Origin of the sequence: Streptomyces exfoliatus, assembly GCF_000725545.1 — a bacterium.
GTDB classification, from domain to species: domain Bacteria; phylum Actinomycetota; class Actinomycetes; order Streptomycetales; family Streptomycetaceae; genus Streptomyces; species Streptomyces exfoliatus.
Genome location: NZ_JNZP01000005.1, coordinates 1 through 57,671, shown reverse-complemented (window position 1 = coordinate 57,671; position 57,671 = coordinate 1). Strand labels below are relative to the sequence as shown.

Sequence of the window (57,671 nt, the reverse complement as noted above, 5' to 3'; positions counted from 1 at the left end):
ACGGGATCTGGCGGCGCATCTGGCGTGGATGGTCGACTCCGTGCCGCAGCTGCTCGCCATGCCGGAGCGGGCGAAGGACCGGCTGGCGCTGCTCGACTGGCCGTTCGTCACGGCCGGCGCGTCCGAGCGGATCGACGCGTTTACCCGCGGTCTCGACGCCTCCGACCTGACCGGGCTGTACGCGCGCGTGGCGGACGATTACGAGCGGGCGGTGGCGGGCGTCGAGGACGAGCGCGTCCTGCCGGTGAGCTTCGGCGGGATGACGCTCGCCGATTTCCTCGTCACCAGGACCGTCGAACTCGTCGTCCACACCGACGACCTGAACGCGGCGACCGGCGCCGGCATCCCGTACGACCGGCAGGCGCTCGCGGCCTGCACCCGACTGCTCGCCGACGCGCTCGCGTCGAAGGCCCCGGGCGGGGCGGTCGAGGTGCGGGTGCCGCCGTACGCGGTGGTGCAGTGCGTGGAAGGCCCCCGGCACACCCGGGGCACCCCGCCCAACGTGGTCGAGACGGACCCCATGACCTGGATCCGGCTCGCGACCGGCCGGGCGCGGTGGGCGAAGGAGCTCGACGAGGCCCGGATCAGCGCGAGCGGCGAACGCGCCGACCTGGAGCGGCTCCTGCCCCTGATGGGCTGAGGGAACCGACTCGTACGCGCGGCCGTCCCACCGCCATGCAGACGCAGACGCCGCGCACCCTCGCAGCCGCCGCCCTGGTCCTCCTCCTCGCCGCCTGCGGTACGGAGGGAGGCTCCGGGTCCGGCGCGGACACCGCCGCCCCCGACCTCCCCGTCGCCGGTACGTACTGGACGATCGGCGCCGTGACGCTCGACGGGCGGAGGTCGACCGCCCCGGACGGCGCCCGCGTCGACTTCGGGGAGAACGGCCGCGCGCGGGGGAACAGCGGCTGCAACGGCTTCGACGCTGCCGTCGCGGTGAACGGGGACACCCTCACCGTCTCCGGGCAGGGGATCACCGAGATCGGCTGCCCCGGCGACCGGCAGCGCTTCGAGACGGAGCTGATGAAGGCCTTCTCCGGCCCGCTGAAGGGAAGGCTGAAGGGTGAGTCCCTCACCCTGACGTCCCCGGACGGCCGGAACGGTCTGGAACTGACCGCCGAGCCGGCCGCCCCGCTGCGCGGCACGACCTGGAAGATCGACGGGCTCGTCTCCGGGGACACCGTGGCCTCACCGCCCGCCGGCAGTGAGGGCAAGGCGCGGCTCGTCCTCGGCAAGGACGGCCGGGTCAGCGGCAACCTGGGCTGCAACAACTTCTCCGCGACCGCCACGGTGGCGGAGAAGACGCTCACGGTCCAGGGCCCGGCCGCGACCACCCGCATGATGTGCACGAGCCCGCAGATGGAGCTGGAGACGAAGCTGTACGAGCTCCTCGACGGCCCGCTCACCTACCGGCTCGACCACCGGACCCTGACCCTCACCGATGCCTCCGGCGAGGGCCTCACCGCGGTCGCGGTCGCGGAGCCGGGTGCCGGTGCTCAGTAGCGCAGGAGTCCCGCGTCGATCCGTTCCCAGGCCGTCCGCAGCGAGGCGGTGAGACCGGGCTCGACGGCCGCCAGGTCCGCCTGCTCGCGGACGTCCCGGCCGAGGTGGAAGAGCTGGTCGCGGCCGGACTTGCCGCGGTAGTACTTCCAGTCGCCCCGCCGCAGGGCCCGCTCGCCGCGCACCCGCCAGAACAGGTCCCGCTCCGGGACCTCGTCGCCGCGCAGCAGGTACCGGGCGAGGCTCGTGCCGTCGAGCGGGTGGGCCGGGTCGGGGCGGGCACCGGCGAGTTCGAGGAGGGTGGCGGTCCAGTCGGGGCTGAAGAGCGGGAGGCCGCTGACCTGGCCGCCGTCGATCCGGGCCGGCCAGCGCAGCACGGACGGGACGCGGATGCCGCCTTCCTGGAGGGAGCCCTTGTTGCCGGCGAGCGGCCAGTTGTAGGAGAAGCGTTCGCCGCCGTTGTCGCTGGCGAAGACGACGAGGGTGTCCTGCTCCTGACCGGAGCGGCGCAGGGCGTCCAGGACCTTGCCGATCGACCGGTCGAGGTCCTCGACGAGCTGGGTGTACTTCTCGACCGAGCCGCCGTCCTGGTGCCACAGGGCACGGCCGTCGCCCGCCTTGATGCGCCGGGTGATCTCGTCGCTGGTCTCCTTGTCGCCGTCGGCGACCCACGGCCAGTGCGGGGTGGTGAAGTTCAGGTTGAGGAGCCAGGGCCGGTCGTGGTCGCGGCCGACGTACTCGCTCGCCCGCTCGGTGAGGATGCGCGTGTAGTAGCGCAGGTCCTTGTACTCGGCGTCGCCCTCGTAGAGGTCGTACTCGCCGCCGAGGCCGAGCTTGGAGTAGTACTCCAGGGCTCCGCCGAAGTTGCCGAAGAACTCGTCCCAGCCGGATCGGGTGGGGGAGTAGTCGGGCAGGTAGCCGCAGTGCCACTTGCCGATGAGGGCGGTGGCGTAGCCGGAGTCGCGGAGCAGCGAGGCGAGCGTGGGGTGGGTGGGCTCCAGGCCGACGGACCGGTCGGCGATGGGTTCGGCGAGGCCCCCCTTGGTGCGGCCCGGGTAGCGGCCGGTGTAGAGGCTGAAGCGGGTGGGGGAGCAGGTCGCGGAGCCGGAGTAGGCGTCGGTGAAGCGGACGCCCTGGCGGGCGAGCCGGTCGAGGTGCGGGGTGCGGATGTGCGGCGAGCCGTACGAGGAGAGGTCGGCCCAGCCGAGGTCGTCGCCGAGGATGAAGAGGATGTTGGGGCGCCGGGAGTGGCGGCGCGGGCTGGCGGCGCGGAACTCGCGCTCCTCGGGTGCGGCGGCCTGGGCCGGGGCGGCGGTGACGCCGATGGCGGCAGCGGCGGCGGCTCCGGCGGCGGCGCCGCCGAGGGCGCGGCGGGAGAGGGATGCGGACACGGGGGTCTCCAGACGGGCGTGCGGGTACGCCTCCGGTCCCGGTGCCGCCGGGCGGGGTGGGGGACGGCGGCGCGGAGGAGGCGGTGACAAGGAGGGGGAGGGGAGAGGCGGAGGACCGGGAGACCGGTCAGAGGCAGCGACAGCCGGCGCTGGTGACACGGACGAGGTCCACGTGTCGGCGCTGGACGAGGGTGACCGACCGGTCACGCGAGGGCTGCATGGGGCTGGAGCTTTCTCCAGCGTCCGCGTACCTGTCAACGTCGTCTCGCACCCCGGGACCGGGTGTGGCAGCGGTGTTGCGGCGGTGTTTCGGACTCCGGGACGCCGCCGGATTGCGAACTCCGTCACATCGCGGAGGAATTCCGGAGCTGGTACGAGCGTCCGCTCGCGGGGGCGCCGGGGGTCGGAACCCTTCCCCCGCCTGGTTCGTGGGCCTCTCCGAGCCAGAGACGATCAGTTGGTGTGATCGTACGAGCGTCGCGGTGCTGGATTTCGCCAATTCGGACCAGTGGTCGACCGCGTCTACACTCGGAAACGTGCCACGTGGTGACGGTCGACTCAATCACGATCTGCTTCCCGGTGAGAAGGGCCCCCAGGACGCTTGCGGCGTCTTCGGTGTCTGGGCTCCGGGTGAAGAGGTCGCAAAGCTCACGTACTTCGGGCTCTATGCCCTCCAGCATCGGGGCCAGGAATCCGCGGGTATCGCGGTTAGCAACGGCTCCCAGATCCTCGTCTTCAAGGACATGGGGCTCGTTTCCCAGGTCTTCGACGAGACCTCTCTCGGTTCCCTCCAAGGTCATATCGCGGTCGGTCACGCCCGCTACTCGACCACCGGTGCCTCCGTGTGGGAGAACGCGCAGCCGACGTTCCGGGCAACCGCCCACGGCTCGATCGCGCTCGGCCACAACGGCAACCTGGTGAACACGGCGCAGCTCGCCGAGATGGTCGCCGACCTGCCCAAGAAGGAAGGCCGCTCGACCCGGGTGGCCGCCACCAACGACACCGATCTGCTCACCGCGCTGCTCGCGGCCCAGGTCGACGAGGACGGCAAGCCGCTCACCATCGAGCAGGCCGCCGCGAAGGTCCTCCCCGACGTCCGGGGCGCCTTCTCCCTCGTCTTCATGGACGAGCACACGCTCTACGCGGCCCGTGACCCGCAGGGCATCCGCCCGCTGGTCCTCGGCCGTCTGGAGCGCGGCTGGGTGGTCGCGTCGGAGTCCGCCGCCCTCGACATCTGTGGCGCCAGCTACGTCCGCGAGGTCGAGCCGGGCGAGATGATCGCGATCGACGAGAACGGCATCCGCACCTCGCGATTCGCGGAAGCGAAGCCCAAGGGCTGTGTCTTCGAGTACGTGTACCTGGCTCGCCCGGACACCGACATCGCCGGCCGGAACGTGTACCTCTCCCGCGTGGAGATGGGCCGCCGCCTCGCGAAGGAGGCGCCCGTCGAGGCCGACCTGGTGATAGCGACGCCGGAGTCCGGAACCCCGGCCGCGATCGGCTACGCCGAGGCCTCGGGCATCCCCTTCGGCGCGGGCCTGGTGAAGAACGCCTACGTCGGGCGCACCTTCATCCAGCCGTCCCAGACCATCCGCCAGCTCGGCATCCGGCTGAAGCTGAACCCGCTCAAGGAAGTCATCAAGGGCAAGCGCCTGGTGGTCGTCGACGACTCGATCGTCCGCGGCAACACCCAGCGCGCGCTCGTCCGGATGCTCCGCGAGGCCGGCGCGGCCGAGATCCACATCCGGATCTCCTCGCCGCCGGTGAAGTGGCCCTGCTTCTTCGGCATCGACTTCGCCACCCGCGCGGAGCTCATCGCCAACGGCATGTCGATCGACGAGATCGGCAAGTCGCTGGGCGCGGATTCGCTCTCGTACATCTCGCTCGACGGGATGATCGAGGCGACCACGATCCAGAAGCCGAACCTCTGCCGTGCGTGCTTCGACGGCGAGTACCCGATGGAGCTGCCGGATCCCGAGCTGCTCGGCAAGCAGCTCCTGGAGACCGAGCTGGCCGCAGGCCCGGCGGCCACCGCGGCCTCCGACGCGCTCCGTCGCCCGTAAGAAGCCGCTGCGACCCGCAGTACGGCGTGCAGTACGACGACACGAAAGCTCTGAACCCATGTCTCAGACCACCGGTGCCAGCTACGCGGCGGCGAGCTACAAAACTGCAGGTGTCGACATCGAAGCGGGTGACCGCGCCGTCGAGCTCATGAAGGAGTGGGTGAAGAAGACGCAGCGCCCTGAGGTCCTCGGTGGCCTCGGGGGCTTCGCCGGCCTCTTCGACGCCTCCGCCCTCAAGCGCTACGAGCGTCCGCTGCTCGCCTCCGCCACCGACGGCGTCGGCACGAAGGTCGACATCGCCCGCCAGATGGGCGTGTACGACACGATCGGCCACGACCTGGTCGCGATGGTCATGGACGACATCGTCGTCTGCGGCGCCGAGCCGCTCTTCATGACCGACTACATCTGCGTGGGCAAGGTCCACCCGGAGCGGGTCGCCGCCATCGTCAAGGGCATCGCCGAGGGCTGTGTCCTGGCCGGTTGCGCCCTGGTCGGCGGCGAGACGGCCGAGCACCCTGGCCTCCTCGGCCCGGACGACTTCGACGTGGCCGGCGCGGGCACGGGTGTCGTGGAGTACGACCGGCTGCTCGGCGCCGATCGCATCCGTACGGGGGACGCGGTCATCGCCATGGCCTCCTCGGGTCTTCACTCGAACGGGTACTCGCTCGTACGGCACGTGGTCTTCGACCGCGCCGGCATGACCCTCGACCAGCGGGTCGAGGAGCTCGGCCGGACCCTGGGCGAGGAGCTCCTGGAGCCCACGAAGATCTACTCGCTGGACTGCCTGGCCCTCACCAGGACCACGGACGTCCACGCGTACAGCCACATCACGGGCGGCGGTCTCGCCGCCAACCTGGCCCGGGTGATCCCGGACGGCCTGCACGCCACGGTCGACCGTTCCACCTGGACCCCGGGCGCGATCTTCGACCTGGTCGGCAAGGCCGGTCAGGTGGAGCGCCTGGAGCTGGAGAAGACCCTGAACATGGGCGTCGGCATGATGGCCGTCGTGCCGGCCGATTCGGTGGACGCGGCCCTGACGACGCTGGCGGACCGGGGCGTCGAGGCCTGGGTCGCGGGCGAGATCACCGAGCGCGGCGCGCACACCACCGGCGCGGAGCTGGTCGGCGACTACGCCAAGTAGAGCCGGCAGAGCGGTACGCGAACGGGGCGCTCCTGAGGGGCGCCCCGTTCGCGTACTCCGGGACCCGGGGCCCTCCCCTGGACGCGGACAGCACAGAAACCCGGCCGGGTGTCCCCGGCCGGGTTTCTGCGGTGCGATTCAGAAGGTCAAGCGCGACGCGGGGACGACGCGGGACCGGACTCGTCGTCCTCGTCCTCGTCGTCCGTGTTGTAGAGATCCGCGTACTGGGCGTACGGGTCGTCTTCCTCGTCGTCGTCCTCGAACGGCTCGCCATTCGGCGGCTGGCTCGAAGTCGAAGCGCCCAGCTCATTGGCCAGACGCGTCAGGTCCGTCCCGCCGCTGCTGTACTTCAGCTGGCGGGCGACCTTGGTCTGCTTGGCCTTTGCCCGGCCGCGCCCCATGGCTCGACCCCCTCGGTGACGGGGCTCGGTGGCCCCAGAGTCTTGACACGCGTTCATGAGTCGGAACGGACTCTCGACAGAGAGACCGGTCCGTAGAGCTTCAACGGTACCTGTTTCCGCGGGTCTACGGTACGCCGCGCGCATCACATACCCCGGTACAGAACCTTCGAGGAGCCCTTTCCTCGCTGGTCAATCGCGATTTTAACCTCTTCTGGAGGACCGACCCGCCGAAGGGCGTGAGCGAAGTCTCCCCGCGGGCCGCCCGCGGACCGCCTGTGGGCCGCCTGGGGACATCCGTGAGTCGTCCACAGGCGGCCCGGCGGCGGCCCTGGCGGCGGGCCGGCCTCCGGTACGGCTCAGCCGCGCCGCGCGTCCGCCATCCGCTGTTCGGCGATCCGGTCGGCCGCCGAGGCCGGCGGAATCCCGTCAGCCTTCGCACGTGCGAAGATTTCGAGCGTGGTGTCGAAGATCTTCGTCGCCTTCGCCTTGCAGCGGTCGAAGTCGAAGCCGTGCAGCTCGTCGGCGACCTGGATCACGCCGCCGGCGTTGACCACGTAGTCGGGCGCGTAGAGGATCCCGCGCCCCACGAGGTCCTTCTCGATGCCGGGGTGGGCCAGCTGGTTGTTGGCCGCGCCGCAGACGATGCTCGCGGTGAGGAACGGCACCGTCTCCTCGTTCAGGGCGCCGCCCAGCGCGCAGGGCGCGTAGATGTCGAGACCCTCGACGCGGATCAGCGCGTCGGTGTCGGCGACCACGGCGACCTGCGGGTACTTGTCGGTGATCCGGCGCACCGACTCCTCGCGCACATCGGTGATCACGACCTCGGCGCCGTCCTGCAGGAGGTGCTCGACGAGGTAGTGGCCGACCTTGCCGACGCCCGCGACGCCGACCTTGCGGCCGCGCAGGGTCGGGTCGCCCCACAGGGTCTGCGCGGATGCGCGCATGCCCTGGAAGACGCCGAAGGCGGTGAGGACGGAGGAGTCGCCGGCGCCGCCGTTCTCGGGGGAGCGGCCGGTGGTCCACTGGTTCTCGCGGGCGACGACGTCCATGTCGGCGACGTAGGTGCCGACGTCGCAGGCCGTGACGTACCGGCCGCCGAGGGAGGCGACGAAGCGCCCGTAGGCGAGGAGCAGCTCCTCGCTCTTGATCTTCTCCGGGTCGCCGATGATGACGGCCTTGCCGCCGCCGTGGTCGAGACCGGCCATGGCGTTCTTGTACGACATGCCGCGGGCCAGGTTGAGCGCGTCGGCGATCGCCTCGGCCTCGGTGGCGTACGGGTAGAAGCGGGTGCCGCCGAGGGCGGGGCCCAGGGCGGTGGAGTGGAGGGCGATGACGGCCTTGAGGCCGGTGGCGCGGTCCTGGCAGAGCACGACTTGCTCGTGGCCACCCTGCTCCGAGTGGAACAGGGTGCGCAGTACGTCAGCAGGAACGCCGGTCACATCGGTCACGGTGGTGACTCCCAAGTACGAAGCGGCGGTTTCGGTCCTCCCTGCGGGTGGGGGAGGACCAGTTCGGCAAGAGGGTAAGTCCTACCTGGGCGTAGATCGGCCGCAGTGCTCAGGATCACCCCCTCCCGGAGTACCTCCGTGGAAGGATTCGCGACATGTCGGTCGCCTCCTCGCTCCTCGTCCCCTACGCGTCCTATCTGCGGGTGTACGAGCCGCTGGCCGCGTTCCCCGAGCCGGAGCGGACCCACTGGGCCCGGTACGCCCGCCGGCCGCGCGTCCCGGGGGCGCAGGACGAGCTGCGCCGGTCGCTCGCGGACCTGCTGCCGACGCCGCCGGTCCCGGTCCCGGTCCACGAGAGCGCGGAGGCCTTCGTCGCCCATCTGGACGGGGTGGTGGTGATCTGTCCGTGGCGGACCCGGCTGCGCGGATGGCTGGCGCTCCAGGAGCTCGACGGCCAGTTCCCCGGGCCGGTGCTCGACGCGATGCTGCCGCCGGTGGTGCGGGTCCAGGTGGCGGGCGACTACGAGCGGTGGCTCGGTGTGAACCCGGACGCGCGGCCGTGGATCCGTACGGCGGTCTGGCACGTGCCGCTGCGCTGGTTCGCGCTCTTCGGGGACGAGGACCGGCAGTACGAGCCGGGGGAGCCCGGGGACGGCGCGGGGGCGGCCGGCCGGGCGCCGGTGCTGCGCTACCGGACGACGATGGCGCAGGCGCGCCGCCGGCTCGCGCGGGCGCTGCGGGCCCTGCGGGAGTCGATCGACGACGGTCCCATGACGGAGGGGCTGATCGAGGTGGGGCGCTGGCTGGAGGAGTTCCATCCGCGGGCGCTGGTGGAGCTGGACTTCGGCGGTCTGGTGCACGCGGTGACGGAGGAGTGGCTGGCCGCCGACCGGTCGGCGGCGCAGATGGCGGAGGGGATCGCGGCGCTGCGGGCCGGTGACGGCGAGGGGGCGAGCGAGGCGTACGGGCGGCTCGCGGAGCGCTGGCGGACGGTCCGTGAGCTGCGCTTCGCGAATTGACATCAGTCGGGCATCTTCGTCAGGTCGGTATCGACAAGACATGTCCGGCGGGTGTAAATGATCTTCAGGGGTGTCCGGATCCCGACTGCCGGATTTCGGCGATCGGGGGGTCCGGGTCTCCCGGGGGCCGTTCGGCACCCTCCGGCGGGGACGTTGGTCCCGATCCGGGCCTTTGGCTCAAGCGTGACGGACAGCACTTACCGCACCCTTGCGCCCATCGCCCACCCTCGTGCCAAAATAGGACAAGGAGTCCGGGGAGGGTTCCTTCCGCCCATCTATGGGCGGAACGCTCGACATTGCACTCTATGGGGGGTCTGAGGACTCCTGATCGCGGCTGTGACTGATCGTCACAGCCGCGTGACTGTCCGTTATGGCATGGTCCATCGACTTCCGCCGCTGATGAACACCTGCGAGGGCAATTCCATCGGTTTGGCCGACGTGGCTGGACGGATGGTGTAGTTGTAGTGCCGAGGACAAGCCGTTCGTCCTATAACCGACTCGGCCCGCTTCTGCCATTTCGGGCAAGGCGGGTCAAGGTGCAGAATTTAGAGGAAAGAACCGAGATGGTTCGGTTCTCCCGAGGAGGCCGCTCATGACCGCTCGCACCCCTGATGCCGAGCCGCTGCTGACCCCTGCCGAGGTTGCCACGATGTTCCGTGTGGACCCGAAGACGGTGACCCGTTGGGCGAAGGCCGGGAAGCTCACGTCCATCCGCACCCTGGGTGGACACCGCCGGTACCGCGAGGCTGAGGTCCGCGCGCTGCTGGCTGGCATTCCGCAGCAGCGCAGCGAGGCCTGAGGCCGCGCGAACACCCCGTATCACCCCGTAACACCGGGTCTTTCCGGATCCCCCAATCCGGTTGCCCACCCCTAGCTCTGCCGACGGAATCCTGCCCCAACAGGCCTTCGTCAACGATCGCGCTGGACTCCGCCGGGTCTGGCGCGATCTTCTTTTGTGCCCGGCGTCACTCCTCGGCCGGTGGTGCAATTGCACATATTAAATTGGGTCGGTGTAGGGAGGGTGTAAGTGAAGCGGTTTCTGAAACTGCCTCAGTGACTCCCGTCACACTGGCGAAGCCTTGCCAAAGAACAGCCTCCCACTTCGCGGAACGCTCCCAACCCGCCGTTGGTCATGGGTCGGTGGGACTTTCGTCCCCCGCGGACGAGCACGCCGCCGGCGGCTGCTCCTCGGGCTCCCCGGGCCCCCCGGGCTCCCCGGCCTCCGCGAGCTCCATGGAGAGCCGCAGGAGGCGATGGCAGACCGCGCAGTGGCGCGTGACGTGTCCGTAGCGGGAAGCGGCCGCCAGATGGGCACGCAGCAGCGCTCGTGTCTCGTGCCGTGCTGCGGACGCCGCGGCCATGCGCGACCACCTCCGGTGTGGGCCCCCGATTCCCTGATGTCCGGGGTACCGGCGGCGCCCGGCCCCGTCAAGACACCGGACCGCAACGAACACGGGAACACGACGAAAGGCCCGCATCTCGCGATGCGGGCCTTTCGGTGAAGCGAACCTGACGGGACTTGAACCCGCGACCTCCACCTTGACAGGGTGGCGAGCTAACCAACTGCTCCACAGGTCCTCGGTTGCTGCCGCTCGTAAGTGGCTGCGAGAAAGACTGTACAGCAGGTCAGCGGTCTGGTCGAACTCACCGCCGGACGGGTGCGACGAGGACCCCGGTCAGGGGGCCGCCGCGTCGATCGCCTTCACGATCCGCTTGTCCGAGACGGGGTACGCGGTGCCGAGGGCGTGCGCGAAGTAGCTCACCCGCAGCTCCTCGATCATCCAGCGGATGTCGGTGACCTCGGACGGCACCGGCCGGCCCTTCGGGAGCTGCTCGAGCAGCCAGGCGTACTCGTCCTGCATCTCCCGGACCTTCTCCATCCGGGTGGTGTCCCGCTGCACCCCGGCCGGCATCTGCTGGAGCCGTCGGTCCACCGCCACCAGGTAGCGCATGAGGTCGGGCAGCCGCTTCAGCCCCGTACGGGTGACGAAGCCCGCCGGCATCAGCCACGCCAGCTGCGCGCGCACGTCGCTCAGGTTGTCGATCAGCGCCAGGCTGTTCGTTGACTTGAGCCGGCGCTCGCAGGCCTGCCAGGCCGCCAGGATCTGCTGGACCTGGCCCACCGTCCGCACGGTCGTGTCGACGAGGTCAGCACGGACCTTGTCGTACAGCTTCCGGAAGGACTCCTCGTCCCACGCCGGGCCGCCGTGGTCCGCGATCAGCTTGTCGGCGGCCGCGGTCGCGCAGTCGTCGAAGAGGGCCTGGATCGAGCCGTGCGGGTTCGAGGACAGGGCCAGCTTCTGCTGGTTGGTCAGCTTGTCCGAGGCGAACTTCGCCGGGTTCACCGGGATGTTCAGCATGACCAGCTTCCGGGTGCCCCGCCACATCGCCTGCGCCTGCTCGGCCTCCGTGTCGAAGAGGCGCACGGCGACGGTCGCGCCCTCGTCCACGAGCGCCGGGTACGCCTTGACCGGCTGCCCGCCCCGCTTGGTCTCGAAGACCTTCGTGAGCGTGCCGATCGTCCACGCGGTGAGCCCCGTGCGCTCCAGGGAGGGCCCGGAGCCGTCAGGGCCCGCCGTGGCCGCCGCAGCGGCCTGTGAGAGGGCCTTGCGGGCCTTGGGGCGCAGCTGGAGCCGCAGCGTCTCCAGGTCCTTGTCCTCGGCGAGCTTGCGGCGCCGCTCGTCGACGATCCGGAACGTCACCTTGAGGTGCTCGGGCACCTTCGCCCAGTCGAAGTCCTCGGCGGTGACCGGGACGCCGACCATCCGCTGGAGCTCGCGGGCGAGCGCGCCGTCCAGCGGCTCCTGCACGGGCACGACGGCGTCCAGGAAGCGGCTCGCGAAGTTCGGCGCGGGCACGTAGTGCCGGCGGATCGGTTTCGGGAGCGACCGGATCAGCTCGGTGACGACCTCCGCGCGCAGACCCGGGATCTGCCACTCGAAGCCCTCGTCCGTGACCTGGTTGAGCACCTGGAGCGGGATGTGGACGGTCACGCCGTCGGCGTCCGCGCCGGGCTCGAACTGGTACGTCACCCGGAACTTCAGCGGCCCCTGCCGCCAGGAGTCCGGGTAGTCGTCCTTGGTGACCCCGGCGGCCTTCTCGTTGATGAGCATCTCGCGCTCGAAGTCGAGGAACTCCGGCTCCTCGTCGCGCTTGCGCTTCCACCAGGAGTCGAAGTGGGCGCCGGACACCACGTGCTCGGGGACGCGCTTGTCGTAGAAGTCGAACAGCGTCTCGTCGTCGACCAGGATGTCCCGGCGGCGGGCCCGGTGCTCCAGCTCCTCGACCTCGGTGAGGAGCTTGCGGTTGTCCGAGAAGAACTTGTGGTGGGTGCGCCAGTCGCCCTCGACGAGCGCGTTCCTGATGAACAGGTCCCGGGAGACCTCCGGGTCGATCCGGCCGTAGTTCACCTTGCGGTCGGCGATGATCGGCACGCCGTACAGCGTCACCTTCTCGAAGGCCATCACGGCCGCCTGGTCCTTCTCCCAGTGCGGCTCGCTGTACGTCTTCTTCACCAGGTGCTGGGCGAGCGGCTCGATCCACTCGGGCTCCACGCGCGCGTTGACCCGGGCCCACAGGCGCGAGGTCTCCACCAGCTCGGCGGACATGACGAAACGCGGGGGCTTCTTGAAGAGCGCGGAACCCGGGAAGATCGCGAACTTGGCGCTGCGGGCGCCCAGGTAGTCGTTCTTCGCGCCCTCCTTCACGTCCTTCATGCCGATGTGCGAGAGCAGACCGGCGAGGAGCGAGACGTGCACGGACTGCTCCGGCGCGTCCTCCTCGTTGACGTGGATGCCCAGCTGCTTGGCGACCGTCCGCAGCTGCGCGTAGATGTCCTGCCACTCCCGGATGCGCAGGAAGTTCAGGTACTCCTGCTTGCACATCCGGCGGAAGGAGCTGGAACCGCGCTCCTTCTGCTGCTCGCGGACGTACCGCCAGAGGTTCAGAAAGGCGAGGAAGTCGCTGGTCTCGTCCTTGAAGCGGGCGTGCTGCTGGTCGGCCTGCGTCTGCTTCTCGGCCGGCCGCTCGCGCGGGTCCTGGATGGACAGCGCCGCCGCGATCACCATGACCTCGCGGACACAGCCGTTCTTGTCGGCCTCCAGGACCATCCGGGCGAGCCGCGGGTCGACGGGCAGCTGGGAGAGCTTCCGGCCCTGCGGGGTCAGCCGCTTCTTGGGGTCCTTCTCCGTCGGGTCGATCGCGCCCAGCTCCTGCAGGAGCTGCACGCCGTCCCGGATGTTCCGGTGGTCCGGCGGGTCGATGAAGGGGAACTTCTCGATCTCGCCGAGTCCGGCGGCGGTCATCTGGAGGATGACGGAGGCCAGGTTCGTACGGAGGATCTCCGCGTCCGTGAACTCCGGCCGGGTGAGGAAGTCGTCCTCCGAGTACAGCCGGATGCAGATGCCGTCGGAGGTACGGCCGCAACGGCCCTTGCGCTGGTTGGCGCTCGCCTGGCTGACCGGCTCGATCGGCAGCCGCTGCACCTTGGTGCGGTGCGAGTAGCGGGAGATGCGGGCGGTGCCCGGGTCGATCACGTACTTGATGCCGGGGACCGTGAGGGAGGTCTCGGCGACGTTCGTGGCGAGCACGATCCGGCGGCCCGAGTGCGCCTGGAAGACCCGGTGCTGCTCGGCGTGGGACAGGCGCGCGTAGAGGGGGAGGACCTCGGTGTTGCGGAGGTTCCGCTTCAGGAGCGCGTCCGCGGTGTCGCGGATCTCGCGCTCACCGGAGAGGAAGACCAGGACGTCGCCGGGGCCCTCGGCCTGCAGCTCGTCGACGGCCTCGCAGATCGCGGTGATCTGGTCCCGGTCCGACTCCTCGGAGTCCTCCTCCAGGAGGGGCCGGTAGCGGACCTCGACCGGATACGTACGACCGCTGACCTCGACGATCGGGGCGTCGCCGAAGTGGCGGGAGAAGCGCTCCGGGTCGATCGTCGCGGAGGTGATCACGACCTTGAGGTCGGGGCGCTTCGGGAGCAGCTGGGCCAGGTAGCCGAGCAGGAAGTCGATGTTGAGTGACCGCTCGTGGGCCTCGTCGATGATGATCGTGTCGTAGGCGCGCAGCTCGCGGTCCGTCTGGATCTCGGCGAGCAGGATGCCGTCCGTCATCAGCTTCACGAAGGTCGCGTCGGGGTTCACCTGGTCGGTGAACCGGACCTTCCAGCCGACCGCCTCCCCGAGGGGGGTCCTCAGCTCCTCCGCCACGCGCTCGGCGACCGTGCGGGCGGCGATCCGGCGGGGCTGGGTGTGCCCGATCATGCCGCGGACGCCCCGGCCGAGCTCCAGGCAGATCTTCGGGATCTGGGTGGTCTTTCCGGAACCCGTCTCACCGGCGACGATCACGACCTGGTGGTCGCGTATCGCCTCCAGGATCTCGTCCTTCTTCTGCGAGACGGGCAGCTGCTCGGGATAGGTGACCGCGGGCACGCGGGAGGCGCGCCCGTCGACGCGCTCCTTGGCCTTGGCCGCCTCTGCGGCGATCTCGTCCAGGACGGCCTCGCGGGCCTCGGGCTTGCGGATGCGGCGGGCGCCTTCGAGACGGCGGCCGAGCCGGTGGGAGTCCCGCAGCGAGACCTCGGCCAGGACGGACTGGAGGGCGGCGAAGGAAGTAGACATACGGAATCCAGGATCGCACCTGCGGCCGAGAAGCGGCGAACCGATTTACGAGCGGCCTCACCGGGGGCCGGTGATCGGGTGCGTACTATTTCGGGCACGCCGCCCGGACGGAGAGGTTTCGCATGTTCCGCACCACCCGCGCGCCGGCGGCGTTCGTCGCGCTGATGGGCCTGGTGCTCGGCCTCCTGGTCTGCGGGGTGACGACGGGGACGCCCCAGCCGGTCGCCCCCGTGGTCGTGGGCGCGGCCGTGCCGGGCTGCGATCCCGGCCACCCGGCGGACGAGGGGGCCACGGGTCCCGTCGTCCCACCGCGCGCGCTCGGGTTCGCCGAGCTGTTGCCGGCCCTCGCCGCGGACCGGGAGCCGTGCGGGGTCCGCGTGACGGATCCGGCCGACCAGGGCGTGTCGGCGGGGCGGGAGCCACCCGCGCGCGTACAGCCGTCTCCCGTGGAGCTGTCGGTCCTGAGGGTGTAGACGGACGGCCGTCCTCCCTCGTCCTACCCCCCTTCTCCTCAGGAGCGCTTCCGCATGTCCAAGTCCAAGCCGATCGCCGTCGTCTCCGGGGTCGCCGTCGCCGCCGTCCTGCTCGGCGTCGTCTCGTACACCGCCACCAAGCCGACCTCGCCCGGCGCCTCCGGCTCCGAGGCCGGCTCCTCCGCCGTCGCCGAGGTCTCCGCCGACCCCTCCGCCGGCGTCTACGCCGAACTGGAGGCGTACGCCCGCCGCGACGCCTCCGACAAGCTCGCCCTCGGCCGCGCCGACGCGCCCGTCGTGCTGATCGAGTACGCCGACTTCAAGTGCGGCTACTGCGGGAAGTTCGCCCGGGACACCGAGCCGCTCCTCATCGAGAAGTACGTGGAGAACGGCACCCTGCGCATCGAGTGGCGCAACTTCCCGATCTTCGGCGAGGAGTCGGAGGCCGTCGCCCGCGCCTCCTGGGCGGCCGGGCAGCAGGGCCGGTTCTGGGAGTTCCACAAGGCCGCCTACGCCGAGGGCGCCAAGGAGAAGGGCTTCGGCAAGGACCGCCTCGCCGCCCTCGCGAAGGAGGCGGGCGTCCCCGACGCGGCCCGGTTCGCGAAGGACACCGACGGGGCGGCGGCCCGCGCGTCCGTCCGCGCGGACCAGGAGCAGGGGTACGCCCTCGGGGCCACCTCCACCCCGTCCTTCCTGGTCAACGGCCGGCCGATCGCCGGCGCGCAGCCCCTGGAGACCTTCACGGAGGCCATCGAGGCGGCGGCGAAGGCGGCGAAGAGCGCTCCCGCGAAGGCCAAGCCGTGACCTCCGGCATCGGCTACTTCGCCGCGTTCCTCGGCGGGCTGCTCGCCCTCCTCAGCCCGTGCAGCGCCCTGCTCCTGCCCGCCTTCTTCGCGTATTCGATCGACACGCGCGCGAAGCTGGTGGCCAGGACGGGCATCCTCTACGCGGGCCTGGCGACCACCCTCGTGCCGCTCGGCGCGGCCGGCTCCTTCGCGGGCCGCCTCTTCTACGGCCACCGGGACCTGCTCGTCACCGCCGGCGGCTGGCTGATCGTCGGGCTCGGCGTCCTCCAGATCCTCGGCCTGGGCTTCGCCTCCCGACGGATCGCCGAGGCGAGCGGCCGGATCCGGCCCACGTCGGCGCTCTCCGTCTACGCCCTCGGCCTGGTCTACGGGCTCGCGGGCTTCTGCGCGGGCCCGATCCTCGGCAGCGTCCTGACGGTGGCCGCGTTGAGCGGCAGCCCGGCGTACGGCGGGCTGCTCCTCGCCGTGTACGCGCTCGGCATGGCGGTGCCGCTGTTCGTCCTGGCCCTGCTCTGGGAGCGGTACGACCTGGGCGGGCGGTCCTGGCTGCGCGGCCGGCCGGTCCGGCTCGGCCACCTGACGCTCCACTCGACCTCGCTGCTCTCGGGCCTGTTCTTCGTCGCCCTCGGCACGCTCTTCCTGGTCTTCGACGGGACGACCGCGCTGCCGGGCCTGCTGTCGGTGGACGACTCGTTCGCGGTGGAGCAGCGGGTCGCCTCGCTGGGCCGGGCGGTCCCCGACTGGGCGCTGCTCGTCGCGGTGGTGGCCGTGGTGGCGCTGGTGCTCGCGGTGCGGGCCAGGCGGGGGAGCCGTACGCGGGAGCGCGAGGAGGTGTGAGCCGTACGGGGGAGGGGCGCGGGCCTCTCCCCCGTACGGCCTCCGGTTCTCCCGGTTCTCCCGGTCCCGCCGGTCCTGGAACACGAAGAAGGCCCCGTTCTTTCGAACGGGGCCTTCTGTTTGTGGCTGGGGCCGGGGTCGAACCGGCGACCTATCGCTTTTCAGGCGATCGCTCGTACCAACTGAGCTACCCAGCCACGAAGCTGTTTCCAGCTTCAGCGACTCTGACGGGACTTGAACCCGCGACCTCCACCTTGACAGGGTGGCGAGCTAACCAACTGCTCCACAGAGCCTTGCTTTGTGCGATCACTAGTCTCGCACACAGTAATGCGTACCCCCAACGGGATTCGAACCCGTGCTACCGCCTTGAAAGGGCGGCGTCCTGGGCCACTAGACGATGAGGGCTCTAGACCCACCATCGCGCTTCTCAGCGCGTCGGGGACGTGAGAAGCATATGGGATCCCGGCCGCTATCGCCAAAACGGTTTCCCGGCGGGGGAGAATGGGCGCGTGCTGGAGATGACGCGCGAGGAGTTCGAGGAGCTTGTCGCCGAGGCCTTGGACCGGATCCCGCCGGAACTGACGCGGCTGATGGACAACGTCGCGGTGTTCGTCGAGGACGAGCCGTCCCCGGACGACCCGGAGCTGCTCGGGTTGTACGAGGGGACGCCGCTGACCGAGCGCGGGGAGTGGTACGCGGGCGTGCTGCCGGACCGGATCACGATCTACCGGGGGCCGACGCTGCGGATGTGCGAGTCGAAGGAGGACGTGGTCGCGGAGACCGAGATCACCGTCGTCCACGAGATCGCCCACCACTTCGGCATCGACGACGAGCGGCTGCACGCCCTGGGTTACGGCTGAGCCGAGCGGGCGCGCGGGGGCCGTGTCCCTTGTGGCGCCTGGGGAGTTGGGCAGCGCGACGCGTTCTGTTCCTGCCTGCTGTCCTCTGGAGGTGCCCCCGTGCGCCATTTGCCCACCCCGGTGCGATGGGCCGCCACCGCGCTGGCCGTCGCGGCCTGTGCCGGTCTGAGCGGCTGTATGAGTGTGAGTGACGAGGGGGCGAAGCCGGCGCCCGGCGCGTCCGGCGCCAAGCGGGGCGTGGCGACCGGTTCGGAGAGCGGCGGGTCCGGAGCCCCGGACGGCGGCGGCGACTCCTCGAACGGGTGGCAGGGCGGCGCGGGCGGAACGGCGGCGGCCGGCGCGGGTACGGAGTCCCCGGTGCCGAGCGGCTCCCCTGCGGGCACCACGAAGCCCTCCCCGGGCGCGGTGATGCCGGTGGAGGGCTCCGGCGGCCGCGGCGGCTCGCCGAAGCCGCAGCCGACCGGCGGGGGCCAGAACGGTTCGTCCGGCGGTGCGGGCGGCTCAGGAGGCAGCGGGAACGGCGGGAACGGCGGGAGCGGGGACGGCGGCGGCGGGAACGGCGGCGGGGGCAGCGCCGGAGGCTCCGCGGGTGCGGGAGGCGGCGGATCCACGCCGACGCCCGAGCCGACGGTGCCGACCCCCGAGCCGACCCCGGAGCCGACGGTGCCGACCCCCGAGCCGACCCCGGAACCGACCTCGAATCCGACCGATCCGCCGTCTCCCGGACCCGACACCCAGATGGGTGGCGTGCGGGCGGCGGGCGGGCCGGGAGCGCCCGCGGAGCCGACGGCGTCTCCGCAGGTCGGACCGGTGTGACGGAGTCCGGTTTGCCATAGGTGGGGGAGGGTGCGTATGGTGGTAGATCGTTTGATCCCATTGCCCGGCGCCGACACAGAAGAGCGCCGTGTGGCGCGTACTCTCCCTAGCCGTGGCTGACCGCATTGAGGCGGTCGATTTGCGAAATCACGGAGTTACGGGCGCGTGCCGAGACTCCGGAAGGTTTCGCATTTCGCATGTCCATTTTCAGTTCTGACCACGCCGTCATGCCCGAGAACGACGAGATCGTCGAGGCCGTCGAGGCCTCCGAGACCGTCGAAGCCATCGTCGAGGCCATCGACGCCATCGAGATCATCGACGACGCCATCGAGGCGCTCGACGACGCCGACGCCGCCGACGCCGCCGACGAGGAGCCGTCCGAGCCCACCGTCACCTTCGGCGACCTCGGTCTGCCGGAGGGCGTCGTCCGCAAGCTCGCGCAGAACGGCGTGACCACCCCCTTCCCGATCCAGGCGGCGACCATCCCGGACGCCCTGGCCGGCAAGGACATCCTCGGCCGCGGCCGTACCGGCTCCGGCAAGACCCTCTCCTTCGGTCTCCCGCTGCTCGCCGGTCTGGCCGGCGGTCACACCGACAAGAAGAAGCCCCGCGGCATCATCCTCACGCCGACGCGTGAGCTCGCGATGCAGGTCGCGGACGCCCTCCAGCCGTACGGCGACGTGCTCGGCCTCAAGATGAAGGTCGTCTGCGGCGGTACGTCGATGAGCAACCAGATCTACGCCCTGGAGCGCGGTGTCGACGTCCTCGTCGCCACCCCGGGCCGTCTGCGCGACATCATCAACCGCGGCGCCTGCTCGCTCGAGAACGTCAAGATCGCCGTCCTCGACGAGGCCGACCAGATGGCCGACCTGGGCTTCCTGCCCGAGGTCACCGAGCTGCTCGACCAGATCCCCGGCGGCGGCCAGCGCATGCTCTTCTCCGCCACCATGGAGAACGAGATCGGCACCCTGGTCAAGCGCTACCTGACCGACCCCGTCACGCACGAGGTCGACAGCGCGCAGGGCAACGTCACGACCATGACCCACCACGTCCTCGTCGTGAAGCCGAAGGACAAGGCGCCCGTCACGGCCGCGATCGCCGCCCGCAAGGGCCGCACGATCATCTTCGTCCGCACCCAGCTGGGCGCCGACCGCATCGCCGAGCAGCTGTGCGACGCCGGTGTGAAGGCCGACGCGCTGCACGGCGGCATGACGCAGGGTGCCCGTACCCGCGTCCTGGAGGACTTCAAGAAGGGCTACGTCAACGCGCTCGTCGCGACCGACGTCGCCGCCCGAGGCATCCACGTCGACGGCATCGACCTGGTCCTCAACGTGGACCCGGCCGGCGACCACAAGGACTACCTGCACCGCTCGGGCCGTACCGCCCGTGCCGGCCGCTCCGGTGTCGTGGTCTCCCTGGCCCTGCCGCACCAGCGCCGCCAGATCTTCCGCCTGATGGAGGACGCGGGCGTCGACGCCTCGCGTCACATCGTCGGTGGCGCCGGTGCCTTCGACCCCGAGGTCGCCGAGATCACCGGTGCCCGTTCGCTGACCGAGGTCCAGGCCGACTCGGCGAACAACTCGGCCAAGCAGGCCGAGCGTGAGGTCGTCGACCTGACCAAGCAGCTGGAGCGCCTGCAGCGCCGCGCCGTCGAGCTCCGCGAGGAGGCCGACCGCCTGGTGGCCCGTGCCGCCCGCGAGCGTGGCGAGGACCCCGAGGCCGCCGTGGCCGAGGTGACGGAGGCCGCCGAGGCCGAGATCGCCGCCGCCGCCGTGGAGGCCGAGCGCGCCGCCGCCCGCGTCGAGGAGCAGCGCCGCGAGGAGCGTCCGGCCGCCCGCGACGACCGGGGCAACTACGAGCGCCGCGAGCGCGGTGGCTTCAACCGTGACGACCGCGGTGGCGACCGTGGTGGTTTCCGTGGCGGCGACCGCGGTGGTGACCGTGGCGGCTTCCGTCGCGACAACGACCGTCCGTCCGGCGGCTTCCGCCGCGACGACCGTCGGTTTCCGTCGGGACAACGACCGTCCGTCCGGTGGTGGCTTCCGTCGTGACGACCGTCCGTCGGGTGGCTTCAACCGTGACGACCGCGGTGGCGACCGTGGCGGCTTCCGCCGCGACGACCGCCCCACCGGTGGCTTCAACCGTGACGACCGTGGCGGCCGCTCCTTCGAGCGTCGCGACAACGACCGTCCGGCCGGCGGCCACCGTGGCAGCGACCGTCCGTTCAACCGCGACCGTCGTGACGACCGTCCGGCGACCGGCGGCTTCCGCCCGGCCGGCGGCGACCGCCCGTACGGCCGTCGTGACGACCACCGCGGCACCGGCTCGACCGGTTCCGCCGGCGGCGGCTCCTCCTTCGGCCGCCGTGACGACAAGCCGCGCTGGAAGCGCAACGGCTGATCCGCAGTGAGCAGCCGTCGGCGACCGCGCTGACGGCCGGCAGCTGAACGGACCTCAGGGCCCGCCCCGCACCTCGGTGCCGGAGCGGGCCCTGAGGCGTTTCCGTACATGTGCCCCTGAGTCGTACTCGCGTGCGACGGACGGGATACGCTCAGGCCGTTGACGTGGTGAGGAGTGCCGGCCAGGGGGCCCGGCGGAGGCTCCTCCCCGTATCCCGCACATCAGGTTGCCCTGGGGAGGGACCTCTTTGTCTCGTTTCGCACGCGTGCGGCGTCCCCGCGCGCGTATCGCCGTCCTCGCCACCGCGCTCGTCGCCACGGCGGTCGGCCTCTCGCCCGCCGTGGTCGCCCAGGCCTCGCCGGTCGTCGGCGTGGACCAGCTGGACATCGCGCCCAACTGGCGGGGCCTGCCCCGGCAGCAGACCGTCACCGCCGTCGGCCCCACGGGGTACGTGCACGAGACGGAGGACCCCGACCGGCCGTACGGCGGGGAACTGGAGTGGACGGACTTCACCGACCCCGCGAAGAACACCGGGCTGGGGTACGACAAGGGAGCCGTGCCCTTCGCGAGGTCGGGCAACGGCGGACGCTATCTGTACGTCGAGCCGGGCCTCGGCCTCCACGCCGTGCGTGACCTGGAGACCGGCACCGAGCGGCCGTTCGACATCCCCACCGACACGAGTTACGTGGGCCTCGTCGGCGACGTCCTGCTCTTCCGGCAGGGGGCCTCCGCCGCGACGGGCACGAGCGGCGGCTACCACCTGGTGCGCGCCGACGACCCGAACGGGACCCGCACGCCCGTCACCGGCTGGCCCACGGACGCCAACCTGGAACAGGCGCAGCTCGCGGCCGGCGACGGCTCCACGGCCGTCCTCCGCTTCGCCCGGGGCGTCGACCCGTACGCGTACGGCTTCTCCGACCTCGGCCTCGTCGATCCGGTCACCGGACGGATGACCGTGATCCCCGCGCCCACCGCGACCGGCAACGCGCCCGTGGCCCCGGTGGCGCTGAGCCCCGACCGGATCGCCTGGATCGACGGCAGCCGCACGGTCCACATCCGCGAGCGAGCCGCCCTGACCGGCCCCGAGCGGACCCTCGTCCTCCCCGAAGGCCTGAGCACCGCCCGCATCGCCCTGGCCGGCGACTGGGTCCTCGCCCTCGGCCAGGTCCCGGGCATCGGCGCGTCCTTGCAGCGGAAGCTGGTCGCGCTGCACCCCGACAAGCCCGCGCAGACGCTTCTGACGGGTGCCGAGGCGGAGCTCACCCAGATCGCGGGCGGAGGCGTGGCCGTCGTCGGCGGCAGCTCCGCCACCGACTGGTCCCTCCTCAAGGCCGTCCCGGCGAAGGACGGTGGCGCGCCGGTCCTGGAGAAGCTGCGCCGTGTGGAGCCGATTCCGGCCGGGGTGGCGTCGCTCGCCCTCGGCGCGGGCCGGCTCTCCACCCTGGAGCTGAGCACCTCGAAGGGCAGCGGCTTCTACGCAAGGACGCTGCCCGTCGGGCCGATGCACACCGGTGATCCGCAGCCGGTGTGGGCGGGGGCCGAGACGAAGCGGCTGAGGAACACCACGCCGCTGTTCGACAGCGGGGACGGCCGTACGGTCTACCTGGCCCAGGACGACTTCAAGCCGCTGGAGGTCACCGCCCGTACGTCCACCGGACAGGTGAGCCGGGTCTCCACCGGCGAGACCGACGGACGGATCGTCGACGCCTTCGGCCCGCGGGCGGTCTTCACGGGACGAGGCAAGACGCTCGTCGTCGACCTCGACGCGCAGACCGTCGTCCGCGAGCAGCCCCAGACGGCGGCGGCCCTCTGGGGCGCCACCCTGTACGCGGGCACGGCGACGGCGGGCGAGGTGGCGCGCACCGACCTGGCCACCGGCAAGGACCTCGGCAAGGTCACGACCGGCGTGGCGTGCGTCCCGACGGAGCTTCAGGCGGCCGCGGGGCGCTGGCTGTACTGGGGATGCGGACCGAGCCAGCAGCGGGGCGTGATCGACCTCAGGACGGGCACGAAGGTGCCCTTGGCCCTGGGAACTGCCGACGGGTCCCTGCTCGGCGACGGCTACGTCGTCGACCGGGACTCCGCGTCGTACCTCCGGCTCACCGACCTCACCTCCAAGGACTCTTCCGGCAAGCCCGTGGTGCGCAGGCTCGTCGACTCCGAGCCCGTCTCCGGCGCCCGCCGCGAGTTCTGGACCGTCGACCGCTTCGGCGGGGCCGTCGCGTACAAGGACCGCCACCACCTCCTCCATGTCGTGTGGCCCGGCGTTCCGACCTCCGACCTCACCGCCGCCTCGGCGAAGGTTCCGGCCGGCATGCGGCCGCAGGACGGCTGGAAGGCGTCCTGGGCGCTCTCCAAGCCCGCGTCGATCTGGCAGCTGACGCTGCGCGACCGGTTCTCCGGGAACGTGATCCGCAGCCTCGGGGCGTACGAGACCCGGGGCCGCGTCGACGTCTCGTGGGACGGCAGGACGGCGGCGGGCCAGACCGTCGTGAACGGCACGTACACCTGGCACCTGGCGGCCGGTACGGCCGACGGGCAGGGCAGGGACCTCTCCCTGACCGGCACGATCACGGTCACCGGCGGCAAGCCCGCCTGGCGGGACATGGCCGGGAACGACACGCAGGGTGACCTTCTGGCGATGGACACGGCGGGTCTGGTGTCCCTGTACAAGGGCAACGGGTTCGGCGGTTTCGCGCCGCGGACCGCGGGCACGGGCACGGCGTTCGCGACCACGTCCGTCCTGGTGCCGTACGGCGACGTCGACGGCGACGGCTGCGCGGACGTCCTCGCCCGCGTGGGCGACCAGCTGCGGGCCTACCGGCCGGGCTGCGGGAAGGTGGTCTCGGCCTCCTCGCCGTACACGCTGATCGGTTCGGGCTGGGGACAGTACGACGTCCTGACGTCCCCGGGCGACGCCAACGGCGACGGGTTCACCGACCTGATCGCACGCCAGACGTCGACCGGTGACATGTACTTCTACGCGGGTACGGCCGACCACCGGGTGAAGAGCCGGGTGCGGATCGGCACCAACTGGAAGCTGTACAAGAAGATCGTCGGCGCCGGGGACATCAACCGTGACGGGCGCGGCGACCTGCTGGGCGTGGACGCGGACGGCGGGCTGTGGCGGTACTACGGCACGGCGACCGGCGGCGTGACGGCACGGGTGAAGATCGGCACCGGCTGGGGCATCTACTCGTCCGTGGCGGGCGTCGGCGACATCTCGGGTGACGGCTGCCCGGACCTGGTCGGCCGCGACAGCGCGGGCCGGCTGTACAGCTACGACGCCACCTGCGGCGGCGCGTACCGCTCCCGCTTCCTGATCGGCGGCGGCTGGAACGCCTTCAAGTCCCTGTTCTGACCGCGATAACCCTCCCGCCCCACCGCGGGCCCGGCCACCTTGCCCGGGCCCGCGGCCCGGCACCCGGCACGGCGCACCGCGCGGCCCGTGTCGGATACCCGATCGGTTCAGGGAATCTCTCGGGCTATGCTGCACGGGTGTGCTTGTCCACGGGCCGTTAGCTCAATTGGTCAGAGCAGCGGACTTTTAATCCGTTGGTTGTGGGTTCGAGTCCCACACGGCCTACGTGTGGCGGGGGAGGGGAAACCCTCTGACCTGCAGGGGAGCGCCCCGACCGGTTTCCACCGGTCGGGGCGCTCCGTCGTTCCCGGCCGGACCGCGCCGGTCGGCCATTCTTCCGGCCGCAGTGCGGCTGATGTGACGGACATACGGACGGGCGCTGGCAGTTCTCGTTTCGCTCCGTGAGGGTCGTGTGACCGTCACTCCCGAGCGGCCGGCACAGTGAGGACAGCACGTGGACAAGGCACACGGCACGGAGAACAGAGAACCGGTCCTGGAGATTGCGGGGCTGGAACACTCGCTCGGCGCGCGGAAGCTGTTCGACGGACTCTCCCTGACCCTGCGGACCGGTGAATCCGTCGCGGTGACCGGACCGAGCGGATCCGGAAAGAGCACCCTGCTGTCCTGTGTACTCGGCATGATCAAGCCGACGGCGGGATCGGTGAAGGTGACGGGTACCGACATCGTCGGCCTACGGTCCGGGCGCCTGGCCGCGTTACGCGCCGACGCGATCGGCATGGTCTTCCAGTTCGGTGAACTCCTGCCGGAGCTGAGCCCGTTGGACAACGTGATGCTGGCGGCGCTCCTCGCCCGCGCCGACCGTCAGGGCGCGAGGGACCGGGCGCGGAAGCTCCTCGACGAACTCGGCGTACCGGACGCGGAGACGAGCGAGGAGCTGTCCGGCGGCGAGCGGCAGCGGACCGCGGTGGCCCGCGCCCTGATCAACGAACCCGCCCTGCTGCTCGCCGACGAACCGACCGGAGCCCTGGACACGGAGACGCGCGACCGCACGGCCGAGCTGCTGTTCGGCCTGCCCCGGCGCCACGCCTGCGGGCTGCTCGTGGTGACCCACGATCCCGGCATCGCCGCACGCGCCGACCGTACGCTTCGCCTCGAAGAGGGTGTGCTGAAGCCGGTCTCCTCCGGGGCGTCCGCGTGACGCCCGCCGGGGACGGCGCGCCGCTCGCGCGCCGGCTGCTCGCCGTCGGGGGTGTGGCGGGCCGGCGTGCCGAAGCGGGCGGCGTACGGTTCGTCGCCCTGCTCCTCTCCACGCTTGTCCTCGCGCTCAGCCTGGGCGGCCTCGTCGCCGTACACGCGGTGTACGCGGGCAAGGAGGAGCGGCGAACGGCCAGGACGCCCGTGGCTCCCGAGGAGGCCGGGGAGCGGGCGGCCAACGCGACGGCGTGGCTGGTGGGTTCCGACACGCTCGACGGCGAGCGGCAGTTCAGCGTCGTGTACCTGGCTCCGCACAAGGGGGACGCGCCGCTGCCGCCCGGCCTTGACCGCTGGCCGGAACCGGGCGAGGCCGTCCTGTCGCCGGCCCTGCGGGAGGCGGGCGCCGCCGAGGACATCGACCACCGCTACGGCCGGCTCGCGGGCACGATCGGCGAGGACGGCCTCGACGAGCCGTCCGAACGGCTCGCCTACGTCCGCCCGCGCGACGGCCTCAGCGCTGAACCGCCCACCAGCCTCGTCACCGGGTTCGGGCCGGCGGCCCGAGGCGTGTCGACGTCCCTGGAGCCCGGAACGGGCCGGCTCGACGACAAGCCCGAGTGGATGTTCCAGGCCGCTGTCGCCGGCCTGCTCGTCCTGCCGGCCGCGGCCCTGCTGGTGGTGGCGGCGCGCACCGGCGCGCACACCCGTGACCGCAGGAGCGCGCTCGTCACCGCACTCGGCGGACGACGCCTCGACCGCGCCCTGATCGCCGTCGGTGAGGCCGGGTCGCCGGTCGTCCTCGGGGCGGTCGTCGGTGCGGCGGTGGTCGCCGCGGCGGTCCTGTTCGACACGCGCCTTCCTCACACCGACTACATCCTCTCCTCCGCCCACTTCCGCCCCTACGCCTTGCCCGCCCTCCTCGCACCCCTCGTCGCGCTCCTGATCGTCCTGACGACCGTGGTGCTCGCGGACCTCGCGCCCCGCCGGGGCGCCTCCGGAACCCGGCCACGCAGGACGTCCCGCAGCACCTGGCTGCCCCGCCTGGCCGTGCTGTGCCCCCTCGCGATCATCCTGGCGGTGCGGGGCCCCGACCTCTTCGCGGCGGATGCCGCCCTGCGCACGCTCACCAGTTGGGTCGGCATCGCCGCCACGGTTCTCACTCTTCCCGCCGCCCTCGCGACCGTCACCGCCAAGGCCGGACACCTGCTCACCCGCCGCGCGCGGGCGCACGGCCTGTCCGGAACGCTCGTGGCGGGCCGCCGCACGAGTACCCACCCCGGCGGGACGGCCCGGCTCCTCACCGGCATCTCGATCGCGCTCATCCTGTTCTTGCAGGCCATCGCGTGGCAGGGGCTGTTCGGGTCACAGGCCGCCGAGGCCCGGCAGAGCCTCGACCGTGTCGGCCGCAGTGTCGTCACCGTCGGCATCCGCGAAGCGACCGCGGCCTCCGTGACCGACTTCCTCGCCGGAGCGCCGGCCACCGAGGCCGTCCTGCTGACCCCGCCCGGCGAAGGTCGCGCATCACGCCCGATCCTGCACGGCGACTGCGCCGCCCTGACCGAGCTGCGCCTGCCGTGCCCGGCGCGCGAGGCGCGCGTCGACGGGCTCACGGCGACGGACCCGAGGCTGCGCGAACTGATCCTGTGGACGCACCCTCTGGATCCGACGGATCCGACGCTGCTGATCCGCCGTACCGATGCCCGGACGCTTGCGGAACGTGCCGCTTCCGACGGTGAGGGCGGCGGCGTCCTCGCCGTTCTGCGGTCCGACGGGAAGCCCCTGTCCGTACCCGCCCTCAAGCGGTTGTCGCACGAGGTGTTCCCGCGCGGCGCGGCAGTCATGGCGCCGGGCGAGGACCAGTTCACCGCAGGCGTCCCCAACCGCGACCAGGGCCGCTGGAGCGCCCTGTTCGGCATGGTCGGCATCACGGTGCTCGCCTTCACCGCGGGCCTCGGTGCCATGGCGGAGTTCCTGCGGCAGGGCCGCGCGCTCGCACCCCTGTCCGTCCTCACCGGAGGGCTGCGCGTCTTCCGTACGAGCGCCGCGTGGACGGTCCTCGCCCCGCTGGCCCTCGCCGGAATCGCGGGCACCGCGGTCGCGGCCGCGCTCGCGTCGCCGGTCACCGCGAGCGGCGAGTCGTACATCACGGGAGGGCTGATCCTGGCCACGGCCGGGGTCGTCCTCGTGGTCAGTGTGCTCCTGTGGCTCTGGGCCTCCCGCGTCGCCGTCCGGCAGGCACGGAGGTGGCGCCCCGGCGGGGACTGACTCACCCGTCAGGCCCCATCCCGACCTCTCGTTCGTCGGTCGGGGTTCGAGCCCCGCACGTCCTTGTTCCGGGGTGCGGCGGTCGACCCGGTCGTCTGTGCGCGCATCCTCCCGGGCGCGGTTCGCGTCACTCTGGACGAACCTGGAACATGGCGGAGAGCTCGGAGGTGGGGACGGTGACGGTGATGGTGAGTGGGTCCGGTGATCCGGTGGCGGGGGCCCGGCGGCTGGCCCGGGGGGCGCTCGCCGCGGCGGCAGCCGCCGTGTTGTTCCTGTTGACCGGTCTCGGTCACGGCGGGCTGGTGGTCCTGCTGAGCGGGGTCGTGGGGCTGGTCTGTTCGGCCGCGGGGATCTGGTGGTTCCTCGCCCACCGCGGGCCGCTGCGCGCGTTCGGCGGCCTGCTCGCCGTCGGCGCGCCCGTCGCGGTCCTCACCCTGTACGTCGTCGGGGGCCTCTGGCTGACCGCGCTCGTGGCCCTCGGCCTGTGGGGCGTGGCGCTGTTCTGTGCGCGGGCAGCCCTGCGCCGGCCCGTGGGCGAGCGGGAGTCGACGCGTCCGAGCGGGGAGCGGCGGCCCCGGCCGCGCCGGCCCGTGCTGATCATGAACCCCAAGTCCGGGGGCGGGAAGGTCGCCCGGTTCGGGCTCGTCGAGCGCGCCGAGAAGCTGGGCGCCCGGGTCGTCCTCCTCGACCCGTCCGCCGAGACCGATGTCACCGCGCTCGCCCGCAAGGCGGTGTCCGAGGGCGCCGACCTGCTCGGTGTGGCCGGCGGCGACGGTACGCAAGCCCTTGTCGCCGCCGTGGCCGCGGAGTACGACCTGCCGTTCCTCGTCGTCTCGGCCGGCACCCGTAACCACTTCGCCCTCGATCTGGGCCTGGACCGCACCGACCCGGCGAGCTGCCTGGAGGCTCTCGTCGACGGCGAGGAACTCCGGGTCGACCTGGGTTCGGTCTCCGGGCGGCCCTTCGTCAACACGGTCTCCTTCGGCGTGTACGCCGATGTCGTCCAGCACCCGGACTACCGCGACGCGAAGGCGGGCACCGCGCTGGACCTCCTGCCCGATCTGCTCCAGGGCGGTGAGGGCGACCGCCTCGACGCGATCGCCGACGACCGCCGGCTGCCCGCCCAGCAGGCGCTCCTGGTCAGCAACAACCCGTACGCGGCGCCCGATCCGTTCGCTGCCGCCGCCGCCCGGAGACCGCAGCTCGACGGGGGCGAGCTGGGGGTGATCGCCATCCGGGTCGACGGGGCGGCCCAGGCCGCGGAACTGGCCGTACGGGGCACCCAGGCGGCCGGTCTGAACGTCCTCACGGCCGCCCGGGTCGAGGTGACGGGGAAGTCCGTGGGAGTGGGGAGCGGCAATTCGGGAACCGGGTCCGGTGGGTCCGGTGGGTCTGGTGAGGCCGGTGAGGACGTTGGGCCCGGTGCGGACCGTGGTCTCATTCCCGTCGCCGTCGACGGTGAGGCGCTGATCCTGCCCACTCCCGTCGTCTGTACCCTCCGCCCCGGCGCCCTGCGGGTCCTCGTGCCCCGTCACCGGCCGGGCGTCATCGAGCCCCAGCCGCCCATGGACTGGCGGCGCATCACCCGACTGGCCTTCCACCATCACTCCCCGAGGAGCGGCACATGACAGGGACGAGCACCACGACGAACAGCACGGGCCCCCTCCGGGGGGTCCTCAGGGACCTCCGGGCGATCGACGGGGCCGTGTACGCCGCCGTGGCCGCGACCCCCACGCCCACGCTCGACACCGGGTTCCGCAGGCTCTCGCACACGGCCGACCACTCCAAGATCTCGTTCGCCCTGGCGGCGGGGCTCGCTCTCGTCCCCGGTCGGCCGCGCCGGGCGGCCCTCGTCGGGGTCGGGGCCATCGGCGTGGCCTCGGCCGCGGCGAACCTGCTGGGCAAGCGTCTGGTGCGCCGCCGGCGGCCGGACCGGGAGGCGGCCCGGGTGGTGACGGGCCGGCACGTGCCGATGCCCGACTCGGCCTCGTTCCCCTCCGGGCACACCGCGTCGGCGGTCGCCTTCGCCACCGCCGTGGGAGTGGTGCTGCCGCCGGCCGCCGTCCCCCTGCAGGTCCTGGCGATGGCCGTGGGCTACTCCCGGGTCCACACCGGGGTGCACTACCCGGGCGACGTGGCCGCCGGCGCCGTACTCGGCATGGCGAGCGCCGTCGTCTCGCTGGCGGCCGGAGCCTCCCTGTCGGCCGCCAGGGGGACGTCGGTCACCGGGCCGGCTGTCCGCAGGGCGTGAGGGGGCGTCAGTAGGTCGCCCTCGCCAGGTCCTCCTCCGAGAGGTCGAGCGTGGCGAGCCGCTCCGGGTCCGCCAGGATCTCGAGCCCGACGATCCGGTCCCCGGCGATCGTGAACGACATGAGCACGGCCGGACGTCCGTCGACGACCGACAGGTACGCGGGTGCGCCGTTGACCACGACCGGCAGCGCCGCCTGCTTGAACTTCGCGTACATGAGGGCCTGCGCGATGACGGCCTCCGCGCCCCTGACGATCTTCGAGACGGCCGCGAGGGTCCTGCCGCCGTCCGCCCGAAGCACCACGTCCGGGTCGAGGACCGCGAGCAGCCCCTCGAAGTCACCGCCGCGCGAGGCGGCGAGGAAGGCGTCGGCGATCTCCCGCTGCCTGCGCGCGTCGGGACCGGCGGCCGGGGTGGCGTCCCGCACCCGGCGGCGGGCGCGGCTGGCGAGCTGGCGGGTGGCCGCCGGGGTGCGGTCCACGACCTCGGCGATCTCGTCGAAGGAGACGGCGAACATGTCGTGCAGGACGAACGCGAGCCGCTCGGCCGGTGACAGGGTCTCCAGGACGACGAGGAGGGCGAGGCCGACGGACTCGGTGAGCTCGGCGGCGTGTTCGGGGTCGGTGCCGTCGACGACCCGGACGACCGGGTCGGGGACGTGGTACTCCAGCGGGTCCTCGCGGCGCGAGCCGCGGGAGCGCAGCATGTCGAGGCAGACGCGGCCGACGACCGTGGTCAGCCAGCCGCTGAGGTTCTCCACCGCGCTGACGTCGCTGCGGCTGAGCTTGAACCAGGTCTCCTGGACGGCGTCCTCGGCCTCGCCGAGCGAGCCGAGCATCCGGTAGGCCACCGCCCTGAGGTGGCCCCGGTCGGCCTCGAAGCGCCGGGCGAGCAGGTCCTTGTCGTCGAGGAGTTCCCCGCCCAGGAGGTCCTTGTCGTGGTGGTCCATTCGTCGATCTCCCCGTTCGCGGTCCGTCTTGCCGTCTCGCCGTCATGCCGTCATGCCGTCATGACGGATGGAATCCCGCCCATGTGACACGGTCGTGGCGGTGTTCGGTGGCTCGTTCAGTCCCGAGGCGTGAGATCCGCGCCGCCTTGTGGAAGGCGCCGGGGATTCCCCGGCCGATGGCCCGGACCGCCGTGGATCAACGCTTCAGCGCCGTGATCTCCGTCCGTAGATTGATCACCATGACGACGACAACGACGCAGGTCAACCCGGTCAACGCCGTACTCCGCACCCCGCCGGCCTCTCCCGCCGCCGCGGCCTGGCCTCGCGCCAGTTCGCGACCGGGGGCTGGAGCGTGGGAGCGGTCGCGCTCGTCGCCGGGTGGCTGGCCCGTACCCGGCCGCGCGGGACGCGGATCGCGGCCGTCTTCCCCGACGGGCCGCAGCGGTACTTCGACACCGTCTTCAACGACGAGTTCTGCGCGGCGCACGGCCTTCTCGACGGGCCCGTACGGGAGGACCCGGCCGGGTACGAGGCGGGGGCGCCCGTCGAGGGCTGGACCCGCAAGGCCATGGACCGGGCGGAGCCGGCCCGTTGAGCACCACGACGACCACTCCCCGGGGCGGGGTGTGGAAGCAGAGCCGTACCTTCGAACCGGCCGTACGGCTCCTCTTCCTCAACCAGCTCACCATCAACCTCGGCTTCTACATGCTGATGCCGTACCTGGCCGCGCACCTCGCGGACGGGCTCGGCATGGCGGCCTGGGCGGTCGGCCTCGTCCTCGGCGCCCGGAACCTGTCCCAGCAGGGCATGTTCCTCGTCGGCGGGGCGCTCGCCGACCGGCTCGGCTTCAAGCCGCTCATCGTGGCCGGCTGTGCGCTGCGGACGGCCGGCTTCGGAGCCCTCGCGTTCGCCCAGTCGCTGCCGATGCTGATCGCCGCCTCGCTCGCGACCGGTCTCGCGGGGGCGCTGTTCAACCCCGCCGTGCGGGCCTGTCTCGCCGCGGAGGCCGGGGAGGAGCGGAGGGTCGAGGCCTTCGCCCTGTTCAACGTGTACTACCAGGCGGGCATCCTCCTCGGGCCGCTCCTCGGGGTGGCCCTGACGGGGGTGTCTTTCCGGCTGACGTGCCTGGTGGCGGCGGTGCTGTTCGCCCTCCTCACCCTCGTACAGCTCCGGTACATGCCCGTAGGGGGAGGGGGGACCGCGCCGGCGGGGAGTGAGCGGGGCCAGTTCCGTACGGTGCTCGCCCACCGCACCTTCTGGCTGTTCTCGCTCGCGATGACCGGCTCGTACGTCCTGTCCTTCCAGGTCTATCTGGCGCTGCCGCTCGCGGCGGGCGGCACGGGGCTCACGACGGCGCTGTTCGTCGTCTCGGCTCTCGTCGCGCTGGTCGGGCAGCTGCGGATCACGGCCTGGTGCCGGCGCCGGCTGAGCCGGGAACGGTGCCTGGTCCTCGGTCTCGGGCTGATGGGCGGGGCCTTCCTGCTCCCCGCGGCCCTGGGCAGGGGCCCGGTCGGGCTGCTGCTGTGCGCGGCGGTCCTGGCCGTCGGGAACGCGGTGCTCTACCCGTACGAGATGGACACCGTCGTCGCCCTGGCCCGGGGGCGATGGGTGGCCACCCACTACGGGCTCTACAACACGGTGTGCGGGATCGGGATCACCCTCGGGAACCTGGGGACGGGCGCGCTGCTCGACGTGGCCGGCTGGTCGGAGGTGCCGTGGCTGGTGCTGTGCGCGGTGGGTCTGGGGTGCGCGGCGGCGATGGCCCTCCTCGCACGGGGCGGGCGCCTCGCGGAGGACTGAGCCTTCCCCTTCAGGGGGCCGCCGCCCGGTCCGTACGCCAGTCGGCCCCGTGGGAGTCGCCGCCCCCCGCGGCGGCGGCCACCCTTGAAGGGCGCGGTGCGGACCGCGCCGGTACGGACCGGGCAGGAGAGAGCACAGGTGGGGCACCCCCTAGGAGCGGTCGGCGGTGGGCGGCGGCGGGACGGCGAGGGCCGCCGGTCGTACGGGCGTGCCCGGCGGTTCATCCGCGCCCTGCCGCCCCTGGTCATCGTCGGCGGGGTCGTCTTCGACCTGCTGACCCCGCCCGCGTACACCGCGGCGCCGCTCTTCTCCGCCGCCCCGCTGATCGCCGCGCCGTTCTTCTCCACGCTCACGACGCTCCTCACCGGGATCGCCGCCGTCCTCGCCTCCGTCGGGCTGCACCTCTACAACGGCACCGCCACCGAGATCCCGACCCTCACCGAGACCCTGACCGTCCTCACCGTCTCCGCGCTCGCCCTCCTCATCAGCCGGGTCGTGCGCCGCAGTGGCGAGCGGCTCGCCTCGGCGCGGGTCATCGCGGAGACCGCGCAGAAGGCCGTGCTGCCGACTCCCGCCGAGCGGATCGGCGGGCTGCAGTGCGCGGCCCGTTACGAGGCGGCGCAAGCGGACGCGTTCATCGGCGGCGACCTGTTCGCCGTCCAGGACACCCCCTACGGGGTGCGACTCGTGGTCGGCGACGTCCGGGGCAAGGGCATGGAGGCGGTCGAGGCCGTCGCCATCGTCATCGGCGCCTTCCGCGAGGCGGCCGAGCAGGAGCGCAACCTGGAGGGCGTGGCGCGGCGCCTCGAACGAGCCCTCGCCCGCGAGGGCACCCGGCGCGACGGGCTCGACGCCTTCGAGGGGTTCACCACCGCCGTCCTGGCCGAGATCCCGCGCGGCGACGGGAGCGGTACCTTCGACGGTTTCGTACGGGTCGTCAACCGCGGGCACCCGCCCCCGCTGATGCTGTACGCCGACGGGCGTCTGGACACGCTCGAACCGACCGAGCCGGCGCTGCCGCTCGGCATGGGCGATCTGGCGACGTGGCCGGACCGGGCCGAGGGGCGGCCGTTCCCGCCGGGCGCGACGCTGCTCTTCTACACCGACGGACTCACGGAGGCGCGGAACGCGGCGGGTGTCTTCTACGACCCGGGGGAGCGCCTCGCCGGCCGGATCTTCCCGGGGCCCGAGGAACTGCTCGACGCGCTCGTGGACGACGTACGACTGCACACGGGCGGCGGGTCCACGGACGACATGGCGCTGCTCGCGCTGAGCCGCCCGGCGGCGGGGCAGCCGGAGCGGCGCCGGACGATGCCGGTGGTGCCGCCGAACGGATCCGGTCACGGGCCGTAGTCGAAAGGTGTCCCTGCGATAACAATTGACATAACGTCAGATCGCGGAGGTTTGCGCGGCCCTTACTGAAGGGGGGTCAACTCGGGCTATTCTCCCCCAATTCCATGAATGATCAAGAGGAACGGCTTGGAATCGGGACCCCCTGTCTATTAACGTTCGATAACGCAGTGCGGTCGTCCCAGCCGTCGCAAGAGACGGCACCGTGCGCACGCGCCGAATCCTGAAAAGGAACCGGGGAACCACTACTTGGGGTGAATCGGGCCCTTCGCACCTGTGCGACGTGCTCGTAGGAGACCTTCCTGCTCCGAACCCGTCAGCTAACCCGGTAGGCGAGAAGGAAGGAAAGGAGCGCGCCCTAGTGGCGTCCAACACTCCCGTACCCGAAGCCCCCTTCGATGCCTTCGGTGGTGGTGCGGGTCCCGCCGCCCCGGACACCGAGTGGAACCCCAGCGAGGAGTCCCTCCGCGCCCAGAGCCGCTCCGGCGGCCGGCACCGGGTCGTCAAACAGCGCTCCAACTTCGCCCGCTCCTCCACCGTCCTCGGCGTGGGTGTCATCGCGGCCGTCGGTGCGGGCGGCCTCGCCACCGCGCAGGACAAGCCGCCGGTCGCCATATCGCTCCCGGACCTCCCGGACCTGGGCCTGCCGGACGCCCACGACCTCCCCGGCGTCGGCGACCTCCTTTCCGACACGGACACGGAGATGGAGACCGCGAGCGCGGCCGGCTCCAACCCGAACCCGCTCACGGCCGCCACGTACACCACGCCCGACACCGGGCAGGGCGCAACGGCCGGGCAGGGCGAGCCCACCGGCCTCACCACCGGCACCGCCGACGCCGGCGAGGCCCTGCGCGCCCGCATCCTCCAGCAGGCCGAGCAGCAGCAGGCCTCCGCCGACGCCGCCGACATGGCCGCGGCGGAGAAGGCGGCCGCCGAGAAGGCCGCCGCGGAGGCCGCGGCCAAGGCCGACGCCGCGGAGAAGGCGGCCGCGGAGGCCGAGGCGGAAGCCAAGGCCAAGGCCGAAGCGGAGGCCAAGGCGAAGGCGGAGGCGGAAGCCAGGGCGAAGGCCGAGGCCGAGCGCCTCGCCCAGCTCGCCGCGAGTTACTCGATGCCGCTCTCCTCGTACTCCCTCACCGCCACCTACATGCAGTCCGGCTCGATGTGGTCCTCCGGCTACCACACGGGCCTCGACTTCGCCGCGCCCACCGGCACCCCGCTCAAGGCGGTCCACGGCGCCACCGTGAAGTCGGCCGGCTGGTCCGGCTCCTACGGCTACCGGATCGTCCTGGAGCTGGAGGACGGCACCGAGGTCTGGTACTGCCACCTGTCGTCCATGACGGTCGGCGTCGGCCAGACCGTGGGCACCGGCGAGACGATCGGCCGCGTCGGCGCCACCGGCAACGTCTCCGGCGCCCACCTCCACATGGAGGTCCACACGCCCGGCGGCGACGGCATCGACCCGGCGGCCTGGCTCCGCTCCAAGGGCCTCTCGGTCTGACGGGTTCCCGTCGCGGAATAGCTCCGGCGGCGGAGAGGGTTGACCGACTCATGACCTCTCTCCGCCCGCTGGGCAGCTCGGACCTGAACGTCTTCCCCCTCGCCCTGGGCGGCAACGTCTTCGGCTGGACCGCCGACGAGGCGCAGTCCTTCGCCGTCCTCGACGCCTACGCAGCCGCCGGCGGCAACTTCGTCGACTCCGCCGACGTCTACTCCGCCTGGGCCGAGGGCAACGAGGGCGGCGAGTCCGAGACCGTCATCGGCCGCTGGCTCGCCTCCCGCGGCAACCGCGCCGACATCGTCGTCGCCACCAAGGTCGGCGCCCACCCCCGCTTCAAGGGGCTCTCCGCCACGACCATCAAGGCCGGCGCGGAGGAGTCCCTGCGCCGCCTCGGCACCGACCACATCGACCTCTACTACACGCACTTCGACGACGAGTCGGTCCCCGTCGAGGAGATCGTCACCGCCCTCGACCAGCTCGTGAAGGACGGCAAGGTCCGGGCCGTCGCCGCCTCCAACATCTCCCCCGAGCGGCTCCGCGCCTCCCTCGACTTCGCCGAGACCGAGGGCCTGGCCCGGTACGTGGCCCTCCAGCCGCACTACAACCTGGTCTCCCGCGAGACCTACGAAGGCCCCCTCCAGGAGACGGTCGAGCAGTCCGGCCTCTCCGCCGTCCCGTACTACGGACTCGCGGCCGGCTTCCTCACCGGCAAGTACCGCCCCGGCTCCGCCGTCGACAGCGCTCGGGCCGCCGGAGCCGGCAAGCACCTGGACAGCGAGCGGGGCCGGGCCGTGCTCTCTGCGCTCGACACGGTCGCCGAGGCGCACGAGGCGGAACCCGCCTCCGTCGCCCTCGCCTGGCTCGCCTCCCGCCCGACCGTCGCTGCGCCGATCGCCTCGGCGCGTACGGTCGAACAGCTCCCCGCCCTGATCGCGTCCGCCGGCCTCACCCTGACGGAGGCCGAGCTGACCCTCCTGACGGAGGCGTCGAACTAACGGCGGTACGGGTTGTAGCCGCCGTAGTCCAGGTACTGCGGCGGCGACCACACCCGGCCCGTCGCCCTGGCCGCGTACGTGAGCGACGGCGAGGCCACCTCACGGCGCTGCCACAGATGGTGCAACAGCTCCTGCTCCCGGGCCGGGAAGTCGGGTCCCGCCGTGCCGCGCCTGGCCCGGTCCCGCAGGAACGCCAGCGTCGTCGCGAACGACTCGTACTCACCGACCGTCCGCGCGGCCGTCGGGCCGTACGTCCGGGCGGCGAACGAACGGGCCATCTCACGGGCCCGCATCGAGGAGAGCGCCAGCGGCTCGGCGGGGGAGAGCCAGCCGGCCTCCGCGTACGCCGGGAGCTCGCCGGATATCGTGCGCAGCTCCCGCTGCCGGCTCCACACCGCGAGCCAGGTCAGCAGCCCGAAGGCCGGGACCATGAGCGCCCCGTACACCGCGTAGAAGGCCCACGGGCCGCCGAAGGTGGCGGAGCCGTTCCACGCGGCGTGCAGGCCCATGGCGAGCAGCAGCCCCGCGAGCGGGAGGAGCACCTTCCGGACCCGCTTCCCGCGCGGGGCGAGCGCGGCGAGGCCGAAGCCGATGCCGGTGAGCACGGTGAAGAGCGGATGCGCGAACGGCGACATCACGACCCGTACGAAGAAGGTCCCGGCCGTCACCATGCCGATGCCGGAGGAGCCGAACTCCTGGTCCTCGCCGAAGGCGTTGCCGAGATAGAGGATGTTCTCGGTGAAGGCGAAGCCGGTCGCCGTGAAGCCGGCGATGACGACTCCGTCGACGAGACCGCCGAAGTGGCGGCGGCGGAAGAGGAAGAGCAGCAGGACCGCGGCGGCCTTCGCGCTCTCCTCCACCACCGGCGCGACGACCGTGGCACCGAGGTTGTCGGCCGAGTGCGGGTCCGCGGTCGCCGTCGCGATCCAGCGGATGGCGAAGGTGTTCGCCAGGATCGCGACGAGCGCGGCGGCGAAGGCGCCCCAGGCGAAGGCGAACAGCAGGTTCCTCCAGGGGCCCGGCTCGACCCGGTCGAGCCAGCGGAACGCCGCCATCAGCAGGGGTACGGGGAGCACGGCGAGGCCCAGACCCACCAGGAAGCCCTCGGTGCCGGTCTGCTCGCGGACCAGGCCCAGGATGACGAGGGCGCAGATCGCGAGCACGGTGACGAGGGCGACGGCCCGGACCAGCCGGCTGCGCCAGAAGGCCCGTCGCGGCCGGTAGCGCCACTGGGACCGGTCGGCGGCGGCGGGGAAGGCAGGCTCCTCGGCGTCCCTGAGCGGGACGGGAGCGGCTTCCGGCTGGTCGGCGGGGACGGATTTCGACACGTGAGCGACCCTAACGACCGCCACCGACACCGGGCGACGGAGTTACCCGGTCTCGGTCATCTCGGCGGGGCCGGTTCCGGCCCGCGGGTCGGAACCGGTGGGCGGTTCGCCTCCGGCCGGCAGGTCACTTCCGGCGGAAGAGGAGGTCGTGCACGACGTGACCCTTGTCCAGGCCCTGGCCCTCGAAGCGCGTGAGGGGCCGGAAGGACGGGCGGGGCGTGTAACCGCCGTCGGCCTGGGTGTTCTCGAAGTCCGGATGGGCGGAGAGCACCTCCAGCATCTGTTCGGCGTACTCCTCCCAGTCCGTGGCGCAGTGCAGCACGGCCCCGGGCTTCATCCGGGTCGCGAGGAGAGTGAGGAACTCGGGCTGGATGAGCCGCCGCTTGTGGTGGCGGGCCTTGGGCCACGGGTCCGGGAAGTAGACCCGGCAGCCGTCGAGGGCGTCGGGGGCGAGCATCTCGCGGAGCAGGATGATCGCGTCGCCGTTGGCGACCCGGACGTTGGTCAGGCCGTTCCGGTCGGCGAGGCCGAGCAGATTGCCCTGGCCGGGAGTGTGCACGTCGACGGCGAGGATGCCGGTGCCGGGGTCGGCGGCGGCCATCTGCGCGGTCGCCTCGCCCATGCCGAAGCCGATCTCCAGGACGACCGGGAGACCGTCGAACATCTCGCCGAGGTCGAGGACGCTCTTGCCGTCGATGTCGAGTCCCCAGTCGGGCCACCGCTTCAGCATCGCCTCGGCCTGACCGGTGGTGACGCGGCTGCGGCGCGGCTGGAAGCTGCGGATCCGGCGCTCGTGGTGGGAGCCGGCGGGATCGGGCAGGGGCCCCTCACCGGGGGCGAACCTCCGACTGCCCCGCTGCGCGACGGGCTGGGCGGGGTCGGCGGCGGGGCGCGGGGTGTTCTCAGGCTGCTCAGACACAATGCCCCCGATTCTACGGTGGGCCCGGGCGAGGGCGCGCGGTGCGACCGGCGAGCAGCGGGTACGGGCCGCGGGCGCGCACGGGGATGGGCGGACGAGCACACGGGGGTACCCGGACGAGCGCACGGGGTACGGGCCGGGGCCGCGCTACAGCAGGGCCAGCGCCCGCCCCGCCACCTCTCGGCCGATCGGCAGGGACGCCGTCGCCGCGGGCGAGGGCGCGTTCAGGACGTGGACCGTCCGCGCCGCCTCGCGGATGAGGAAGTCGTCGACGAGCGTCCCGTCCCGCAGCACCGCCTGGGCTCTGACCCCGGCCGCCGCCGGGCGCAGGTCGGACTCCTCCACCACCGGAAGCAGCCGCCGCACCGCCTCCGTGAAGGCCCGCTTCGACAGCGACCGGCGCAGCTCTCCCGCCCCGTACCGCCAGTGCGCGCGGGCGATGGCCCAGGAGCCGGGCCAGGCCAGCGTGCCGGCCAGCTCGCGGGGCCGGACGACGGACCAGCCGTATCCCTCGCGGGCGAGCGCCGGGACCGCGTTCGGCCCGACGTGGACGCCGCCGTCGATGCCCCGCGTCAGATGCACCCCGAGGAACGGGAACGCCGGGTCCGGCACCGGATAGACCAGGCCCCGCACGAGCGAGGGGTCCGCCAGCTCGTAGTACTCGCCCCGGAAGGGGACGATCCGCATGCCCGGGTCGTCGCCCGCGAGCCGTGCGATCCGGTCGCAGTGCAGCCCCGCGCAGTTCACCAGGACCCGCGCCCGCACCACCCGGCCGTCCGCCGTCCGCACGGCGACGCCCCACGGCCGCCGGTCGATCACGGTGACCTCCGCGCCGTACAGGATCCGGGCGTCCGAGGCCTCGGCGAGCCGGGCGGAGACCGCCCCGTAGTCGCAGATGCCGGTGGTGCCGACGTGGATCGCAGCCAGGCCCCGTACCCGTGGCTCGTACTCGCTGATCTGCGCCGGGCCCAGCTCGCGCACCGGGATGCCGTTCTCCCTGCCGCGCTGCACGAGCGCGTGCAACCGGGGCAGCTCCTCGCGCGCGGTGGCGACGACCAGCTTCCCCGTCACCTCGTACGGAATGCCCCATTCCGCGCAGAACTTGACCATCTCGGCCGCGCCCTCGACCGCGAAGCGCGCCTTGAGCGACCCCGGCCGGTAGTAGATCCCGCTGTGGATCACGCCGCTGTTGCGCCCCGTCTGGTGGCGCGCGAGGGCGTGCTCCTTCTCCAGGACCGTGACCCGCGTGCCGGGAGCGGCGCGCGTCAGCGCGTACGCCGTCGACAGACCGACGATCCCGCCACCGATCACCAGCACGTCACAGTCAAACACCAGAGCCACCTCCCACCCCCGATAGTGCACTGGCCCACTGACAATCCCGTGAAACCTCGCGCGACATCACGAGACGCAGGTCACGCCCAGGGGAGAGGGCCGACGTCACGCCGGGGCGACGAGCAGCGGCCTGGCCCGCTCCCGCAGCTCCATGACGCGAGGCTCGTCCCCGTACGGTTCGAGCCGGTGCAGCAGATCCCGTACGTACTCCGTCGTCCGCGCCGAGGAGATCCGGCCCGCCACCTCCACCGCGCGCGTGCCCGCCGCGCAGGCCGCGTCCAGGTTGCCCGACTCCAGCTCGGCGACGGCGGAGACCACGAGCCGCAGCCCGTGCGAGCGGACGAACTCCTCGGTCGGCCGCAGGAGCGCCTGCTCGGTGAAGCGCCGCACCTCGTGGGGCGCCTTCAGGTCGCGGTAGCACTCCGCGGCGTCGGCGCAGAACCGGTCGTACGAGTAGAAGCCCAGCCAGGTCGGGTCGCCGTCCCCGTCCCGTGAGCGCTCCAGCCAGCCTTCGGCGGACTTCAGCGCGGCCGCGGCGGCGACCCCGTCACCGGCCTTCGCGTGCGCGCGTGCCTCGACGAGCCGGAAGAAGGACATGGTCCGGGCGGTGGCCAGGCCCCGGTTCCGTTCGAGCGCGGCCTGGGCGAGGTCCACGCCCTCGTCGGCGAAGCCCCGGTAGGTCGCCTGGAGGGACATCGAGGCCAGGACGTAGCCGCCGAGGGGCACGTCGGCGGCGGCGCGGGCGAGCCGCAGGGCCTGGATGTAGTAGCGCTGGGCGGCCTCCTGCTGCCCGGTGTCGAAGGCCATCCAGCCGGCGAGCCGGGTGAGCTCGGCGGTCGCGCCGAACAGGGCCCGGCCGACCTCGTCGGAGTACGAGGCGAGGAGGAGCGGAGCGGCGTCCACCCGTAAGCACTCGGGGACCATGGAGGAGCGCCAGTCCCCGCCGCCGTACTTGGAGTCCCAGCGGCGGGCGTCCTCCGCCGCCTCGCGGAGTTTCGCGACGTCGCTGTGGCCCACGCGCGTGTGCTCCGTGACGGCGGCCGTGATGCCGCCCGCCGGGCGGGGGGCGTCCCGCTCCACCGACGGGTCGGCGGGGGTTATCAGCCAGCGGGACGCGGGCGTCGCGTACGCGCTCACCGCGAAGGATCCGGCGAGCGACTGCCAGATCCCGCCACCGCCGGCCCGCCGACCGGCGAGGTCCAGCCGGTACAGATCGGTGGCCGAGCGCACCGCCTCGCCCACGTCGCGCGGGAAGGCGAGCCCCACCTCGGGGGCCGGGTCGGCGTCGGCGAGCCCGATCTCGTGCAGCGGCACGGGACGGCCGAGCTTCTGCCCGATCGCTGCGGCGATCAGGTGCGGGGCGGCGCCCTGGGGCACCATGCCCTTCGACACCCATCGGGCGACGGAGGTCTTGTCGTAACGAAGCGTCAGTCCACGCTGCGTTCCGAGGTCGTTGACGCGCCGGGCGAGCCCGGCGTTGCTGATTCCCGCGAGGGCGAGAACCGTGCCGAGCTTTTCGTTCGGCCCGCGTTGCTCCCTGGACATGACGCCACCCCTCGACAACACAGACGGCCGCCACGACGCCGGGCATAGGCGTGCGGCATTCGTAAACACAGCGTAGTTCGCCGCATCCCTACCGTTAAGGGGCGGAGTTCCGTATGGCGAGATTGTTGTGTGAACGTCGGGCCGGCGGAGCTCCCGGCCGGATCCGTGCTCCGGCCGTGTGGTCGTGCGCCCGGCCGTGCGCTCTCGTCGGGGTCGTCCGGGGAGCGCTTCCATGGATGGTGCGTGGGTCGGCCCGCTCGGCCGGGACAGAGTCCGGACCAGTGGGCTGGGGGACACCGCCGCTCCAATTCCCCGCGGGCGGCGGACGGCTCCGGGAGGCGGGAGCGCCTCCCGGACTGCCGATGTCCGGTGAGAGGCCGTGGGCGTGAGGCCGGCGCCGGACGCCTTCGGGCCCCTCACGGAGGGGCGATATTTGGCCGAATGACGCCGGTGCCCAACTGGCCCATGCCAGGGGCGCATTCGGCTTTCAGGCGCGTGCACCCGGACCCCGCCCCGTGCGCCGTTGTCGTGGCAGCATGTCTCCCACCGAAACGGACGTGGAGGCGCCGATGCGATGGCTGGTGGGCTGGAGCAGTGTCGCCGCGAGCTACGCCACGACGTCAGGGGCGCGAGCGGGCTCGGTGAGCGGCTCGATGACCGGCTCGTACGGCGGCGGGCACGGCGGCTCGTACGGCAGCGGTCACGGCAGCGGTTACGACGACTCCCCCTCCTCGCGGTCCGCGGCGGCCGCCACCGAGGGGCGCACGGTGCAACCGGTGGGCGCACAACTCCTCTGGGGCGACCCCGACCCCCTGTGGGCGGTCGGCGACTGGCGCCCGGACGAGGTCCGCGTGGTGGCCGTCGACGACCACACCCGCCTCGCCGTGCTCGGCTGTTGCGCGGCCACCGACGAGGAGCTGCGGATCGGCCTGCTCACCGCGCGCGGGGGCGCGTTGCGGCATCTCACGGCCTGGCCCGGCAGCTACACGGCGGTCGTCAAGGCCGGCCGCCGCGTCACGGTCACCGGTGATCTGGCCGGCGCCCGGCCGGTGTTCCACACCCCGTGGCAGGGCGGCACCGCCTACGCCACCGCCGCCCTGCCGCTCGCCGACCTCGTCGAGGCCCAGCTCGACATCGGCCATCTCGGGGCGCTGCTCGCCTGCCCCGAGACCCCGGAGGCGCTGCGCGACTCCACCCCGTACGAGGGCGTCCGGCGCGTGCCGCCCGGCCACGCGCTGATCCTGCGGGAGGGCTCGCGCGAGATCGCCGGGTACGAGCAGGTGGCCTCGCTCGCGGTCGCGGCGGCCGAGTCCGACGCCCGGCAGTCCGTCGAAGCGGTCAGGGACGCCCTGATCGAGGCCGTACGCGCCCGGCTCACCGCCCCCCGGCACGCGCCGGAGGCCCCGCTTCCCGACCCGGGCCCCGTCCCCGGCATGGGGCCCGCGGACCGGCGGGCGGCCCGCGGCGCGGGCCCGGCGGCGGGCATCGGCGCCGACCTGTCCGGCGGCAGCGCCTCCGGCACGCTCGCGCTGCTCGCGGCCGGACTTCCCGGCGTGCCGGGCACGGTCACAGGACACGGCGCCGGCGCGGGGGAGCGGCTGCTCGCCGTCACCTTCAACGACCTGGCGACGCGGGCAGGTTCGGGCCGCGAGGAGGAGCTGAAGCGCGCCGGGGAGATCGCCGCCGACCCGCGCCTGCACCACGTGGTCGTCGCGGCGGGCGAGGAGGCGCTGCCGTACGCCGCTCTGGACGGTCCGCTCACCGACGAGCCGGGTCCCGCGCTCGTCACGGCCGAACGGCACCGGAGGCGGCTCGCGGGCGGCAGCGCCGACCACTTCACCGGCATGGGCGCCAAGCAGGTCCTGGACGCGCACCCCGCGCGCCTCGCGGACCTCCTGATGGACCGCAGGCGCCGCTCCCTGGTGCGTCCCGTGACGGCGCTCGCGAAGGCGGCGGGGCCGTCGGCCGGTTCGTTCCTGGTGCCGCTGACCGTGTACCGGGCGGCGCGGAAGCTGGCGCGCACCCCGTACCGGGCGGGCCTTGAAGCGGCGGCCCAGCGGGTCCTCGAGGCGAACCGCACGGCGCCGGACGGCTTCGGTCCGCTGGAGGCGTCCCTGTCCGCGCTGACCTGGTCGCGGCCGGGTCCCGCGGCGCGGTGGCTGACGGGGGAGGCGCTGGCTGAAGTATCGGTTCGCCTCCACCGGGCGGCGACGCTGCCGACCTCCGTCCAGCGCCCGGGCGAAGCACGCGCGCGTGCCGCGCTCGCGCGCGCGGCGGCCGACCACCGGGTCCTGGAGCAGGCCGCCGAGATCCGCGGCCAGCGCCTGCACGCCCCCTTCCTCGACAACCAGGTCGTACGGGCCTGCCGCGCCCTCCCCGAATCGCTGCGGGTCCAGCCGGACGCACGCGCGGGCGTACTGCGTACGGTCCTCTCCGGCGCCGGTGTCCACGACCTCCCGTCGGGCTGGGGCGCCCCCCATCCGGCGGTCCCGGCCGCCGCCGCGCGCGCGGGCCTGCGGGCCGCGCTGCCCGGGCTCATCGCCCTCTTCGACGCCCCGCTCCTCGCCGACGCGGGCCTGATCGAGGCGCGGGTGGTCCGCGAGGCGCTCCGCGCGGCGGCCGACGGCCAGCCGGTCCCCCTGGACGGCCTCGCCGACCTCGTCTCCACCGAACTCTGGCTCCGCCGCCTCCTGGCCCGACGAGGCTCCTGCTGGACCAGCACCACGGAACCCCGCGCCCACCGCGCGGTCCAGGGCCCGTTGATCCCGGCGTCGAGGTCACTGCCTGCGTGAGGGGCGGTCCCACCAGGGAGGAACGTCCCAGCACGCTCGTTCGAGTGAACGGATCCCGGACCCCGCGGCGAGGCCCGGCCTAAGCTGAAAGCGTCGCACCGAGCGGAGGAGGTCCAGCATGGCGATGCCGCTGCCGGTTCCGGAAAGCGCGTTCTCCGAGGGTGTGCCCGACCGTGAGGGTGCGAGCGTCCAGGAGACCTTCGAGCTGTTCAGTGCGCTGGCCCCCAAGGGCTGGCGCGTGGAGCTGATCGAAGGGGAGATCTACGTGGGGCCTCCGGCCAACGGCGACCACGAGGAAATCGTGACCGAGGTGGTGGAACAGGTCATCGCCCGTCGCGTCGACAGGGAACTGCGCAACTTCACGGGCATTGGCCTCGGCCTGCCGGGAATCGCCGACCCGGTCAGGGTCATCCCCGACCTCGTCATCGCTCCCAAGGGCAGCTTCGACGACCAGCAGGAGTGGCACGAAGCCGATCCCGTCCTTCTCGTCGCCGAGGTGACCTCTTCCTCCACCGCGAGCCGCGACCGCGTCCAGAAGATCCGGGCCTACGCGCGCGCGGGCATCCCCCTCTACCTGCTGATCGACCGCGACGCGAACGAGGCCGTCGTGTGCTCCGAGCCCTCCGGCGACGACTACGGCCACAAGTCCATCCACAAGCTGGGGACGCAGGTCCCGCTGCCGTCCCCCCTTGGCTTCACACTCGACACGTCCGAGTTCTGAGGGTCGTGCCCGGGTAAACCCCGAGGCGCCCGCACGGGCCACCCGCCACAATGAGCCGGTGCGGTATCTCATCCTCGGCACCACCGAGGCCATCGGCTCCGACGGCACCCCCCTTCCCCTCGGCGGCGCCCGGCTCCGCGCGCTCCTCGCCGCGCTCGCGCTGCGCGGCGGACGGGCGGCCTCCGCCACCGAGCTCGCCGAGGACGTGTACGGGGACGCCCCGCCGCAGGACGCGCCCGCCGCCCTCCAGGCCCTCGTCGGCCGCCTCCGCCGGACCCTCGGCAGGGAGACCGTCCTCTCCACTCCCGGCCCCGGCTACCGCCTCGTCGCCACCCCCGACGACATCGACCTGTACGTCTTCGAGCGCCACGTCAGGGACGCCGGCGACCGCCTCGACGCAGGCGACCCCGACGCCGCCGCCGCCCTCCTCCGGAAGGCCCTCGGGCTCTTCAGGGGCCCCGCCCTCGCCGACCTGCCCGATCCGGCGGGCGTCCGGCCGGAGGCCCAGCGGCTCGCCGCCCTGCGACAGCGCGTCGAGGCCGATCTGCGCCGGGGCGCCACCGACGGACTCGTACCGGAACTGACCGAGCTGACCACCACGTACCCGTACGACGAAACCTTCCGCACCCACCTCATCCGCGCCCTGCGGGCCGAGGGCCGCCACGCCGACGCCCTCGCCGCGTACGAGTCGGCCCGCCGCACCCTCGCGGACGCCCTAGGCGCCGACCCCGGCCCGGAACTCGTATCCCTGCACCGGGAACTCCTCACGGGCCCACCGCCGCCGAAATCGGCCTCCGGTCCGATCGGACCCGGACCGACCGCACCGACCGCACCGCCCGGACCGACCGCACCGCCCGCATCGACCAGGCCGACCAGGCCGAGCGGTCCGACCGGTCAGACCGGGCCAGCCGGGCCGACCGAACCGATCCGGCCGACCACCACACCACCGCCCGGACCACAGACCCCCAGCCCCACCCCCGACCCCGACCCCACCCCCGACCCCGGCAACATCCGCCCCCGCCTCACCTCCTTCGTGGGCCGGGAACCCGAGCTCGTCGCGCTCCGCGCCGACCTCGCCCGCTCGCGGCTCGTCACGCTCACCGGGCCCGGCGGCTCCGGCAAGACCCGGCTCGCCGAGGAGGCCGCGCTGCGCGCGGTGGGACCGGCCGCCTGGATCGCCGAACTGGCCCCGCTCGACGACCCCGAGGCGCTCCCCGGCGCCGTCCTCTCCGCCCTCCGGCTCCGCGAGATCAACCTGATCACCCGCGACGGCGTACCCCTCCACGACGACCCCACCGCCCATCTCGTCGAGCACCTGGCCAGCCGACCCCTCCTCCTGGTCCTCGACAACTGCGAGCACGTCATCGACGCGGCCGCCGCCCTCGCCGAGACCCTCCTCACCCACTGCCCGCAGCTCCGCGTCCTCGCCACCAGCCGCGAACCCCTCGGCGTCCCCGGCGAATCCGTCCGCCCCGTGGAGCCGCTGCCACCGGACCCCGCGCACCGGCTCTTCGCCGAGCGCGCCCGCGCCGTGCGCCCTTCCTTCGACCTCGCCCGGGACGGCGGCGAGGCCGTCGACGAGATCTGCCGCCGCCTCGACGGCCTGCCGCTCGCCATCGAGCTGGCCGCGGCCCGGCTGCGGCTGCTCACCCCGCGCCAGATCGCCGACCGCCTCGACGACCGGTTCCGGCTCCTCACCTCGGGCTCCCGCACGGTCCTGCCCCGTCAGCAGACCCTGCGCGCTGTCGTCGACTGGTCCTGGGACCTGCTCGACGCCGACGAGCGCACCCTGCTCCGCCAGGTCTCCGTCTTCGCCGGCGGCTGGGACCTCGCCGCGGCCGAGGCGTTGTCGCCGCGCGCCGCCGACTCGCTCGGCGCCCTGGTCGACAAGTCGCTCGTCGTCGCCACCCCCACCGAGGGCGGCGAGATGCGCTACCGCCTCCTGGAGACCATCCACGAGTACGCGGCCGAGCGCGCCGCCGAGACCCCGGAACTCCTGGCCGCCGCCGAGGCCACCCACACGGCCCACTTCACGGCGCTCGCGGAGGCGGCCGAGCCCAGACTCCGCTCGGGCGAGCAGCTGCCGTGGATCGGGCGGATCGAGCGCGACCTCGACAACATCCGCGCCGCCCTGCACCGGACCCTCGTCACGGCCCCCGACGAGGCCGCCGCCCACCGGCTCGTCTTCGCCATGGGCTGGTTCTGGTGGCTGCGCAACTACCGGCCCGAGGGCCAGGCGTGGGTGGAGCGCGCGGTCGCGCTCGGCGAGGACCCGGCCGACCCGTCCGATCCCCGCCACTGGCCGCGCATGCACCTGCGCATGCTGCAGTTCTTCCTCGCGGTCGACAGCAGCACGATGGGGGACTTCCAGGAACCCGGGAAGCTCGCGATCGTCCGGCGCGTGCGCGCCGCGTTCGGCGAGCCGCCCGGCCCCCAGGGGGCCCGCTTCCCCGGCCTCCTCTGGCCGTTCACCGCGTACCTCACCGAGGAACCGGCCGTGATACGGAACCTGCTCGACGTCGCCGTCGACAACTGCCGCCGGTACGGGGGCGACTGGGAGATCGGCGTCAGCCTCATGTTCCGTACGCACATGGTCGTCGACATGCCCGGCGGCCTGCCCGGCATCGACGAGGACCTGTCCGAACTCCGGTCGCTGTCCCGGCGGGTGGGCGACCGCTGGATGGGGGCGCAGATCGCCAGCGCGGCGGGTGAGGCCCACATGATGCGGGGCCGCCACGAGGAGGCCGCCGACGCGTACGAGGAGGCGCTCGGCCTGGCGCGTGAGGTCGGCGCGCACGCCGAGAGCCCCTTCCTCCTCGCCCGTATGGCCGAACTCGCCTTTCGCGCGGGCGACATGGAAGCCGCCGAGCGGGGCGTCGACGAGGCCGCGCGGGAGGCCGAGCGCTATCACGTGCGGGACACCCAGACGTTCGTCTGCTTCCTACGCGCCTCGCTCGCCCTCTACCGCGGTGACGTCGCGGGTGCCCGCGCCCAGGTGGAGGAGGCGGGCCGGACGGTCGCGCTCGGCGCCCCGCCACCGCACTTCGAAGCGGTCGTGACCGGACTGGCGGCCCGGGTCGAGGCGGCCGAGGGGAGGGGCGCTGCCGCCGTCGCCACGGCCGCTTCGGCCCTGCGCGCCGCGCTCGACGCCCAGTGCGCGGACTTCGTCACCTCGGGTCTCGCGGAGGGCCTCGCCGTCACCCTGTCGGAGGCGGGTCAACACTCCCTGGCGGTGAAGATCATGGCCGCCGTCGAGGACTGGCACGACACCACGCGCCCCCGCTCGGTCCCCGGGACGCGGGACCGCGACACCGTGACGGCCAGGGCGCTCGCCGCACTCGGCCCGTCCGGCCTCGCCGCCGCCCGCGCCGCCGGGGCCGGCCTCGACATCGAGGACGTCCTCACCCTCGCGAAGACCGGCACCACGGAGACGGGCCCGCAGAGGCCGACGGACACGGATGAAGCGAGCGACGGGACCGTCAGGAGCAGCTGATCTGGGACTGCGCCCAGTCGGCGACCGCGGCCCTCCCGAACGGCGTGTGCTCCTCCACGACGAGCCGGATCGTGCTCCGGCCGGAGATGTCGACGTGCACGGGGACCGGCGGGTCGCCCGGCCGGACCACGTCGGACCGCCAGAGCCGCTCCTCGTCCCCGTAGACGGAGAACCGGACGCCGCCGACGCCGAGCGGCGCGCTCAGGTCGTCGACGCCGACGATCGCGTCGTAGCTCGTGCACTGCCGGTTGAGGTCGATGAACAGCGAGGACGGCGCGTGGACGCTCACCCCGTGCGCGTACTGGGTGCCGCCGATGGAGAGGCCGTCGCGCTGCCACATCCAACTGCTGCTCTCGAGCGCGACCTCGGGCTTGGTGCCGTCGCCGAACATGCCGTAGTCCAGCTCACGGACCTGGTAGACGGAGGGCGGCGCGGGCGTCGGACTCGGCTTGGGCGAGGGCTTCTCGGGACTCGGCGTCGGCGTCGGAGTGGGTGTCGGCTTGGGGCTGGGCTTCGGCGTGGGCGTCGGCGAGGGCTTCTCGGGACTCGGGGTCGGCGAGGGCTTCGCGGGGCTCGGCGTGGGCGCGGGCGGCTCGGACCGTACGGGCGGTGGCGGCGGTACGGGCTCCGGCGTCGGCTTCGGCGGCGGCGCGGGCTCCGCCGGCACGACGGGGGTGACGACCGGTTGCGTCGGCCTGGGCGCGGCCACGGGCTGCGGGTCCCCCGACATGGCCCAGACGAGCCCGGCCGCCGCGGCGACGGCCATGGCCGCCGCGATACCGGCCTTCGCGGGCGCGCCGAGCCCCTCGGCGGCGGCACCGCCGGAGGCCGCGCCGCCCGAGGACCCGGAGGCGGCGGCCGCGGCGCCCGCGCCCGCGGCTGCCGCGGTGCCACCGGCGACGACACCGGCCGCCTTGAGCGAGTACCCGGCGGCGAACCAGCCGATGACGGCGACCGGGAGCAGCGCGGGGATCCCGGCGTTGACGTGGGCCAGTTCGCCGGCGGCGAGCCGGCACTTGGCGCACTCGTCGAGGTGCTTGCGCAGTCCGCGTTCGGCGCGCATCCGCAGGCCGCCGCGCGCGTAGGCGCCGAGCCGGTCCGCGTAGCGGGCGCAGTCGCCGCCCGCGGTCAGGGACTGGCTGACGTGGGCCTGGAGGTAGGCCTGCTTGAGGCCCTCGCGGGCGCGGCTGGCGAGTACGGCCGTGGCGTTGGCGGTGAGCCCGAAGAGCGGGGCGACCTCGCTCGGCGACTCCTCCTCGACGGTGGTGTGCCACAGCACGGCCTGCCAGCGCTCGGGCAGCGAGCGGAAGGCCTGCATGGCGAGCGACTGCTCGGCCTCGTGCATGGCCAGCACGTCGGCGCCGAGGTCGAGGCCCGCTCCGAACGAGGCGTTCTGGTCGGAGACCTCGGAGGCGCGGGCGGCGTCCGCCGCGAACAGGGCGAAGTCCTCGACGAGGTGTTCCCGCTTCTGGGTCCTGGCCCAGTTCGCCGCGACCCGGCGGACGGTGGTCATCAGATAGGCGCGGACGGCCTGTTCGGGACCGGCCCCGCCCCTGACCGCCTGGAGGGTGCGGGCGAAGACCTCGGCGGTGAGGTCGTCGGCGGTGTGGGCGTCCCGGCAGCAGGTCCTGGCGTACCGGCGGACGGCGTCGGAGTGGCGGCGGAACAGTTCCTCGTACGCGGAGCCGTCGCCGTCCCGCATGAGCTGGACGAGCTCGGCGTCGGAGGGCGGCAGTTCGAGGGGCGGCGGGAGGACGGTGTCGTGCTCGTCGTCCTCCTCGACGTCCCGACCGATGTCCTGGCCGATGTCCCGACCGGTGTCCTGACCGGTGTCCTGACCGATGTCCTGACCGGTCTCCTGGTCGGCGAATCCCGTGGGGGCCATCCCGGCGGCAGGCGCGGGCGGCGTCCGCCGCGGGCCCTCGCGCTGCTGCGGCACGCTCGCGTCGAACGGTTCGGCGGGATCCGGTGCACCGGAGAGGCCTCCCGGTCCGCCCTGGCCGGGCACCTGGCGCGAGGGCGGACCCCCGGTCTCCGCGGTGCCGCCGTCGACCAGCGGATCGTCCCGACCGTCACCGCTCATCGCGGAAGCCCCCGTACGCACGCTCAGACCCGAACACCGGCCAAGACTGCCACAGAGCGCGGGCACGCCGAAGCGCCGCGTCGACTTACCACTCGTCCGGGGCGACTTCGCGTATCCGGGCGTAACCGCTCACACGTTCGTGTCATGCTCGTTGGTCCGCCCGGACCACGAAGGCGTCACGTACCGGCGGCGCGACGGGTCGAGATGTCCCGTACCGGCGGCGCGGCCGGTACGGGACCGGCGTCTACCGGGAGCGCAGCCCTTCGAGCAGGATGTCGAGGAGCCGGGTCGAGGCCGCTGCCTGCTGCACCGCGTCCGGCAGGGCCGGGGCGGCGGTGGCGATGACGAGGAGGACGTCCGCCACGGTCACGTCCGTCCGCAGCTCACCCGCCTCCCGCGCCCGGTCGACCAGCCGGCCGACCACGTCGAGCAGCTCCGCCACGCCCGCGTCGTCCCGCTCCTCGGCCGGTACGGCCCGCGGCGAGACCACCCGCGCGTCGGCCTGTCCCGCGACTCCGGCACCGGTACCGACTCCGGCACCCGCCCCGAGACTCCGCTGGGACGGCACCCGTGCCGCGTCGTCCGACTCGTCACCGAGGGACGGCACCGCGGCGTCGTCCGCGCCCACCCGCAGCACCTGCGGCGGAAGGAGACGACCCGCGCCCGAGGCCACCGAGGTCCGCAGGAACCGGGAGAGCGCCGACCACGGCTCCTCCTCCTGGCCCAGCGCGGCCCGCGCCTGCTCGGTCAGCCGGGAGGTCTCCTCCTCGGCTATGCGCCGCACCAGCACGTCCTTGCTCGGGAAGCGTCGGTAGACGGTGCCGACGCCGACGCGGGCGCGGCGCGCCACGTCCTCCATCGGCGCCCCGTAGCCGAGCTCGCCGAACACCTCGCGCGCGGCGCGCAGGACGTGCTCCAGATTGCGCTGGGCGTCCACCCGCAGCGGCGCGGCCCTGCCGCCCGCCGGTGCGCCGTTGCGCTCCAGGCCGACGGCGCCCGCGTGGAGGCCGTCGTCCACGGTCGCCGTGCCGGCGCCCGTCTGCCATCGTGAATCCTGAATCTGCATAAGCGTTCCCCCGCTCATGATGTCTCCCCCCGGAGACTCCCCGCCCTGAAACGGGGCTTCCGGTCGACGAGCGCATTCGGTCCACGCGCTCGCATCCGCCACCCCGACGAACTACGAACATAGTTGAGTCCGGGTCAATTCAGAAGGGGGAGTTCCGTACGGTGCGCCCCCCGATCGGAGCAAGGACCGGAACACTCCCGATTCCGACCCCCCACCCGACCGGGTGCGACCACCCTGACCTGCGCCGTTTCCGCCGTACACCCCTCGCGCGCCACCCCACGCCTCCGTACCCCTCCGGTCACACAATTTGCCGGGGCTGTGGACAAACCACGGACGGGGGTGCGTCATGGGACAGTGACCGAACCTGCGCGCATTCTCGTCGTCGGCGGTGGCTACGTCGGCATGTACACCGCGCTGCGCCTGCAGCGGCGGCTCAGGGCCGAGCTCAGAGCCGGCGCCGTCGAGATCGTCGTGGTCACGCCCGAGCCGTACATGACGTACCAGCCGTTCCTGCCCGAGGCGGCGGCCGGCTCGATCTCCCCGCGCCATGTCGTCGTGCCGCTCCGCAGGGTCCTGGACCGCTGCCGCATCGTCATCGGTGAGGTCCGGTCCGTCGACCACGCCAAGCGGACCGCGTCCCTCGCCACCCTCGCCACCGCCGAAGAAGGCACCGGCGCCGTCGACCTCACCTACGACGAGCTGGTCATCGCGCCCGGCTCCGTCTCCCGCACCCTCCCGGTCCCGGGCCTGCGCGACCACGGCATCGGCTTCAAGACGGTGGAGGAGGCCATCGGCCTGCGCAACCACGTCATCGAGCAGATGGACATCGCCTCCTCGACCCGTGACCCGGGGCTCCGCGACGCCGCCCTCACCTTCGTCTTCGTCGGCGGGGGGTACGCGGGCGTGGAGGCGCTCGCCGAGCTGGAGGACATGGCCCGCTACACGGCGCGGTACTACCACAACGTCAAGCCCGAGGACCTGAAATGGGTCCTCGTCGAGGCCTCGGACCGGATCCTGCCCGAGGTCGGCGAGAAGATGGGGCGGTACGCCATCCGCGAGCTGCGCGGCCGGAACATCGACGTACGCCTGGGGACCCGCCTCGAATCGTGCGAGGACCGGGTCGCCGTCCTCAGCGACGGCACCCGCCTCCCCACCCGTACCGTCGTCTGGACCGCGGGCGTCAAGCCGGCTCCCGTACTCGCCGAGACCGATCTGCCGCTGAACGAGCGCGGCAGACTGCGCTGCACGGCCGGGCTCGCCGTCGAGGGAGTCGCGCACGCCTGGGCGGCCGGTGACGCCGCGGCCGTCCCGGACGTGACCGCCGCGGAACCGGGCAGGGAGTGCGCGCCCAACGCACAGCACGCCGTCCGCCAGGCCAAGGTCCTCGCCGAGAACATCGCGGCCTCCCTGCGCGGGCAGCCGCTCAAGGAGTACGCGCACGCGTACGCGGGTTCCGTCGCGTCCCTGGGACTCCACAAGGGGGTCGCCCACGTCTACGGACGGAAACTCAAGGGATATCCGGCATGGCTCATGCACCGCGCCTATCACCTGAGCCGGGTGCCCACCTTCAACCGCAAGGCCCGGGTCCTCGCCGAATGGACCCTGTCCGGCCTGTTCAAACGGGAGATCGTCTCCCTGGGCTCGCTGGAACACCCACGCGCCGAATTCGAACTCGCCGCCGCACCGCCCCCCGACCCCGGCGACAAGCCGTCGTACTGACATCACTGTCAGTGCACTCGTCCACACTGGACGTGTGACCATAGGTGGGCTCACACCTGCACAGCGTGACTCTGCACGGCACCGACACCACGAGGCATAGAGATCCGTGAACTTCACCCGTTGGAGCGCCCGGCTCCCCGGCACACAGCGCCGCGCGGCGCGGGGGACCGAAGGCTCCGTGCCCGCCGCCCGCGGTGAGTACGCGCGGCAGCAGGGGCAGCTCGGCCACGAGGCACCCGACCCGGCCGAGGCCGGCGAGGCCGCCGGCGTCCCCACCCTGGAGGACTTCTCCGTACGGGAGCTCCTCGGCCGCCTCCCCGGCCTGGTCGCGCTCGTGTACGGCCCGGAGCACCGCATCGCGTACGTCAACGACGCCTATGCCGCCGCCTTCGGGCCCCGCCCCGCGGGCGCCACCGTCGCCGACACCTGCCCGGAGGCCGAGGAGCTCGGCCTGCTGCCCCTCATCGACCAGGTCCTGCGCAGCGGCAAGCCGCGCACGGTCAAGTCCCGCCGCACCCAGGACGGCGGTTCGTACACGGTCACGTGCCTGCCCGTGGACAGCCCCCACCTCGACGACGGGGTCCTCGTCCACGCCGCGGACGTCACCGACCACGCCGAGGCCGCCGAGCGGCTGCGCGCCAGCGAGCGCCGCCACCGCGAGACCGCCGTCACCCTCCAGCGCTCCCTGCTCCCGCAGGACCTCGAACAGCCCGACGACCTGCGGATCGCCGCCACCTACCAGCCCGGCGGCACCGACGCGGCGGTCGGCGGCGACTGGTACGACGTGATCACCCTCGGCGCGGGACGCACCGCGCTCGTCATCGGCGACGTGATGGGCCGCGGCGTCCGCGCCGCCGCCGTCATGGGCCAGCTCCGCACCGCCGTCCGGGCCTACGCGCGCCTGGACCTGCCCCCGCACGAGGTGCTGCAGCTCCTCGACGGCCTCGCCGCCGAGATCGACGCCAGCCAGATCGCCACCTGTGTGTACGCGATCCACGACCCCAACGAGGGAAAGCTGGTCTACGCCTCCGCGGGCCACCTACCGATCCTCGTACGGGACGAGGACGGCAGCGTCCGTCGCGCCGAGGACCCGACAGGACCGCCGCTGGGCACCGGTGGCTGGCTCCACGCCTCCGGCTCCATCGCGCTGCCGCCCGGCTCCACCGCCGTCCTCTACACCGACGGCCTGGTCGAGCGCCGCCGCGAGGACATCGACGAGGGCGTCGCCGCCCTGGCCCGCGCCCTCTCCGGCGCCAGCGGCACCCCCCAGGTGGTCTGCGACCGGCTGCTCCGCTCCCTGGGAGTCACCGCGGAGCACGACGACGACGTCGCCGTCCTGGTCGTCCAGCACCCCTCCCGCAAGGGAGCGGACGCGGAGCTCTTCCACAACGCGGCCCTGGAACTCCTCGGCGGGGTGGAGGCCGCCCCCCGCGCGCGTGCCTTCGCCTCCGGGGTCCTGTCCTCCTGGCGCTTCCCGACCGAGCTGCGCGACCTGGGCGTCCTCGCCACCAGCGAACTCGTGGCGAACTCCCTCCAGCACGGCACCCCGCCCATGCGGCTGCGCCTGCGCCGCACGGACCGCCGCCTGATCATCGAGGTGACGGACGGGGACGACCACCTTCCGCGCCGCCGCAGAGCGGAGACGGAGGACGAGGCGGGCCGCGGAATCTCGATCATCGCGACGATCGCCTCGTCCTGGGGGAGCCGCCGCACCCCCGGCGGCGGCAAAGCGGTCTGGTGCGAGTTCGCCCTGCCGGACAAGCCCTAGGCCTGTCCGGCGGATCAGGGTCTAGGCGGACGCGGCCTCGCGGACCGGCTCGTGCCGCGCGACCACCTTCGACGGCTTCACGGCCAGGGAAGGCTGGTTCTGCTCCGGGGTCAGCTGCTTGCCGAGTCGCACGGCGAGGAAGGTGATGCCGAGCGAGAAGAGCACGAAGGTCACGATGTACGGACCGTGCAGGGCGGCCCCCATGGGCCCGCCCACGGCCGGCCCCACGGCCAGCGCCAGCTGCTTGACCAGTGCGAAGGCCGAGTTGTACTGCCCGACCATCGACTCCGGCGCCAGATCGGCCACCAGCGGGGCCACGGTCGGCGACAGCATCGCCTCACCGAGCCCGAAGAGGGCGTACGTGGAGACGAAGGCGGCCGTCGCCATGGCCTGGCTGCCGTTCCCGAGCCCCGCGTACCCGGCGATGAGCCAGGCCACGGTCCAGATCAGACCCACGGCCCCGATCACCCGGGTCCGCTTGCGGCGCTCGACGAACTTCAGCACCAGGAACTGGGCGGCGACGATCACCGCCGTGTTGGCGGCCAGCGCCATGCCGAGCGCCGAGGGCTCGATGCCGGCGGCCTCGGTGCCGTACGCGGCGAGACCCGACTCGAACTGTCCGTAGCAGGCGAAGAAGAGGACGAAGCCGAGGACGCACAGCTGCACCATCGCCTTGTGCCCGAGCAGCGCCCGGAGACCGCCGCCCTTGCCGCCCTCGGCGGGCCGGGCGTCCCGGAGCGCCGGCGAACCCGGCATGCGGACGGTCCCGACGACCGCCCCGAGGACCAGGAACATCGCCGCCTCGATCGAGAACAGCAGGATGAAGCTGCCCGGCTTGCTCGTGTCGACGAGGAGACCGCCGATCAGACCGCCGATACCGAGCCCGAGGTTCTGCAGGAAGAACTGCATGGCGAAGGCCCGGGTGCGGCCGACGGGCGTCGAGCACCAGACGATCATCGTGGCGAGGGCCGGCTGAAGCACCGCCGTGCCGGCACCGAGCAGCGCCGCGGCCGCCACGGCGGCGGGCACGCTGGAGGCGAAGCCCATGCCCACGGCGCCGAAGGCCGCGACCACCGAGGCCACCAGAAGCACGGGCACGGGCCCGCGCCGGTCGATGGTCCGCCCGCTGAAGGGCAGCACCACCAGTGCGGCCATGGCGAAGACCGCCAGGACGATGCCCGCCGTCGCGGCGCCCAGATCCCGCACCTGAGCCACGTACACATAGAGGTACGGAACGGTGAAGCCGAGTCCGAACGCGCTCAGCGCGCTGCCTGCCTGAATACGGCGCATCGCTGCGCCCCTCGCCTTGGTCACACTCACCCACTTCGGTCACAGGTTCAGAGGTGTACGCCTGAACCTTGAAGACTTCAACGCTAAAGTTAACGTGTTAACAGTACACACCGAAGGACTTCAACGCCAACGAGAGGCGTGGGATACTCGCCTCCATGTCCGACAACCCCGAGCGATCCGGCCCGCAGGCTCCCCAGGAGCCGAGCCTCGACGAGCAGATCGCCGCCTACCAGCGCGAGTTCCGCGACCTCGACCCCCAGGTCGAGAAGGTCGTCTCCGCCCTCGGCCGGCTGAACCGACGGATGAACGTGGCGTACGGACGCCAGCTCGCCGACCTCGGCATCAGCAACGCCGAGTGGGAGGTCCTCAAGACCCTGGTCCTCGCCGGGGAGCCCTACCGTCTGGGCCCCGGCGAGCTCGCCAAGCGTCTCGGCCTCACCCCGGCCGCGATGACCCATCGCATCGACCGCATGGCCGGCGAAGGCCTGGTCACCCGCGACCGCGACGAGAACAACCGGGTCCGGGTGATCGTCGAGCTCACCGACGAGGGCCGCTCGAAGTGGCTGGAGGCCATGCGGATGGCCACGGACTTCGAGGAGGAGCTCGTCCAGGACCTCTCGGGGGAGGAGAGAGGCGTCCTCGGCGAGATCCTCATCCGCCTCCTCCGGCGCGTGGAGCTCACCCAGCCGGACGCCGGCGGCCGCCTGACGGACCTTGACTGAGCCCTTCAACCCCCGCCGGGCGGGGGTTGACACGCCCCTCCCAGATGGGTAGTGTTCTCCGAGTTGTCACGGAGCCGGAACGGTTCTTCGACGACCACTCCGCCGCTGATAGCGGCACCTCTACTCCGCACGATCTCCCCACCGGGACGAATTTCGGCATGCCGAAATTCATTTCGAAAGCTCGATTATGAGCCGTCAGGGGAATCCGCTAGAGTTTGAGACGTCGGAACGGCCCAACAGCCGGAAAGACAAACCCCGCTGACTGGGAATCAGACGCCGAAAGGATCTGATAGAGTCGGAACCGCCGGAAGGGCCCGGAGCGAAAGCGAATGGGACCGGAAAGCACCGAGGAAATCGGATCGGAAAGATCTGATAGAGTCGGAAACGCAGGAAAACGAAGTATCGAAGGGAAGCCCGGAGGAAAGCCCGAGAGGGTGAGTACAAAGGAAGCGTCCGTTCCTTGAGAACTCAACAGCGTGCCAAAAATCAACGCCAGATTAGT

41 protein-coding genes, 5 tRNA genes, 2 pseudogenes and 1 riboswitch (1 of these 49 running past the window's edge) are annotated in these 57,671 nt (G+C 72.6%); of the genes and pseudogenes, 29 read left to right on the top strand and 19 right to left on the bottom strand.

Going from position 1 to position 57,671, the window contains the following annotated elements; all coding sequences use genetic code 11:
* Both IO20_RS0107635 and IO20_RS0107630 read left to right on the top strand, forming a co-directional pair.
* Positions 1-640, top strand: partial view of a maleylpyruvate isomerase family mycothiol-dependent enzyme gene (locus IO20_RS0107635; RefSeq protein ID WP_030549608.1) — the 3' portion only. The gene continues 149 nt to the left of window position 1, outside the view; the window shows 640 of its 789 coding nt (coding positions 150-789); its start codon lies off the left edge, out of view; its stop codon occupies positions 638-640.
* A 35-nt stretch (positions 641-675) separates the two neighbouring features.
* A complete protein-coding gene (locus IO20_RS0107630) occupies positions 676-1,503 on the top strand; it encodes an META domain-containing protein (protein WP_030549607.1) in 828 nt (275 codons plus the stop codon).
* Here the strand turns inward: IO20_RS0107630 and IO20_RS0107625 are convergent.
* Positions 1,497-2,891 carry a sulfatase-like hydrolase/transferase gene (locus tag IO20_RS0107625; protein ID WP_078945969.1) on the bottom strand — a complete coding sequence of 465 codons (1,395 nt, stop codon included), beginning with the start codon at positions 2,889-2,891 and terminating at the stop codon, positions 1,497-1,499. The genes IO20_RS0107630 and IO20_RS0107625 overlap by 7 nt on opposite strands.
* 127 nt (positions 2,892-3,018) lie before the next feature.
* Complete coding sequence (locus IO20_RS42290) at positions 3,019-3,111, bottom strand: putative leader peptide (RefSeq protein ID WP_359202610.1); 93 nt, start codon at positions 3,109-3,111, stop codon at positions 3,019-3,021.
* A 316-nt stretch (positions 3,112-3,427) separates the two neighbouring features.
* Here IO20_RS42290 and purF point away from each other — a divergent pair, with 316 nt between their 5' ends.
* Complete coding sequence (purF, locus tag IO20_RS0107620; protein ID WP_030549605.1) at positions 3,428-4,954, top strand: amidophosphoribosyltransferase; 1,527 nt, start codon at positions 3,428-3,430, stop codon at positions 4,952-4,954.
* 58 nt (positions 4,955-5,012) lie between these two features.
* Positions 5,013-6,095 carry a phosphoribosylformylglycinamidine cyclo-ligase gene (gene purM / locus IO20_RS0107615; RefSeq protein WP_030549604.1) on the top strand — a complete coding sequence of 361 codons (1,083 nt, stop codon included), beginning with the start codon at positions 5,013-5,015 and terminating at the stop codon, positions 6,093-6,095.
* 146 nt (positions 6,096-6,241) lie between these two features.
* On the opposite strand, the gene IO20_RS0107610 is transcribed toward purM, so the two are convergent.
* Together IO20_RS0107610 and IO20_RS0107605 are read right to left on the bottom strand one after the other, a co-directional pair.
* Positions 6,242-6,496 carry a DUF3073 domain-containing protein gene (locus IO20_RS0107610; protein ID WP_030221379.1) on the bottom strand — a complete coding sequence of 85 codons (255 nt, stop codon included), beginning with the start codon at positions 6,494-6,496 and terminating at the stop codon, positions 6,242-6,244.
* A gap of 356 nt (positions 6,497-6,852) precedes the next feature.
* Positions 6,853-7,944 (bottom strand): Leu/Phe/Val dehydrogenase, encoded by a 1,092-nt coding sequence (locus IO20_RS0107605; protein WP_030549603.1) that lies wholly within the window; start codon positions 7,942-7,944, stop codon positions 6,853-6,855.
* Positions 7,945-8,099: 155 nt separating this feature from the next.
* Here IO20_RS0107605 and IO20_RS0107600 point away from each other — a divergent pair, with 155 nt between their 5' ends.
* Positions 8,100-8,963, top strand: a complete 864-nt coding sequence (locus IO20_RS0107600) for a DUF8083 family protein (RefSeq protein ID WP_030549602.1) — start codon at positions 8,100-8,102, stop codon at positions 8,961-8,963.
* Positions 8,964-9,555: 592 nt separating this feature from the next.
* Positions 9,556-9,762: a developmental transcriptional regulator BldC gene (bldC, locus tag IO20_RS0107595; RefSeq protein ID WP_003949541.1), complete on the top strand. Its 207-nt coding sequence runs from the start codon at positions 9,556-9,558 to the stop codon at positions 9,760-9,762.
* A 331-nt stretch (positions 9,763-10,093) separates the two neighbouring features.
* On the opposite strand, the gene IO20_RS42285 is transcribed toward bldC, so the two are convergent.
* The 3 genes from IO20_RS42285 to hrpA all read right to left on the bottom strand — a co-directional run bounded on the left by IO20_RS42285 (position 10,094) and on the right by hrpA (position 14,578).
* A complete protein-coding gene (locus IO20_RS42285; RefSeq protein ID WP_030549601.1) occupies positions 10,094-10,324 on the bottom strand; it encodes a DUF6274 family protein in 231 nt (76 codons plus the stop codon).
* A 143-nt stretch (positions 10,325-10,467) separates the two neighbouring features.
* Positions 10,468-10,541: transfer RNA gene (locus IO20_RS0107585), tRNA-Asp, on the bottom strand.
* A gap of 98 nt (positions 10,542-10,639) precedes the next feature.
* Entirely contained in the window at positions 10,640-14,578 is a 3,939-nt protein-coding gene (gene hrpA, locus IO20_RS0107580) for an ATP-dependent RNA helicase HrpA (protein WP_030549600.1), read from the bottom strand.
* A 122-nt stretch (positions 14,579-14,700) separates the two neighbouring features.
* Between hrpA and IO20_RS0107575 the strand changes: the two genes are divergently transcribed.
* From IO20_RS0107575 to IO20_RS0107565, 3 genes are read left to right on the top strand one after another with little or no spacing between them, the layout of a single operon-like run.
* Positions 14,701-15,051, top strand: a complete 351-nt coding sequence (locus IO20_RS0107575; RefSeq protein WP_030549599.1) for a hypothetical protein — start codon at positions 14,701-14,703, stop codon at positions 15,049-15,051.
* 54 nt (positions 15,052-15,105) lie between these two features.
* Entirely contained in the window at positions 15,106-15,855 is a 750-nt protein-coding gene (locus tag IO20_RS0107570; protein ID WP_051874431.1) for a DsbA family protein, read from the top strand.
* Positions 15,852-16,694 (top strand): cytochrome c biogenesis CcdA family protein, encoded by an 843-nt coding sequence (locus IO20_RS0107565; protein WP_030549597.1) that lies wholly within the window; start codon positions 15,852-15,854, stop codon positions 16,692-16,694. Before IO20_RS0107570 ends, IO20_RS0107565 begins: the two co-directional genes overlap by 4 nt.
* 123 nt (positions 16,695-16,817) lie before the next feature.
* Here IO20_RS0107565 and IO20_RS0107560 read toward each other — a convergent pair.
* The 3 genes from IO20_RS0107560 to IO20_RS0107550 form a co-directional block, all read right to left on the bottom strand.
* Positions 16,818-16,891: transfer RNA gene (locus IO20_RS0107560), tRNA-Phe, on the bottom strand.
* Positions 16,892-16,913: 22 nt separating this feature from the next.
* Positions 16,914-16,987: transfer RNA gene (locus IO20_RS0107555), tRNA-Asp, on the bottom strand.
* Positions 16,988-17,026: 39 nt separating this feature from the next.
* Positions 17,027-17,099: transfer RNA gene (locus IO20_RS0107550), tRNA-Glu, on the bottom strand.
* Positions 17,100-17,203: 104 nt separating this feature from the next.
* Here IO20_RS0107550 and IO20_RS0107545 point away from each other — a divergent pair.
* The 9 genes and pseudogenes from IO20_RS0107545 to IO20_RS0107505 all read left to right on the top strand — a co-directional run bounded on the left by IO20_RS0107545 (position 17,204) and on the right by IO20_RS0107505 (position 29,802).
* Positions 17,204-17,554, top strand: a complete 351-nt coding sequence (locus IO20_RS0107545) for a metallopeptidase family protein (RefSeq protein ID WP_030221363.1) — start codon at positions 17,204-17,206, stop codon at positions 17,552-17,554.
* A 99-nt stretch (positions 17,555-17,653) separates the two neighbouring features.
* On the top strand, positions 17,654-18,370 hold the full coding sequence (locus IO20_RS39520; protein ID WP_157850748.1) for a hypothetical protein: 717 nt from the start codon (positions 17,654-17,656) through the stop codon (positions 18,368-18,370).
* A gap of 197 nt (positions 18,371-18,567) precedes the next feature.
* Positions 18,568-20,770: pseudogene (locus tag IO20_RS36310) on the top strand (DEAD/DEAH box helicase).
* A 247-nt stretch (positions 20,771-21,017) separates the two neighbouring features.
* A complete protein-coding gene (locus IO20_RS37465; protein WP_169749642.1) occupies positions 21,018-24,131 on the top strand; it encodes an FG-GAP-like repeat-containing protein in 3,114 nt (1,037 codons plus the stop codon).
* Between the two features lie 151 nt (positions 24,132-24,282).
* A tRNA-Lys gene (locus IO20_RS0107525) sits at positions 24,283-24,356 on the top strand.
* 229 nt (positions 24,357-24,585) lie between these two features.
* A complete protein-coding gene (locus IO20_RS0107520) occupies positions 24,586-25,290 on the top strand; it encodes an ABC transporter ATP-binding protein (protein WP_037634875.1) in 705 nt (234 codons plus the stop codon).
* Complete coding sequence (locus tag IO20_RS37460) at positions 25,287-27,551, top strand: hypothetical protein (RefSeq protein WP_051874429.1); 2,265 nt, start codon at positions 25,287-25,289, stop codon at positions 27,549-27,551. Before IO20_RS0107520 ends, IO20_RS37460 begins: the two co-directional genes overlap by 4 nt.
* A gap of 185 nt (positions 27,552-27,736) precedes the next feature.
* Positions 27,737-29,179 carry a diacylglycerol/lipid kinase family protein gene (locus IO20_RS0107510; RefSeq protein WP_211270352.1) on the top strand — a complete coding sequence of 481 codons (1,443 nt, stop codon included), beginning with the start codon at positions 27,737-27,739 and terminating at the stop codon, positions 29,177-29,179.
* Entirely contained in the window at positions 29,176-29,802 is a 627-nt protein-coding gene (locus tag IO20_RS0107505) for a phosphatase PAP2 family protein (RefSeq protein ID WP_051874428.1), read from the top strand. The genes IO20_RS0107510 and IO20_RS0107505 overlap by 4 nt, the downstream gene beginning before the upstream one ends.
* Before the next feature lie 7 nt (positions 29,803-29,809).
* Here IO20_RS0107505 and sigJ read toward each other — a convergent pair whose 3' ends face one another.
* On the bottom strand, positions 29,810-30,748 hold the full coding sequence (gene sigJ / locus IO20_RS0107500; protein ID WP_030549589.1) for an RNA polymerase sigma factor SigJ: 939 nt from the start codon (positions 30,746-30,748) through the stop codon (positions 29,810-29,812).
* A gap of 310 nt (positions 30,749-31,058) precedes the next feature.
* Between sigJ and IO20_RS0107495 the strand changes: the two are divergent.
* From IO20_RS0107495 to IO20_RS0107475, 5 genes and pseudogenes are all read left to right on the top strand, one after another.
* Positions 31,059-31,343, top strand: a pseudogene (locus tag IO20_RS0107495) (pyridoxal-5'-phosphate-dependent protein subunit beta); the annotation flags it as partial.
* A complete protein-coding gene (locus IO20_RS0107490; protein WP_030549587.1) occupies positions 31,340-32,548 on the top strand; it encodes an MFS transporter in 1,209 nt (402 codons plus the stop codon). The pseudogene IO20_RS0107495 and the gene IO20_RS0107490, both read left to right, overlap by 4 nt.
* Before the next feature lie 138 nt (positions 32,549-32,686).
* Positions 32,687-33,901: a PP2C family protein-serine/threonine phosphatase gene (locus tag IO20_RS0107485; protein WP_030549586.1), complete on the top strand. Its 1,215-nt coding sequence runs from the start codon at positions 32,687-32,689 to the stop codon at positions 33,899-33,901.
* A gap of 201 nt (positions 33,902-34,102) precedes the next feature.
* Positions 34,103-34,248: riboswitch (cyclic di-AMP (ydaO/yuaA leader) on the top strand.
* Between the two features lie 11 nt (positions 34,249-34,259).
* On the top strand, positions 34,260-35,396 hold the full coding sequence (locus IO20_RS0107480) for a M23 family metallopeptidase (protein WP_030549585.1): 1,137 nt from the start codon (positions 34,260-34,262) through the stop codon (positions 35,394-35,396).
* A 50-nt stretch (positions 35,397-35,446) separates the two neighbouring features.
* Positions 35,447-36,391 (top strand): aldo/keto reductase, encoded by a 945-nt coding sequence (locus IO20_RS0107475; protein WP_030549584.1) that lies wholly within the window; start codon positions 35,447-35,449, stop codon positions 36,389-36,391.
* On the opposite strand, the gene IO20_RS0107470 is transcribed toward IO20_RS0107475, so the two are convergent.
* The 4 genes from IO20_RS0107470 to IO20_RS0107455 all read right to left on the bottom strand — a co-directional run bounded on the left by IO20_RS0107470 (position 36,388) and on the right by IO20_RS0107455 (position 41,515).
* Positions 36,388-37,719 (bottom strand): PrsW family intramembrane metalloprotease, encoded by a 1,332-nt coding sequence (locus tag IO20_RS0107470; RefSeq protein ID WP_037634869.1) that lies wholly within the window; start codon positions 37,717-37,719, stop codon positions 36,388-36,390. The genes IO20_RS0107475 and IO20_RS0107470 overlap by 4 nt on opposite strands.
* Before the next feature lie 124 nt (positions 37,720-37,843).
* Entirely contained in the window at positions 37,844-38,638 is a 795-nt protein-coding gene (trmB, locus tag IO20_RS0107465; RefSeq protein ID WP_030549582.1) for a tRNA (guanosine(46)-N7)-methyltransferase TrmB, read from the bottom strand.
* 147 nt (positions 38,639-38,785) lie between these two features.
* Complete coding sequence (gene lhgO, locus IO20_RS0107460) at positions 38,786-39,970, bottom strand: L-2-hydroxyglutarate oxidase (protein ID WP_030549581.1); 1,185 nt, start codon at positions 39,968-39,970, stop codon at positions 38,786-38,788.
* 105 nt (positions 39,971-40,075) lie between these two features.
* On the bottom strand, positions 40,076-41,515 hold the full coding sequence (locus tag IO20_RS0107455; RefSeq protein ID WP_030549580.1) for an NsdA family TPR-like regulatory protein: 1,440 nt from the start codon (positions 41,513-41,515) through the stop codon (positions 40,076-40,078).
* A 569-nt stretch (positions 41,516-42,084) separates the two neighbouring features.
* Between IO20_RS0107455 and IO20_RS0107450 the strand changes: the two genes are divergently transcribed.
* The 3 genes from IO20_RS0107450 (at position 42,085) to IO20_RS0107440 (ending at position 48,521) form a co-directional block, all read left to right on the top strand.
* The gene (locus IO20_RS0107450) at positions 42,085-44,307 is read left to right on the top strand and encodes an asparagine synthase-related protein (RefSeq protein WP_037634865.1); all 2,223 of its coding nucleotides are present in this window, start codon (positions 42,085-42,087) and stop codon (positions 44,305-44,307) included.
* Between the two features lie 124 nt (positions 44,308-44,431).
* Positions 44,432-45,028, top strand: a complete 597-nt coding sequence (locus IO20_RS0107445; protein ID WP_030549578.1) for a Uma2 family endonuclease — start codon at positions 44,432-44,434, stop codon at positions 45,026-45,028.
* A 58-nt stretch (positions 45,029-45,086) separates the two neighbouring features.
* The gene (locus tag IO20_RS0107440; RefSeq protein WP_078964545.1) at positions 45,087-48,521 is read left to right on the top strand and encodes an AfsR/SARP family transcriptional regulator; all 3,435 of its coding nucleotides are present in this window, start codon (positions 45,087-45,089) and stop codon (positions 48,519-48,521) included.
* Here IO20_RS0107440 and IO20_RS0107435 read toward each other — a convergent pair.
* Both IO20_RS0107435 and IO20_RS0107430 read right to left on the bottom strand, forming a co-directional pair.
* Positions 48,508-50,604, bottom strand: a complete 2,097-nt coding sequence (locus tag IO20_RS0107435; protein ID WP_030549576.1) for a sigma-70 family RNA polymerase sigma factor — start codon at positions 50,602-50,604, stop codon at positions 48,508-48,510. The two genes, IO20_RS0107440 and IO20_RS0107435, sit on opposite strands and share 14 nt — an antisense overlap.
* Before the next feature lie 244 nt (positions 50,605-50,848).
* The gene (locus IO20_RS0107430) at positions 50,849-51,670 is read right to left on the bottom strand and encodes a TetR/AcrR family transcriptional regulator (RefSeq protein WP_030549575.1); all 822 of its coding nucleotides are present in this window, start codon (positions 51,668-51,670) and stop codon (positions 50,849-50,851) included.
* 354 nt (positions 51,671-52,024) lie between these two features.
* Here IO20_RS0107430 and IO20_RS0107425 point away from each other — a divergent pair, with 354 nt between their 5' ends.
* Both IO20_RS0107425 and IO20_RS0107420 read left to right on the top strand, forming a co-directional pair.
* Positions 52,025-53,389 (top strand): NAD(P)/FAD-dependent oxidoreductase, encoded by a 1,365-nt coding sequence (locus tag IO20_RS0107425; RefSeq protein WP_030549574.1) that lies wholly within the window; start codon positions 52,025-52,027, stop codon positions 53,387-53,389.
* Between the two features lie 106 nt (positions 53,390-53,495).
* Positions 53,496-55,157, top strand: coding sequence for an ATP-binding SpoIIE family protein phosphatase (locus IO20_RS0107420; protein ID WP_030549573.1), 1,662 nt, complete (start codon positions 53,496-53,498; stop codon positions 55,155-55,157).
* A gap of 21 nt (positions 55,158-55,178) precedes the next feature.
* Here IO20_RS0107420 and IO20_RS0107415 read toward each other — a convergent pair whose 3' ends face one another.
* The gene (locus tag IO20_RS0107415) at positions 55,179-56,447 is read right to left on the bottom strand and encodes an MFS transporter (protein ID WP_030549572.1); all 1,269 of its coding nucleotides are present in this window, start codon (positions 56,445-56,447) and stop codon (positions 55,179-55,181) included.
* Positions 56,448-56,602: 155 nt separating this feature from the next.
* Here IO20_RS0107415 and IO20_RS0107410 point away from each other — a divergent pair, with 155 nt between their 5' ends.
* On the top strand, positions 56,603-57,169 hold the full coding sequence (locus tag IO20_RS0107410) for a MarR family winged helix-turn-helix transcriptional regulator (protein ID WP_030224171.1): 567 nt from the start codon (positions 56,603-56,605) through the stop codon (positions 57,167-57,169).
* A 208-nt stretch (positions 57,170-57,377) separates the two neighbouring features.
* Here the strand turns inward: IO20_RS0107410 and IO20_RS40935 are convergent.
* Positions 57,378-57,671 (bottom strand): hypothetical protein (locus IO20_RS40935; RefSeq protein WP_211270350.1); only part of this gene is annotated, 294 nt, incomplete at its 5' end.

Bases quoted from the DNA above. Each gene is read 5' to 3' on its own strand.
- IO20_RS0107415 (WP_030549572.1), bottom strand. From the start codon at position 56,447: ATGCGCCGTATTCAGGCAGGCAGCGCGCTGAGCGCGTTCGGACTCGGC.
- IO20_RS0107430 (WP_030549575.1), bottom strand. From the start codon at position 51,670: ATGCAGATTCAGGATTCACGATGGCAGACGGGCGCCGGCACGGCGACC.
- IO20_RS42285 (WP_030549601.1), bottom strand. From the start codon at position 10,324: ATGGCCGCGGCGTCCGCAGCACGGCACGAGACACGAGCGCTGCTGCGT.
- IO20_RS0107450 (WP_037634865.1), top strand. From the start codon at position 42,085: ATGCGATGGCTGGTGGGCTGGAGCAGTGTCGCCGCGAGCTACGCCACG.
- IO20_RS0107575 (WP_030549599.1), top strand. From the start codon at position 14,701: ATGTTCCGCACCACCCGCGCGCCGGCGGCGTTCGTCGCGCTGATGGGC.
- IO20_RS0107435 (WP_030549576.1), bottom strand. From the start codon at position 50,604: ATGAGCGGTGACGGTCGGGACGATCCGCTGGTCGACGGCGGCACCGCG.
- IO20_RS0107475 (WP_030549584.1), top strand. From the start codon at position 35,447: ATGACCTCTCTCCGCCCGCTGGGCAGCTCGGACCTGAACGTCTTCCCC.
- hrpA (WP_030549600.1), bottom strand. From the start codon at position 14,578: ATGTCTACTTCCTTCGCCGCCCTCCAGTCCGTCCTGGCCGAGGTCTCG.
- purM (WP_030549604.1), top strand. From the start codon at position 5,013: ATGTCTCAGACCACCGGTGCCAGCTACGCGGCGGCGAGCTACAAAACT.
- IO20_RS0107570 (WP_051874431.1), top strand. From the start codon at position 15,106: ATGTCCAAGTCCAAGCCGATCGCCGTCGTCTCCGGGGTCGCCGTCGCC.
- IO20_RS0107630 (WP_030549607.1), top strand. From the start codon at position 676: ATGCAGACGCAGACGCCGCGCACCCTCGCAGCCGCCGCCCTGGTCCTC.
- IO20_RS0107510 (WP_211270352.1), top strand. From the start codon at position 27,737: ATGGTGAGTGGGTCCGGTGATCCGGTGGCGGGGGCCCGGCGGCTGGCC.
- IO20_RS0107455 (WP_030549580.1), bottom strand. From the start codon at position 41,515: ATGTCCAGGGAGCAACGCGGGCCGAACGAAAAGCTCGGCACGGTTCTC.
- sigJ (WP_030549589.1), bottom strand. From the start codon at position 30,748: ATGGACCACCACGACAAGGACCTCCTGGGCGGGGAACTCCTCGACGAC.
- IO20_RS0107445 (WP_030549578.1), top strand. From the start codon at position 44,432: ATGCCGCTGCCGGTTCCGGAAAGCGCGTTCTCCGAGGGTGTGCCCGAC.
- IO20_RS0107505 (WP_051874428.1), top strand. From the start codon at position 29,176: ATGACAGGGACGAGCACCACGACGAACAGCACGGGCCCCCTCCGGGGG.
- IO20_RS0107410 (WP_030224171.1), top strand. From the start codon at position 56,603: ATGTCCGACAACCCCGAGCGATCCGGCCCGCAGGCTCCCCAGGAGCCG.
- IO20_RS0107600 (WP_030549602.1), top strand. From the start codon at position 8,100: ATGTCGGTCGCCTCCTCGCTCCTCGTCCCCTACGCGTCCTATCTGCGG.
- bldC (WP_003949541.1), top strand. From the start codon at position 9,556: ATGACCGCTCGCACCCCTGATGCCGAGCCGCTGCTGACCCCTGCCGAG.
- IO20_RS42290 (WP_359202610.1), bottom strand. From the start codon at position 3,111: ATGCAGCCCTCGCGTGACCGGTCGGTCACCCTCGTCCAGCGCCGACAC.
- IO20_RS0107610 (WP_030221379.1), bottom strand. From the start codon at position 6,496: ATGGGGCGCGGCCGGGCAAAGGCCAAGCAGACCAAGGTCGCCCGCCAG.